This window comes from Stenotrophomonas sp. STEN035, from assembly GCF_056759935.1.
In genome coordinates, this window is sequence record NZ_JBRRDY010000037.1 from 1 (window position 1) to 50,507 (window position 50,507).

General features: G+C 63.1%; 32 protein-coding genes. 22 read left to right on the plus strand and 10 right to left on the minus strand.

What is annotated here, in order from left to right; translation table 11 throughout:
• The first annotated feature begins 244 nt into the window (after nucleotides 1-244).
• The 3 genes from ACVOLL_RS17155 (at nucleotide 245) to murD (ending at nucleotide 5,799) form a co-directional block, all read left to right on the plus strand.
• Entirely contained in the window at nucleotides 245-2,854 is a 2,610-nt protein-coding gene (locus tag ACVOLL_RS17155; RefSeq protein ID WP_481513992.1) for a bifunctional aspartate kinase/diaminopimelate decarboxylase, read from the plus strand.
• Nucleotides 2,855-2,930: 76 nt separating this feature from the next.
• A complete protein-coding gene (gene murL / locus ACVOLL_RS17160) occupies nucleotides 2,931-4,382 on the plus strand; it encodes a UDP-N-acetyl-alpha-D-muramoyl-L-alanyl-L-glutamate epimerase (RefSeq protein WP_481513993.1) in 1,452 nt (483 codons plus the stop codon).
• Nucleotides 4,363-5,799: a UDP-N-acetylmuramoyl-L-alanine--D-glutamate ligase gene (murD, locus tag ACVOLL_RS17165; protein WP_481513994.1), complete on the plus strand. Its 1,437-nt coding sequence runs from the start codon at nucleotides 4,363-4,365 to the stop codon at nucleotides 5,797-5,799. The genes murL and murD overlap by 20 nt, the downstream gene beginning before the upstream one ends.
• Nucleotides 5,800-5,895: 96 nt before the next feature.
• Here the strand turns inward: murD and ACVOLL_RS17170 are convergent, their stop codons facing one another.
• Nucleotides 5,896-6,489, minus strand: coding sequence for an SMI1/KNR4 family protein (locus tag ACVOLL_RS17170; RefSeq protein WP_481513995.1), 594 nt, complete (start codon nucleotides 6,487-6,489; stop codon nucleotides 5,896-5,898).
• A 121-nt stretch (nucleotides 6,490-6,610) separates the two neighbouring features.
• Here ACVOLL_RS17170 and ACVOLL_RS17175 point away from each other — a divergent pair, with 121 nt between their 5' ends.
• The gene (locus ACVOLL_RS17175) at nucleotides 6,611-7,399 is read left to right on the plus strand and encodes a dienelactone hydrolase family protein (protein WP_481513996.1); all 789 of its coding nucleotides are present in this window, start codon (nucleotides 6,611-6,613) and stop codon (nucleotides 7,397-7,399) included.
• Between the two features lie 233 nt (nucleotides 7,400-7,632).
• On the opposite strand, the gene ACVOLL_RS17180 is transcribed toward ACVOLL_RS17175, so the two are convergent.
• Together ACVOLL_RS17180 and ACVOLL_RS17185 are read right to left on the minus strand one after the other, a co-directional pair.
• Nucleotides 7,633-7,887 (minus strand): helix-hairpin-helix domain-containing protein, encoded by a 255-nt coding sequence (locus tag ACVOLL_RS17180; protein ID WP_481513997.1) that lies wholly within the window; start codon nucleotides 7,885-7,887, stop codon nucleotides 7,633-7,635.
• Between the two features lie 5 nt (nucleotides 7,888-7,892).
• Complete coding sequence (locus ACVOLL_RS17185; protein ID WP_481513998.1) at nucleotides 7,893-8,891, minus strand: polyprenyl synthetase family protein; 999 nt, start codon at nucleotides 8,889-8,891, stop codon at nucleotides 7,893-7,895.
• A gap of 203 nt (nucleotides 8,892-9,094) precedes the next feature.
• Here ACVOLL_RS17185 and ACVOLL_RS17190 point away from each other — a divergent pair, with 203 nt between their 5' ends.
• On the plus strand, nucleotides 9,095-10,708 hold the full coding sequence (locus ACVOLL_RS17190) for an alpha-glucosidase (protein ID WP_481513999.1): 1,614 nt from the start codon (nucleotides 9,095-9,097) through the stop codon (nucleotides 10,706-10,708).
• 519 nt (nucleotides 10,709-11,227) lie between these two features.
• On the opposite strand, the gene ACVOLL_RS17195 is transcribed toward ACVOLL_RS17190, so the two are convergent.
• Nucleotides 11,228-14,008 carry a TonB-dependent receptor gene (locus ACVOLL_RS17195; RefSeq protein WP_481514000.1) on the minus strand — a complete coding sequence of 927 codons (2,781 nt, stop codon included), beginning with the start codon at nucleotides 14,006-14,008 and terminating at the stop codon, nucleotides 11,228-11,230.
• 450 nt (nucleotides 14,009-14,458) lie between these two features.
• Complete coding sequence (locus ACVOLL_RS17200; RefSeq protein WP_481514001.1) at nucleotides 14,459-16,525, minus strand: glycoside hydrolase family 97 protein; 2,067 nt, start codon at nucleotides 16,523-16,525, stop codon at nucleotides 14,459-14,461.
• 210 nt (nucleotides 16,526-16,735) lie between these two features.
• On the opposite strand from ACVOLL_RS17200, the gene ACVOLL_RS17205 reads away from it, so the two are divergent.
• The 3 genes from ACVOLL_RS17205 (at nucleotide 16,736) to ACVOLL_RS17215 (ending at nucleotide 20,601) form a co-directional block, all read left to right on the plus strand.
• Nucleotides 16,736-18,217 carry an MFS transporter gene (locus tag ACVOLL_RS17205; RefSeq protein ID WP_481514002.1) on the plus strand — a complete coding sequence of 494 codons (1,482 nt, stop codon included), beginning with the start codon at nucleotides 16,736-16,738 and terminating at the stop codon, nucleotides 18,215-18,217.
• The gene (locus ACVOLL_RS17210; protein WP_481514003.1) at nucleotides 18,217-19,932 is read left to right on the plus strand and encodes an alpha-amylase family glycosyl hydrolase; all 1,716 of its coding nucleotides are present in this window, start codon (nucleotides 18,217-18,219) and stop codon (nucleotides 19,930-19,932) included. Before ACVOLL_RS17205 ends, ACVOLL_RS17210 begins: the two co-directional genes overlap by 1 nt.
• A gap of 288 nt (nucleotides 19,933-20,220) precedes the next feature.
• The gene (locus tag ACVOLL_RS17215; protein ID WP_303749234.1) at nucleotides 20,221-20,601 is read left to right on the plus strand and encodes an SseB family protein; all 381 of its coding nucleotides are present in this window, start codon (nucleotides 20,221-20,223) and stop codon (nucleotides 20,599-20,601) included.
• A gap of 6 nt (nucleotides 20,602-20,607) precedes the next feature.
• Here the strand turns inward: ACVOLL_RS17215 and ACVOLL_RS17220 are convergent, their stop codons facing one another.
• Nucleotides 20,608-21,639, minus strand: coding sequence for a LacI family DNA-binding transcriptional regulator (locus ACVOLL_RS17220; protein WP_481514010.1), 1,032 nt, complete (start codon nucleotides 21,637-21,639; stop codon nucleotides 20,608-20,610).
• A 275-nt stretch (nucleotides 21,640-21,914) separates the two neighbouring features.
• On the opposite strand from ACVOLL_RS17220, the gene ACVOLL_RS17225 reads away from it, so the two are divergent.
• From ACVOLL_RS17225 to ACVOLL_RS17290, 14 genes are all read left to right on the plus strand, one after another.
• Entirely contained in the window at nucleotides 21,915-22,475 is a 561-nt protein-coding gene (locus ACVOLL_RS17225) for a single-stranded DNA-binding protein (protein WP_481514004.1), read from the plus strand.
• A 144-nt stretch (nucleotides 22,476-22,619) separates the two neighbouring features.
• Entirely contained in the window at nucleotides 22,620-23,930 is a 1,311-nt protein-coding gene (locus ACVOLL_RS17230) for a site-specific integrase (protein WP_099497393.1), read from the plus strand.
• The gene (locus tag ACVOLL_RS17235; RefSeq protein WP_183153819.1) at nucleotides 23,927-25,495 is read left to right on the plus strand and encodes a site-specific integrase; all 1,569 of its coding nucleotides are present in this window, start codon (nucleotides 23,927-23,929) and stop codon (nucleotides 25,493-25,495) included. The genes ACVOLL_RS17230 and ACVOLL_RS17235 overlap by 4 nt, the downstream gene beginning before the upstream one ends.
• Nucleotides 25,488-27,488 carry a hypothetical protein gene (locus ACVOLL_RS17240; RefSeq protein WP_241899290.1) on the plus strand — a complete coding sequence of 667 codons (2,001 nt, stop codon included), beginning with the start codon at nucleotides 25,488-25,490 and terminating at the stop codon, nucleotides 27,486-27,488. The genes ACVOLL_RS17235 and ACVOLL_RS17240 overlap by 8 nt, the downstream gene beginning before the upstream one ends.
• Before the next feature lie 6 nt (nucleotides 27,489-27,494).
• Nucleotides 27,495-27,953, plus strand: coding sequence for a hypothetical protein (locus ACVOLL_RS17245; protein ID WP_099497391.1), 459 nt, complete (start codon nucleotides 27,495-27,497; stop codon nucleotides 27,951-27,953).
• Between the two features lie 93 nt (nucleotides 27,954-28,046).
• Entirely contained in the window at nucleotides 28,047-28,592 is a 546-nt protein-coding gene (locus tag ACVOLL_RS17250; protein WP_481514005.1) for a type I restriction-modification system subunit M N-terminal domain-containing protein, read from the plus strand.
• A complete protein-coding gene (locus ACVOLL_RS17255; protein ID WP_481514006.1) occupies nucleotides 28,585-29,064 on the plus strand; it encodes a tyrosine-type recombinase/integrase in 480 nt (159 codons plus the stop codon). The genes ACVOLL_RS17250 and ACVOLL_RS17255 overlap by 8 nt, the downstream gene beginning before the upstream one ends.
• 291 nt (nucleotides 29,065-29,355) lie before the next feature.
• Nucleotides 29,356-38,928 carry an SdrD B-like domain-containing protein gene (locus tag ACVOLL_RS17260; protein WP_481514007.1) on the plus strand — a complete coding sequence of 3,191 codons (9,573 nt, stop codon included), beginning with the start codon at nucleotides 29,356-29,358 and terminating at the stop codon, nucleotides 38,926-38,928.
• Nucleotides 38,925-42,335 (plus strand): TonB-dependent receptor, encoded by a 3,411-nt coding sequence (locus ACVOLL_RS17265; protein ID WP_143569491.1) that lies wholly within the window; start codon nucleotides 38,925-38,927, stop codon nucleotides 42,333-42,335. The genes ACVOLL_RS17260 and ACVOLL_RS17265 overlap by 4 nt, the downstream gene beginning before the upstream one ends.
• Nucleotides 42,336-42,346: 11 nt before the next feature.
• Nucleotides 42,347-43,339 (plus strand): OmpA family protein, encoded by a 993-nt coding sequence (locus tag ACVOLL_RS17270; RefSeq protein WP_099497387.1) that lies wholly within the window; start codon nucleotides 42,347-42,349, stop codon nucleotides 43,337-43,339.
• A gap of 1,127 nt (nucleotides 43,340-44,466) precedes the next feature.
• Nucleotides 44,467-45,105 (plus strand): LuxR C-terminal-related transcriptional regulator, encoded by a 639-nt coding sequence (locus tag ACVOLL_RS17275; RefSeq protein ID WP_099497898.1) that lies wholly within the window; start codon nucleotides 44,467-44,469, stop codon nucleotides 45,103-45,105.
• Between the two features lie 126 nt (nucleotides 45,106-45,231).
• Complete coding sequence (locus tag ACVOLL_RS17280; protein WP_158230108.1) at nucleotides 45,232-46,653, plus strand: acyl-CoA thioesterase/bile acid-CoA:amino acid N-acyltransferase family protein; 1,422 nt, start codon at nucleotides 45,232-45,234, stop codon at nucleotides 46,651-46,653.
• Between the two features lie 199 nt (nucleotides 46,654-46,852).
• Nucleotides 46,853-47,383 (plus strand): SRPBCC family protein, encoded by a 531-nt coding sequence (locus tag ACVOLL_RS17285; RefSeq protein ID WP_481514008.1) that lies wholly within the window; start codon nucleotides 46,853-46,855, stop codon nucleotides 47,381-47,383.
• On the plus strand, nucleotides 47,373-47,975 hold the full coding sequence (locus ACVOLL_RS17290) for a hypothetical protein (RefSeq protein ID WP_099497901.1): 603 nt from the start codon (nucleotides 47,373-47,375) through the stop codon (nucleotides 47,973-47,975). The genes ACVOLL_RS17285 and ACVOLL_RS17290 overlap by 11 nt, the downstream gene beginning before the upstream one ends.
• Before the next feature lie 60 nt (nucleotides 47,976-48,035).
• On the opposite strand, the gene ACVOLL_RS17295 is transcribed toward ACVOLL_RS17290, so the two are convergent.
• From ACVOLL_RS17295 to ACVOLL_RS17310, 4 genes are all read right to left on the minus strand, one after another.
• On the minus strand, nucleotides 48,036-48,434 hold the full coding sequence (locus ACVOLL_RS17295; protein ID WP_242877927.1) for a hypothetical protein: 399 nt from the start codon (nucleotides 48,432-48,434) through the stop codon (nucleotides 48,036-48,038).
• Nucleotides 48,431-48,862: a DUF4199 family protein gene (locus ACVOLL_RS17300; RefSeq protein WP_099497903.1), complete on the minus strand. Its 432-nt coding sequence runs from the start codon at nucleotides 48,860-48,862 to the stop codon at nucleotides 48,431-48,433. Before ACVOLL_RS17300 ends, ACVOLL_RS17295 begins: the two co-directional genes overlap by 4 nt.
• A gap of 68 nt (nucleotides 48,863-48,930) precedes the next feature.
• Nucleotides 48,931-49,659 carry an ankyrin repeat domain-containing protein gene (locus tag ACVOLL_RS17305; protein ID WP_158230107.1) on the minus strand — a complete coding sequence of 243 codons (729 nt, stop codon included), beginning with the start codon at nucleotides 49,657-49,659 and terminating at the stop codon, nucleotides 48,931-48,933.
• A gap of 559 nt (nucleotides 49,660-50,218) precedes the next feature.
• A partial coding sequence (locus ACVOLL_RS17310) for a hypothetical protein (RefSeq protein WP_481514009.1) occupies nucleotides 50,219-50,507 on the minus strand: 289 nt, incomplete at its 5' end.

The following is a 50,507-nucleotide window of genomic DNA, read 5'->3' on the forward strand; positions in this document are numbered from 1 at the left end:
CCAAAGCCAAAGCCAAAGCCAAAGCCAAAGCCAAAGCCAAAGCCAAAGCCCCAATCTGCCCCCCCGTTCACCCAAAGATGACCCGGATCGTTGCAAATGCTACTTTCTCCGCCCCGGGAAGGGAGGCAGGGCAGCGATGGTATCGCCGGTAACTCAGCCGTCCCGGCACAGCGGCCTTGGCATAGAATCGGTAGTTCCGCCCGCATTGCCGGGTCTTTCTCCCACTAGTGAATCCACAAAGCCAATGTCTGCTTCCCCAATCGCTGATCGCTGGATCGTCCTCAAGTTCGGTGGCACCTCGGTGTCGCGTCGTCATCGCTGGAACACGATCGGTCAGTTGGCGAAAAAACGTGCGGACGAGACCGGTGGCCGGGTACTGGTGGTGGTGTCGGCCTTGTCGGGCGTCACCAACGAGTTGACCGCGATCGCCGACGGCGCCGCCGACAGCCGCGAGCGTGTGGCCGCGCTGGTCACCCGCCACAATGAATTCCTCGCCGAGCTGGAGCTGGGCGCCGAAGTCCTGGCTGAACGCCTTGCCGCGCTGCAGGCGCTGCTGGACGACCCGCGCGCGGCCAGCCGTCCGCTGGACTGGCAGGCCGAAGTGCTGGGCCAGGGCGAACTGCTGTCCTCCAGCGTCGGTGCCGCCTACCTGCGCAGCAACGGCCTGGACTTCGGCTGGATGGATGCCCGCGAATGGCTGAATGCACTGCCGCCCGCACCCAACCAGACCGAGTGGTCGCAGCGTCTGTCGGTGAACTGCCAGTGGCAGGGCGGCGGCGACTTCAAGCAGCGCTTCTCGGCGCAGCCCACCCGCATGCTGATCAGCCAGGGCTTCATCGCCCGCCACGGCGACGGTGGCACTGCCATCCTCGGTCGCGGTGGCTCGGATACCTCGGCCGCCTATTTCGGTGCGCTGCTCGGTGCCAGCCGCGTTGAGATCTGGACTGACGTGCCGGGCATGTTCAGCGCCAATCCGAAGGACGTGCCGGATGCGCGCCTGCTGACCCGCCTGGATTATTACGAGGCGCAGGAAATCGCCACCACCGGCGCCAAGGTGCTGCACCCGCGCTCGATCAAGCCCTGCCGCGATGCGGGCGTGCCGATGGCCATCCTCGATACCGAGCGCCCGCACATGCCCGGCACCAGCATCGACGGCGCCGCTGAACCGGTGCCGGGCGTCAAGGCAATCAGCCGCCGCAACGGCATCGTGCTGATCTCGATGGAAGGCATCGGCATGTGGCAGCAGGTCGGCTTCCTGTCCGACGTGTTCAACCTGTTCAAGAAGCACGGCCTGTCGGTGGACCTGATCGGTTCGGCCGAGACCAACGTCACCGTGTCGCTGGACCCGTCCGAGAACCTGGTCAACACCGATGTGCTGGCCGCGCTGTCGGCCGACCTGTCGCAGATCTGCAAGGTCAAGGTGATCGTGCCTTGCGCGGCCATCACCCTGGTTGGTCGCGGTATGCGCTCGCTGCTGTACAAGCTCTCCGACGTGTGGGCCACGTTCGGCAAGGAGCGCGTGCACATGATTTCGCAGTCGTCCAACGACTTGAACCTGACCTTCGTGATCGATGAGGCCGATGCGGATGGCTTGTTGCCGATCCTGCACGCCGAGCTGATCGACAGCGGCGCGATGCCGGTCTACGAAGAGCAGGTATTCGGCCCGCGCTGGCGCGAAATCATCGGCAGCATCCGCCCGCGGCAGACGCCGTGGTGGCAGGCGCCGGGCAAGCAGAAGAAGCTGCTGGAATTGGCCGCACAGGGCACGCCGGCCTATATCTATGACCTGGACAAGGTGCGCGAGCGCGCCCGCCAGTTGAAGGCGATCCCGGCGATCGACCGCCGTTTCTACGCGATCAAGGCAAACTCGCATCCTGAGATCCTGCGCACGCTCGCGGCTGAAGGTTTCGGCCTGGAATGCGTGTCGCAGGGCGAGGTGGAGCTGGTGTTCGCCTCGGTGCCGGATATCACCCCGGAGCGCGTGCTGTTCACCCCGAGCTTCGCGCCGATCACCGAGTACCAGGCGGTGCTGGCGCTGGGCGTCAACGTCACCGTCGACAACGTCGAGTTGCTGAAGCATTGGCCGGAAGTATTCCGTGGTCGCTCGCTGTGGCTGCGTATCGACCTCGGCCACGGCGATGGTCACCACAAGAAGGTGAACACCGGCGGCAAGGATTCCAAGTTCGGTCTCTCCGCGCAGCGTGTGGACGAGTTCATCGCCGCCGCCCGCGCGCTGGATATCCGCATCACCGGCGTGCATGCGCACCTGGGCAGCGGCATCGAAAACAGCGGCCACTGGAAGCAGATGGTCGATGAAATGGCCGGCTTCGCGCGCCGCATCGGCAGCGTTGAAATCCTCGATATCGGCGGCGGTCTGCCGGTGCCGTACAGCGATGACGACGAGCCCTTCGATCTGGACGCCTGGGCCGTTGGCCTGGCCGACATCAAGGCGGTGCACCCGGCCTTCCAGCTGGCGATCGAGCCGGGCCGCTTCATGGTGGCCGAATCCGGCGTGCTGCTGACCCACGCCACCCAGGTGGTGGAGAAGGACGGCGTGCGACGCGTCGGCCTGGATGCGGGCATGAATGCCTTGCTGCGCCCGGCTCTATACGACGCCTGGCACGATATTGCCAACCTGTCGCGCCTCGATGCCGAGCGCGATGTTGATTTCAGCGTGGTCGGCCCGATCTGCGAATCCAGCGATGTGTTTGCCGAGCGGGTGAAGCTGCCGGCGGCGACCGCACCCGGCGATGTGATGGTCATCGCCGATGCTGGCGCCTATGGTTTCAGCATGGCCAGTACCTATAACCAACGCGCCTTGCCGCGCGAGGACGTCATTGATGAAGTGCAATGACGTCTGCTTTTTGCGAAAACCTTTGTCGTCCGTTGCGCGCTGACGCGCCACGGCCAGTTTGATTTCCGGATACGCCATGACAGCTTTTGATAAAGACCAGGTTTCCCGTTTCCGCTTCGTCCGCTGCGATTTCGCCGCGGACACCGGTGTGGCGCGGCTGGTATACGCCTTCGACGACGGTCCGGAGTTGACCGAGACCGTCACCGTGCCGGGCGCGCCGTTCCAGTTGAACGACGAACGCACGGCCGCGGTGCAACGCGCCCTGCAGCTGCTGCACCTGATTGCAGGTGTCAGCTACTACAAGGCGGCGGTGCCGGCGCAGGTAAGCATCGACAGCTACGCCATCGAGACGGCTACGGCTGAGTTGGTGGAAACGGTGTACTTCAACGGCCTGGGCGAATTCGCCTACCGCAACGGCCTGAACCTGCGTGACCGGTTCAAGCTGCCGGTGAATGTGCCCCTCTCCCGCCGGGAGAGGGGTTGGGGAGAGGGTGCGTCAGCCGACGCAGCCTCCTCCTCAGCCGTACCCTCACCCCCGGCCCCTCTCCCGACGGGAGAGGGGAGCAAAGCGCCTGCCCTCGGCCTGGCCCGACACGCCCTCGTAGCCATCGGCGGCGGCAAGGACTCGCTGGTCAGCATCGAAGCCCTGCGCAACGCCAGCGTCGCCGAAACCGTCACCTGGATCGGCGGCTCGCAGCTGATCCGGGCCTGCGCTGAGCGCACCGGCCTGCCGACCCTCAACATCGGCCGCACGCTGGCACCAGAGCTGTTCGAGCTCAACCGCCAGGGCGCGTGGAACGGCCATATCCCGGTCACTGCGGTGAACTCGGCGATCATGGTGCTGGCGGCGGTGGTGCAGGGCGTGGATCAAGTCGTGTTCTCCAACGAGCGCTCGGCCAGCTACGGCAGCCAGATCGCCGGTACCGGCGAAGTGAACCACCAGTGGTCCAAGGGCTGGGCGTTCGAGAAGGCGTTCGGCGAATACGTGCAGCAGTACATCGCCGCCGACCTGAACTATTACTCGCTGCTGCGCCCGTTGTCGGAACTCGCAGTGGCGCGTCAGTTCGCCAAGACCGACTTCTACGACGCACATTTCTCCAGCTGCAACCGCAACTTCCACATCCTCGGCGAGCGTCCGGTGAACCGCTGGTGCGGCGTCTGCCCGAAGTGCCACTTCGTGTTCCTGGCGCTGGCTCCGTTCATGCCGAAGATCCGCCTGGTGCGCATCTTTGGCCGCAACCTGCTGGACGACATGGAACAGGCCGGCGGCTACGACGCGCTGCTCGAGTTCCAGGACCACAAGCCGTTCGAGTGCGTGGGCGAGGGCAAGGAATCGCGTGCAGCGATGGCGACCCTGGCATCGCGTCCGGACTGGAAGGAAGACGTGCTGGTCAAGCGCTTCGCCAACCTGATCCAGCCGACCCTGTCGGCGGACGAACTGCAGATTGAACCGCTGCTGGTATTTGATGGCGAGCATCGCATCCCGGCAGCACTGTGGGAGCGTCTGCGTGCGAATTTCGCAGCTTGAAGGCAAACGCGTCGCGCTGTGGGGGTGGGGGCGTGAGGGCCGCGCGGCCTATCACGCGCTGCGTGATCGGGAATGGGGAATCAGCGGCGATTCGCAGGAGCGGTTTCCTGCGCGTCTGACCGTGCTGTGTTCGGCTTCCGAAGCAGAAGAAATTCTGGCGTTAGGCGATACGCATCTACGCGTTGAAACCGAGCTCAGCGGTGAGCTGCTGGCTTCGTTCGATGTGGTGATCAAGTCACCGGGCATCAGTCCGTACAAGCCCGAGGCGCAGCACGCCTTGGCGCAGGGCACGCAGTTCATCGGCGGCACCTCGCTGTGGTTCAGCGAGCACGCCGATGCCGATGGCGCGCTGCCGAACACAGTCTGCGTGACCGGCACCAAGGGCAAGAGCACCACCACCTCGCTGCTGGCGCATCTGCTGCGTGCGGCTGGGCGTCGCACTGGTCTGATCGGCAATATCGGTCTGCCGCTGCTGGAGGCGTTGGACCCGCAGCCGGCACCGGAGTACTGGGCGGTGGAACTGTCGAGTTACCAGACCGGCGAAGTCGCCCGCAGCGGCACGCGGCCGGATGTGGCCATCGTGCTGAACATCTTTCCGGAGCACCTGGATTGGCACGGCAGTGAGCAGCGCTACATCGACGACAAGCTGTCGTTGGTGACCGGCGGCCATCCACGCGTGGCGGTGCTCAACGCCGCCGACGAACACCTGCGCGCGCTGCAGCTGCCGCACAGCCAGATCGTCTGGTTCAACCAGCCTGAAGGCTGGCACATGGTTGGCGAAGTCGTGCATCGCGGTACGCAGGCGGTGTTCGATACCTCGAACACGCCGCTGCCCGGCCGCCACAACCGCGGCAACCTGTGTGCGGTGTTGGCCGCGCTGGAAGCCCTCGGTCTGGATGCGGTTGCCTTGGCACCTGCGGTGCAGAGTTTCCGGCCATTGCCGAACCGCCTGCAGCTGCTGGGCGAACGCGATGGCCTGCGTTGGGTGAATGATTCGATCAGCACCACGCCGCACGCATCGCTGGCCGCCTTGGATTGTTTCGCCGGGCAGCGCATCGCCTTGCTGGTTGGCGGGCACGATCGCGGCGTGGATTGGCAGGACTTCGCCGAACACATGCGCGACAACGCGCCGGTCGAGATCGTGACCATGGGCAACAACGGTCCACGCATCAACACGCTGCTCGCGCCATTGGCCGAGGCGGGCGGTTTTGGGCTGCACGCCGCGACCGATCTGCCGCATGCGGTGGAGCTGGCGCGTGCCGCACTGGGCGGGCAGGGCGGGGTAGTGCTGCTGTCGCCGGGCGCGCCGAGCTTTGGTGCCTACAAGGACTACGTTGCGCGTGGTCGGCACTTCGCCGAGCTGGCCGGTTTCGACCCGGACAGCATCAGCGCGATTCCGGGTATCGGCATCCTCTAAGACATTGGCCGATACAGCTGTGGCGCTGACGGTCGGTCGGCGCCACCAAATGCATCATTGAGATGCAATCAATCAACAGCGGTTCGCATCAGCAGATCATTCGTCTTGCTGGGTGAAGGCGTAGTCGCCGTCGATCAGCTGCTGCAGGTAGGCGTCGAAGCTGGGTGCGATCACCGCATAGCTGTCCGGGTCGTGCAGATAGCGCACGACCTGGCCACTGACGCCGCCGTCAGCAGGATCGAAATCCAGGTACAGCATCGAAGTGCCGCCGTTGTTCATGCAGTGCGAGAAGCACAGACGCCTGCCCATCGGCACGTCGGCATCGATGCCGGCGCCGAGAATCTCCGGCTCGTCGTCCAGCCAGTCTTCGTAGATGGAGCGGATGCTGTCATCCCATTGTGTGCTGTCCTCGAAGATCTGCTGCACCGAACGCAGGTAGTAAGGATAGCTGCCGTCGCCGACGTCCGAGCCAAGCATCAGGACGTTGACCTCACCTTGCGGGTAGGCCCGGTAGTGACTGCCATCCACGTGTCCTAGCAGCTCCAGCAGGCTCGCCGGTACCTGCGGCCACTGTCGCTGCAGGCGCTGCAGGTCGGACTGGCTTGCGCCTTCTACCCAGCGCCACATCGGGGCGTCATCTGCCGGCAGGCGCGGCACAAGGCCGGAAAGGAAGGTATCGACAAGGCTCATAGGGCATCGGACGCGTGAGGGATGCATATCCAAGCACACCTGCGTAACGCCGCCAATGCACAATGCGCCACGGGAGGCGACATCGATAGGATGCCTCCGTCCTCTTCTCAGGAGCGCAGGCATGAACAAGTGGCGATGGGCTGCAGTGACGGTGCTGGGACTGGCGGCAACGCCGGCATGGGCCGCGATGAAGTCGCAGCCGCTGGAGTGGCAGCATGACGGCACCACCTTCAGTGGCGTGCTGGTCTACGACGACGAAGGTGACGCGCGCCGTCCCGGCGTGGTGATGGTGCCGAACTGGCGTGGCGTCAACGCCTCGGCGATAGCCAAGGCCGAGCAGATTGCCGGCGATGACTATGTGGTGCTGGTTGCCGATGTTTACGGCAAGAACGTGCGGCCCAAGGATAACGATGCGGCGGCAGCTGCTTCCAAACCGTTGCGTGAGGACAGGGCACTGTTGCGCGCCCGTGCGGCTGCGGCGTTGGCTGCGTTGAAGGCACAGGCTGGCAAGGTTCCGCTGGATGCATCGCAGATCGCTGCCGTGGGTTTCTGCTTCGGCGGCACCACCGTGCTGGAAATGGCCCGTGCCGGCATGCCCTTGGCGGGCGTTGTCAGCTTGCACGGCGGCTTGTCGACCCCGGCTCCGGCAGCAGCCGGCAGCGGCAAGGTACCGATCCTGGTGCTCAATGGCGCGGCTGATCGCGGTGTCACCGCCGAGGACATCGCCAATTTCGGCAGTGAAATGGATGCAGCCAAGGCCGACTGGCAGTTCGTCAATTTCAGCGGCGCGGTGCATTGCTTCGCCGAGTCCGACGCCAACAGCCCACCGGGTTGCCTGTACGACCCGCGTGCAGCCAAGCGTGCCTGGAAGATGATGGACAACTTCCTGGAAGAACGTCTGGGCGATTGACCGCAAGGTAGGGGCTTTACCGGCAATGCCCTTGGCCGCCCTGTAGTGCCGAGCCATGCTCGGCAGAGGCCTCACCAGGGATGTCTCAGGTCTGCAGGTTTGTAGGAGCGGCATAAGCCGCGAAGCTGATCATCTGTCAGATCGCGGCAAATGCTGTCTGCACGGGATGCGGCAATGGTGGTTTGCGTTCGGTAGCGCCGGGAACAACTGTGGCTTCGCGGCTCACGCCGCTCCTACAAAGGAGCGCGGCTCTGCGCCGCCGCGATCGCCCCGCTGATCGCCGCCCGCGCCTGCGGGCTGTTACGCCAGCAGCTGCTGCCCAGCATTGCCGAGGCCTGGCTGACGACATCGCCGGTTTCGGCTTTGGCCAGCTGCTGCAGGGAATGAAACCCCAGCTGCTCCAGCCGCGCCACCACGGTGGCACCCACGCCCTTCACCGCCAACAACACCGCGCGTTCTTCCTCGTTGAACTGCTGCAGTCCCGCCATCGCTATCAGTGACTGCGTTCGATGGCGTAACGGGCCAGGCCGCGCAGGGCGGCAACGGCCTCGGTTTCCGGCAGGCCGTCCAACGCCTGCTCGGCGGCGTTGGCATACTCAACGGCACGCTTGCGGCTGTATTCCAGACCGCCAGTGGCGTGGATGGCCGCCAACACTTCCGGCATCGCACTGGCGTCGCCGTCCTGCACGATCTCGCGCAGACGGTTGCGGACCACCTCGTCCGAGTGCGCCATCGCATGGATCAGCGGCAAGGTGGCCTTGCCCTCTGCCAGGTCGTCGCCCAGGTTCTTGCCCAGCTCGTCGGCATTGGCGGAGTAATCCAGCACATCGTCGGCGATCTGGAAGGCATAGCCCAGGTGCATGCCGTAGTCGTAGAGCTTCTGCTGCACAGCCTCGTCGGCGCCGGTGGCCAGCGCGCCCAGGCGGGTGCCGGCGGCGAACAGCACCGCGGTCTTGCGCTCGATCACCCGCAGGTAGGCAGCTTCGTCGGTATCCGGGTTATGCACGTGCAGCAGCTGCAGCACTTCGCCTTCGGCGATGCGGTTGGTGGTGTCGGCCAGGATCTGCATCACCGCCATGCGCTCCAGCTCAACCATCAGCTGGAAGCTGCGCGAGTACAGGAAGTCACCGACCAGCACGCTGGGGGCATTGCCCCACAAGGCGTTGGCGGTGCTGCGGCCACGGCGCAGGTCGGACTCGTCGACCACGTCGTCGTGCAGCAGGGTGGAGGTGTGGATGAACTCGATGATCGCCGCCAGCTGGTGGTGCTCGGGGCCGGCGCCGCCGACCGCATGGCCGGCCAGCATCACCAGCATCGGCCGCAGGCGCTTGCCGCCCGCTGAAACGATGTGGTCGGCGATCTGGTTGATCAGCACCACGTCCGAGGACAGGCGGCGGCGGATCAGGGCATCGACGGCAGCCATGTCCGCTGCGGCAAGGGTCTGGATGGCAGGCAGGCCCAGCGCGGGGCGGATATGTTCAGCGATGCTCATAGGAAGACTTCAGGGGGTACCCGGGGATTATAGGCGGTGTCGGCGCAGGCGGCCCGTCGGGGCCGAAAACCGAACAGAACCGGGCCTTTGCGCAGTGAATACGTATGCAAGCAACACCGCCGGCAAAGCACCAACGCTAAGCTGGCCGGCATACATTTCGCGGCCCTGAAACAGGGGCTCTGAGGCCCGTAGGGGGGCGTTCGATGTCCAAGACTCCATGGTGGCGCGGTGCCGTCATCTACCAGATTTACCCGCGCAGCTACCTGGATACCAATGGCGACGGCATTGGCGACCTGCCGGGCATCATCGATCGCCTGAATTACGTCGCCTCGCTGGGCGTGGACGCAATCTGGGTGTCGCCGTTCTTCAAGTCGCCGATGGCCGATTTCGGCTATGACATCGCCGATTACCGCGATGTGGACCCGCTGTTCGGCAACCTGGCCGATTTCGATCGTTTGCTGGCCAAGGCGCATGCGCTGGGCCTGAAGGTGATGATCGACCAGGTGTTCAGCCATACCTCGGTGGACCACGCCTGGTTCAAGGAAAGCCGCGAGAGCCGCGACAACCCCAAGGCCGATTGGTATGTGTGGGCCGATGCGCGCGACGACGGCAGCCCGCCGAACAACTGGCTGTCGATCTTCGGTGGCGTGGCCTGGCAGTGGGAGCCGCGGCGTCGGCAGTATTTCCTGCACAACTTCCTGGCCTCGCAGCCGGACCTGGATTTCCATAATCCGGCGGTGCAGCAGGCAACGCTGGATTACGTGAAGTTCTGGCTGGACCGTGGCGTGGATGGCTTCCGTCTGGATTCGATCAACTTCTGCTTCCATGACGCGCAGCTGCGTGACAATCCGCCCAAGCCTGAGAGCGAGCGCATTGGCCGTGGTTTCAGCCCGGACAATCCGTATGCGTTCCAGTACCACTACTACAACAACACCCGGCCGGAGAACATTGGTTTCCTCGAACGCCTGCGTGCATTGCTGGATCAGTATCCGCAGGCGGTGACGTTGGGCGAGATCTCCTCGGAGGATTCGCTGGCGACTACCGCCGAGTACACCGCGCCCGGCCGCCTGCACATGGGCTATAGCTTCGAGCTGCTGGTCGACGATTACAGCGCAGCCTACATTCGCGGCACCGTTGAGCGGCTGGAAGCGGCGATGGGCGAGTCCTGGCCGTGCTGGGCGGTTTCCAACCATGACGTGCAGCGTGCGGTGACGCGTTGGGGCGGGCATCCGGCCAAGCCAACGCTGGCGAAGATGTTGGCGGCGCTGGTCTGCTCGCTGCGTGGTTCGGTGTGCATCTATCAAGGTGAAGAGTTGGGTCTTGGCGAAGCGGACGTACCGTTCGAGGCGCTGCAGGATCCGTATGGCATCACCTTCTGGCCGAACTTCAAGGGCCGCGACGGCTGCCGCACGCCGATGCCGTGGACTGATGGCGCATTGGCTGGGTTTACCACTGGCAAGCCATGGTTGCCGATTCCCCCCGAGCATCAGGCGTTGTCGGTGCAGGCGCAGGAAGTGGATGGCGAGTCGGTGCTGCATGCCTTCCGCAGCTTCCTGAGCTGGCGCAAGGCGCATCCTGCCCTGGTCGAGGGTTCGATTCGCTTCCTTGATAGTGCTGAGCCGGTGTTGCTGTTCGAGCGTCAGTCTGGCGATGAGAGCTTGTTGCTGGCCTTCAATCTGTCGGGCGAGGCCGTGCGGCATGCGTTGCCGGCGGGTGAGTGGCAGGCGTTGGCGCTGCCGGGCCCGGTGGCGGGTGCGGTTGAAGGTGGCGAACTGGTATTGCCTGGGCACGCGGTGTATTGCGCGCGTCGCGGCTGATTTTTGTTGCTCTCTCTTTTGTGCGGGCGGAGATTGCATCTCCGCCCTTTTTTTGGTTTTGGCTGTTGCTGTTGCTAAAGCCCCTCTCCCGTTTACGGGAGAGGGGTTGGGGTGAGGGCGCTTTTAAAGGCAAGCCAAAGCCAAAGCCAAAGCCAAAGCCAAAGCTCCCCCATCCGCCCTACGGGCACCTTCCCCCGCAGGCGGGAGAAGGGAAAGCTAGGAGCCAAGAGCCAAGAGCCAAGAGCCAAGAGCTAGAGCTAGAGCCAGAGCTAGAGCTAGAGCGATTCCCGCCTGCGCGGGAATGACGGCATAACTTCAAAAGCAACAGCAACAGCAACAGCAGTAGCAGCAGTAGCAGCAACAACAGCAACAGCAACAGCAACAGCTAGCCGGCCATTGCTTTGGCTATAACAAGCTTCAGTAAATTCCTTCCGGAATACGGAAAACTCCAGAGCTGTTCACCACGCAAAAGGCCCGCTGCAAAAGCAGCGGGCCTTGGTTTGCGTCAACCAGAACCGATCAGAACTTGTAGTTCACACCCACCTGGTAGGTGCGACCCCATTCCACGGTTTCCAAAGGCCTATCTTTCGTGCCGGCATAGGTTTCGTACTTGGAGTTGGTCAGGTTGCTGGCCTGCAGGAACAGGCTCAGGCCCTTGAACATCGTGCCGTCGCCGAAGCTGTAGCCCAGCTGTGCATCCAGCACGTCCTCCCCCTTCACATAACGCAGGGTACGGGCGCCGTTGAAGTTGCCGATCTCGCCGATGAAGTCTGAGCGCTTGCGCTGGTTCAAACGCACTTCAAAGCCGCTGTTCTCGTAGTAGGCGGTGAAGTTGTAAACGCGCTTGGACAGGCCCGGCAGCATGATCGGCTCGCTGCCAACACTGGAGGTGTTGGCCGGATCCGGCTTGATCATGATGTCGCTGTCGTTGAAGCTCGCGCTGGCCACCACGCCGAAGCCGCGCAGGGCATCGGTGAACAGGTCCAGCGGCAACGAGGCGGTCAGCTCGGCGCCGCGCAGGCTGCCGCCGGTGCCGTTGAACGGTGCGGTGTAGTAGCCGATCGACTGTGCCGGGACCTGCAGCTGGGCTGCATTGGTGCCAACCTTCAGCCACTCTGCCACCTGGTTGGTGAAATCGTAGCCGTCACGCTTCTCGGTGTAGATGTAGCTCTTCAAGTCCTTGTAGAACACGGCGGCGGCCACGTAGGCCTTGTTGCCGAAGTACTTTTCCCAGGACAGGTCGGCGGCGTTGGCTACCCACGGATCCAGGGTCGGGTTGCCGCCGCTGGAGCCGGGCTTGCCGGTATTGGTGTCCATGCCGAATTCCATCGACGCGCGCAGTTCGTCGACGCGCGGACGCGCGACCTGGCGGGCGAGGGCGAAACGGATGGTGTTCTCGGCCGGCAGTTCGAAGGCCAGGTTCAAGCTTGGCAGGAAGTCCAGATACTTCTTGCCGGCGTTGATCGGAATGACCTGGCTGCCAACCGGCTGTGAACCGTCCCAGTAATTGGAATGCGAAGACTGGTCGACATGCTGGGCCTGGATGCCGACGTTGCCGCGCACCGGGATCGAGCCGATCTGGGTGCTGATGTTGGCGCGCAGGAAGGTGGTGGTGATTTTCTCGTCCACCGTCCACTGCTTCGGGATCAGGTAGCTCTCGGTGGTGGTCGGGTTGAACGTCATGTAACGGCCAACTGCAGCAGGCACATTCCAGGCCGGGATGTAGCCGGCGCCGGCAAAGCCGAGGTTGATCGGCTTGTACTGCAGATCAGCGGCGATGCTGGTGATGCCTTGTGCGCCGAGGTTGATGTTGCCTTCGGCCTGGGTCTTGTTCTTGCTGCGGTCAGCGTAGTTCATGCCGACGTCGAAGTCGGAGAACCAGGTGAAGCCTTCCGGTACCGGGAAGGTGGCCGCCAGCTTGAAGCCCTTCAATTCATCGTCCACATGCGGCGTCTTGCCGTAGCCAGAGCCGTAGATGGTATTGGTCAGGTAGAGCTTGCTGTAGTCCGAATAGTCAAAGCCCGGGGTGAACTGCGGGAAGTTGCCGCCGGCAAAGTTCAGCTTGACCGAATCCAGCATCGGTGCCGGCAGCAGCTGCAGGTTGTTCTCCAGGTTCAGCTCGTCACGCTCGGCCTTGGACCAGCTGACGTCTGCTACCACGCGCACATCACCGAAGGTGAATTCGTTGTTCCAGCCAATGGCCTTGATGGTGTCTTCGCGGTTGTTGTACATGCCGCGGATCAACGGATAGACGTTGTGCGCCGTGCCGCTGACGAAGCTGCCATTGCCGTTCACCACCACGTCGGTGACATCCAGGCGGATCTTGTTCGGATCGTTGGTGCCGTTGTAGTCGCCCAGATGGATTTCCATCTGGTTGGCGGTGTCGTGTTCCTTGGCCTTGGTATAGAAGGTGTCCAGCGTGCTTGTCCAGCTGTTGTTGGGCCGGAACTGCAGCGTCGCCATCACGCCATCGCGCTTGGCATTGCCAGTACGGCGCAGGGCCTTGATACCGTCGGAATAGAAGGTGCCAGCGGCAACGCCCGGGCGCCAGTTGTCGCCGATCGCCTGCCACGGCTCGTACAGGCCGACCTGGTTTTCCTGCTTGGACATTTCCGAGTGGGAGATGCCGATGGCCAGGCCGATGGTGTTGTCGGCGAACTTGTCGACATAGCTGAAGTTGAGGCGGTTGCCGTACGGATCTTCACCGGCGGCCTCGCCCAACGAGTTCTTCTGGTAGCGGCCGCTGACGGCGATGACGCGCTCGTTGTAGCTGAGCGGGCGCACGGTCTGCAGGTCCAGGGTGCCGGACAGGCCCTGGCCGACCAGGCCTGCGTCGGGGGTCTTGTACACGGTGACGCCGCTGATCAGCTCTGACGGGTACTGGTCGAACTCCACCGAGCGGTTGTCGCCGGTGCTGACCATTTCGCGGCCATTGAGCAGGGTGGTGGCGAAGTCGGGCGACAGGCCGCGCACACTGATGGCCTGGGCACGGCCGGCAACGCGCTGGGCGGCCAGGCCGGGCAGGCGGGCAATGGATTCGGCGATGCTGACGTCCGGCAGCTTGCCGATGTCTTCGGCCGAGATGGCTTCAACGATCGAGGACGAGTCACGCTTGACCGAGATCGCACTCTCGATACCGCGACGGATGCCGGTGACGGTGACGGTATCCAGGTCGGTTGCTTCGGCCTTGGGCTTTGCCTTGGCTTCGTCGTCCACGGCTTGTGCGTGCACGCCGGTGGCAGTCAATGTGATGGCTGAGGCCAGTGCAACGCTCAGCAGATTGCGCTTGGTGTTCAACATACTCCCCTCTCCCAGGTGATGTCGTTTGGTTGTTTTTTGTGCTCCCCCGTATTTTTTTGGTGGGGGATGCATCGCTTTTTTGCCGCTTGCGACTGACTCGCATGGTAATCAGCGGGCAAGCCCGTGGCGCTGGGCTGCATACGTATTCAATGGGGGTTTGCGGTGGCAGATAGGTCTGAAAACGCTTTCTGCTGGGGTTCCGCCTTTACGCCGTCATCCACGTGAAGGCGGGAATCGCTATGGCTCTGGCTCTGGCTTTGGTTTTATGCCGTCATTCCCGTGCAGGCGGGAATCGCTCTTGTTTTTGACTTTCGCATTGAAGGCAATGACTCAAGACCAGAGCCTAGAGCCAAGAGCGATTCCCGCCTGCGCGGGAATGACGGCTATGAAGCAAAGCCCAAGGCCCAAAGCCCAAAGCCCAAAGCCTTGGGCTTCAAGCCGCCGCAGTCCTCACTCCACCGGCACAAACCGCACCGCTGCACCACCACCGGACCCCAGCTGCAGCTTGATCCGGTCGCCACTGCCCACCACCCGCGTCTCACAGACAAACGCAAACGGTGCAGTCTCCCAATTGGCACCGTCCCCATCGCGGTAGATCTCCGCGCGGTAACGCTTGCCCGGGGTCAGGAACGACAAGGCCACATCCAGCGCCTGCGGCTTCTCGCTGCCAACGCTGCCTACAAACCATTCCTCGCTACCACGCGCCTTGCGCGCAAACGTCACGTACTGGCCAACCTCGCCATTGAGCACATGGCTTTCTTCCCAATCCACCGCCACGTCCTTGATGAACTGGAAGGCGTCCGGGTGCTGGGCGTAGTGCTCGGGCAGGTCGGCGACCATCTGCACCGGGCTGTACAGCACCACGTACAGGGCCAGCTGTTTGGCCAGGGTGCTGCGCAGGGCCAGGCCGTTGCGGCCCTTCAGGCTGACGATGCCCGGGGTGTAGTCCATCGGCCCGCCCAGCATGCGAGTGAATACCAAGGTGGCTTCGTGGCCAGGAGGGTTGGGCGGGTTGCCCCAGGCGTTGAACTCCATGCCACGGGCGCCTTCGCGCGATACCCAGTTCGGGTAGGTGCGGCGCAGGCCGGTGTCCTTGACCGGTTCGTGTGAGTTGATCGCGATGTGTTTGGCGGCGGCCTGCTGCAGCACGCGCAGGTTGTGGTTGCTCATCCACTGGCCTTCGTGCCATTCGCGAGTGATGGGGCCGTCGGCCTGGTCCTGACGGTGGATGTCACCGGCATCGCAGACATAGCCGGTCTTGATCACATCCACGCCGTTGCGCGCATACAGGTCCAGCGCGGCCGGCAGCTGGCGTTCGTAATGGCTGACCGCGCAGGCGGTCTCGTGGTGGCCGATCAGGTGCACGCCCTTGCCGGCTGCGTAGCTGGCAAGGCCAGGCAGGTCGAAATCCGGGGTGGCGCGGGTGAAGTCGAAGGCCTCGCCGTTGGCGAACCAGTCGCCATCCCAGCCAATGTTCCAGCCTTCCACCAGTACGCCGCGGAAACCGTTGGCGGCGGCGAAGTCGATGTAACGGCGGGTGTTCTCGGTTGTGGCACCGTGTTTGGGACCGGTCGCCCAGGTCTCGGTCTCCAGGTGCAGCGACCACCACACACCGGCATATTTGGCCGGCTTGAACCAGCTCACATCACCAATGGCGTTGGGTTCGTTGAGGTTGAGGATCAGGCTGGATTCGGCCAGATCACCAGCTTTCTCGCCGATGGTGATGGTGCGCCATGGGGTGTTGAAGGGCAGGGTGCGCACGACCGGCGCACCGCTGCTGGACGGGGTGAGCGTCGCGCGCAGGATGTCGCCGTCGCCACGGGCCAGATTCATGCCGGCGTAGTCGACCAGCGCGGCTTCGTGGATGGAGATATGCAGGCCGTTGTCGCTGCGCAGGGTCAGCGGCGTCTGCGCGGTACCGACTTCCTTCAGCGGGGTCTGGTGGTACAGGTATTCTTCGCGGTTCCACTCGAAGGCGGGAATCCACCAGGCGGTGGCCGGGCGCGCCAGCGCGAACTCGGTCAGCTCGGCGTGGATCTGCGCCTGCTTCATGCCGGCCTGCTGCGGGAACTCGTAGCGGAAGCCGATACCGTCGTCGTAGACGCGGAACACCACGTCAAAGCGGCGCTCGTAGTTGCGGCCTGCGCCGGGCTTCTCGGTGAAGCTGGCGCGCAGTTCGTTGTAGTGGTTGCGGGTGAGGCGGCGCTCGCCCCAGGGCTGCTCCCAGGTCTCATCGAAGCTGCGCTGTGACTGCCCGGTCAGGGCGACATTGCGCTCCAGGCGGCCATCGCCAAGCAGCATGCCCAGCCGCGACGGCGCGATCACTGCCTCGCCATTGCGCTCCACCCGATACGAGGGGCGGCCTTCGTGCTGGGATTCGACGATCACCACGAGCTGCTTGTCGGGCGAGGTGATGCGCGCCAGGTCGGCGGCGTGGGCGGGCAAGCAGCTGATCAGCAGCAGCGCGAAGGCGGCTTTCAGCGACAGGCGGGCAGGGATGGGGCGTGTATCGGCCATGCGGGTCTCAACTCCGGGTTCTGGTCGGCGCGCCGCTCTTCAGGGTTGGCACGTGGCACCACTATTCCCCGGTGGAGGCTGCTGTGGGCGCAATGCCGCATTGAATACGTATGCAACAGCGGTGCAGATCACAGGTGCGCCCTCTACCATGGCCGCAGCGCATCCGCGCCCAACATCGCATCCGTGATTCCCGGAGGGGGGAAGCGCTTGATGAATAGCAAACCGCAGCTGTCGTTCTGGCAGATCTGGAACATGTGTTTCGGCTTTCTGGGTATCCAGTTCGGCTTCGCACTGCAGAACGCCAATGCCAGCCGTATTTTCGAAACACTGGGCGCGCCGATGGACGCGGTGCCGGGGCTGTGGATCGCCGCGCCGCTGACCGGCCTGCTGGTGCAGCCGGTGATCGGCTATCTGTCCGACCGCACCTGGACGCGCTGGGGCCGCCGCCGGCCCTACTTCATGATCGGTGCGGTGCTGACCACGCTCGCCCTGCTGGTGATGCCCAATTCGCCGACACTGTGGATCGCTGCCGGCACACTTTGGGTGCTGGATGCCTCGATCAACATCTCGATGGAGCCGTTCCGTGCCTTCGTCGGTGATCAGTTATCGCCCAAGCAGCGTCCGGCCGGTTTCTCGATGCAGAGCTTTTTCATCGGTGTGGGCGCGGTGGTGGCCAGCTTCCTGCCCTTCATCCTCGCCCACTTCGGTGTGGCCAATACGGCGGGTCCAGGTGAAGTGCCGGACACCGTGCGCTATGCCTTCTATTTCGGCGCGGCGGTATTGCTGCTGGCGATGAGCTGGACCGTGTTCAGCACGCGCGAATACTCGCCGGCCGAACTGGCCGGTTTCGACGACGCCGAACCGGCGGCAGTGCACGCCGTGCAGCGCGCTGCTGGCCTGCCGCAGTGGGGGCAGATCGGCTTGTGGCTGGGCTTGGGCGTGCTGTTGGCGGTGCTGATCGCATGGCGCCAAGGCGACCGCATGCTCTATGTGCTGGCCGGCCTGTGTGCTGCCTACGGTTTGCTATTGGGAATAGCGCGGGTACTGCCGGGCACGCACATGCTGGCCACTATCGTCGATGACCTGCGCAGCATGCCGGGCACGATGCGGCGGCTGGCGTGGGTGCAGTTCTTCTCGTGGTTTGCGTTGTTCGCGATGTGGATCTACACCACCGCAGCGGTGGCTGGCACGCACTTCGGTTCCGTCGATACGCAGTCGGCCGCGTACAACGAAGGCGCGAACTGGGTCGGCGTGTTGTTCGGCGCTTACAACGGTTTCGCTGCTGTGGCGGCGCTGATCATTCCGCTGATGGTGCGTGCGATTGGCCTGCGCTGGAGCCACCTGCTCAATCTGTGGCTGGGCGGGTTGGGCCTGATCTCGCTGATGCTGATCAAGGACCCGCATTGGCTGCTGCTGTCGATGGTCGGCGTCGGCTTTGCCTGGGCCTCGATCCTGTCACTGCCGTACGCACTGCTGTCGGACAGCGTGCCGGCGGCCAAGATGGGCGTGTACATGGGCATCTTCAATTTCTTCATCGTGATCCCGCAGCTGGTGGCCGCCAGTGCCTTGGGCTTTGCCCTGCGCAACTGGTTGGGTGGCGACCCCATCCACGTGCTGGTGCTGGGCGGCTGCAGTCTGTTCGTGGCCGGCTTGTGCGTGCTGCGGGTTCCGTCGCAACAGGAGGTGGTGTGATGCGTAGTCGTTTGGCAACAGCGGTTGGACTGGTAGTGGTAGCGGGGTCGGCCTTGGCCGGCAACCGGCCGGATTACATTGGCACCACCGAACCATTCGCCAGCGATGCGGTGTACTTCGTGGTCACCGATCGCTTCGTCAATGGCGATACCAGCAACGACCATCGCGACCAGGGCGGCGACCATCCCACCTTCGATATCCCGGTACCGTGCCCGGACAAGATCGACGGCAATATCGGCTACCTCGGCGGTGACTTCAAAGGCGTACTCGACAACGCCGACTACATTCGCCAGCTGGGCTTTGGCGCAGTATGGATCACGCCGATCATCGACAATCCCGATCAGGCATTCACCGGCAGCAAGCCGATCAGCTGCACCAGCACCCTGACCGATCGTGGCAAGACCGGCTATCACGGTTATTGGGGCATCAACTTCTACAAGCTGGACGAGCATCTGCCGAGCGCCGATCTGGATTTCGCCGGGCTGACCAAGGGCCTGCACGATGCCAAGCTGAAAGTGGTGCTGGATATCGTCGGCAACCACGGTTCGCCGGCCTGGACCATGCCCAAGCGGCAGCCGCAGTTCGGGCAGATCTTCGACAAGGACGGCAAGCTGATCGCCGACCATCAGAACCTGGCCCCGGACGAGCTCGATCCGAAGCACAACCCGCTGCATGCGTTCTACAACAACATCGGCCCGGTCGATGGCAGCAAGGGTTCGATCTTCGACGGCAACCTGGCCGAACTGTCGGATTTCAACGAGCACAATCCGGCGGTGATGGACTACCTGGTTGGCGCCTACCTGCAATGGACGGCGCAGGGTGTGGATGCCTTGCGCATCGACACCATCGGCTGGTTGCCGCATCCGTGGTGGCATGAGTTTGTAAACCGCATCCGCGCCGAGCACCCGGGCATGTTCATGTTCGGCGAAGCCTTCGACTACGACGCCGCGAAGATCGCCGAACACACCTGGCCGGCGAACGCCAACGTCAGTGTGCTGGATTTCCCGCTGCGCGGTGCGATGTCGTCGGTATTCGGCAAGGAGCAGAAGGGCTTTGAAACGCTGGCCGAACCGCTGCATCTGAGCGGTGGTCCGTATGCCAATCCTTACTCGTTGATGAGCTTCTACGACAACCACGACATGGCGCGACTGGATGCCAGTGATGCCGGTTTCATCGATGCGCATAACTGGTTGTTCACCGCACGCGGCATTCCGGTGCTCTATTACGGCTCGGAAACCGGCTTCATGCGCGGTCGTGCCGAGCATGTGGGCAACCGTGCCTACTTCGGCCAGCAGCGGGTGAATGAAGCAGGGCAGAGCCCGATCTTCGCGCCGCTGCAGCGCATCGCCAAACTGCGTGAAGCAACGCCTGCGTTGCAGCGCGGTCTGCAGGTGAATGAGCGGCTGCAAGGCGACGAGGCGGTGTTCTACCGCGTGCTGCAGCATGGTGATACCGCGCAGACCGCGCTGGTGCTGCTGAACAAGGGCGATGCTGCACGTTCGTTCGAGGTGAGCCGTTATCTGCAGGCCGGGCGTTGGCGTGATGTGCTTGGTGGTGGTTCTTTGAAGGTGAAGACTTCGCTGAAGACTGAGGTGCCGGCGCATGGCATCAAGGTGTTTGTGCTGGAAGGGCAGGTGATACAGCCGGAGCTGCGTGCGCAGTTGGATGCTGCCATGGCGGATCAGATAGCGCGGGATAAGCGACTGGCGCAGTAATCTGCTTTAGCCCCTCTCCCTGCGGGAGAGGGGTTGGGGTGAGGGTAAGGCTCTGCGATAAATCCAACACTGCGCCGGAAGCACCCCTCCCCAACCCTCCCCTTTGCTGCGCAAATGGGAGGGGGCAGATGGCAGCGGTTGAGAGGCTTTGCTTGTCTCCCTCCCTTTGCCAAAGGCAAGGGGAGGGCTGGGGAGGGGTAGCTTTCGCTACTGTCTCACCTCCAGCCTTTGCGACTCCCAAAGCCCCACCCGCTACAATCCGCCCCCAGGCATTCCCGGCGGCACCGCATGAACCAGCTTCCCCCGCAGACCCCCATCGAAACCCTGTTGCAGACCGCAATGGACGGCAAGCTGCCGATCCGCGCCTTCATGCAGGCCTTCGTTGCCTCCGAAGTGGTGTTGCTCACCGGCAGCCTGGTCACGGCCGACGGCAGTGGATTCGACCCGTTGCTGTTCGACAAGCAGGGCGTGCTGCACGTGGCGGTGTTCACCGATATGGCGCGGGTCGGTTTCCACCAGCAACAGGCCCCGCACAACATCCGCATGCTGATGCTTGAAGTGTTGCGTCGCGTGCCGGGCGGCTACGGCGTGGTGATCAATCCTGGCACGCCATTGGGATTTGAGATATCGCCATCCGGCGTGGGCGAAATCCTCAAGGATTTCAGCTAAGCAGGCTCAGCCCGGTTTTGAGGACTCACGCACCACCAGCTTCACCGGAATGGTGAGGCCTTCGACCGGTTCACCGGCAATCAGGCTCAGCAGTTTGTCGACCAGCAGCTGACCGGCCTGCTTGGTGTCCTGTTGCACCGTGGTCAGCGGTGGCGATACCGATGCAGCCAGTGGAATATCGTCAAAGCCGGTGACCGCGATGTCCTGCGGCACGCGTACGCCACGCTCGCGCAGGGCGCGCAAGGCACCAATCGCGATCAGGTCACTGGCCGCGCAGATCGCATCGAAGTCCTTGCCGCTGTCGAGCAGGGCGATGCAGGCGGCGTGGCCGGAGTCCTCGGTGGTGATGGCGTCATGCTGCAGCGTCGGATCTGCCTTCAAACCGCGTGCGGCCAAGGCTTCTACATGGCCGCGGTAACGCTCTTCGAACTCGGGGTAGTGGCTGGATGCATGGCCGAGGAACGCGATGCGCTGGCGGCCTTGTTCAAGCAGATGCGCGCTGATATCAAAGCCGCCCTGGAAGTTGTCGCTGCCGATCGATACGCCGGGCTGGCCCGGCAAGGCTGCGCCCCAACGCACGAAATGGGTGCCTTGCTCCACCAGCCGCTGCAGCCGCTCAACCGACTCGTGGTAGTCGCCATAGCCGAGCAGGATGATGCCGTCGGCCTTGTTGCTGTCCTCGAAGTCGGCATGCCAGTCGCTGGACAGCTGCTGGAACGACACCAGCAGGTCCAGCCCCTTCAACGCACAGGCGCGGGTGATCGAGCCCAGCATCGAGTGGAAGAATGGGTTGATCAAGGAATCGTCGTTGGTCGGGTCTTCGAAGAACAGCAGCGCCAGCGTGCCGGATTGTTGGCAGCGCAGGCTGGAGGCGTTCTTGTCGACCTTGTAGTTCAGCTGGCGGGCGATATCGAGGATGCGCTGGCGGGTTTCGGCATTGACCATCGGGCTGCCACGCAGCGCACGCGACACCGTCGGCTGCGAGACGCCGGCCATGTGCGCGATATCCAAAGAGGTGGCTTTGCCCTTGATGACCATCTTGACCAGCAATCTGAACGACGTCTGGCATCATGCCATGAGGTCGGCGAAAGGGGGGCGGGCCGGGTCCGGGATCAGCCGTTTGCCGGGCGATTCCAGCGCTGGAAGGGCGGTGATCCGGCTTGGCCAAACGGCGCCGGATGCGCGGCTGGGCCAGCGCAAGCCTTACGCCGCAAGGGCTGCAAGGATTGGCTGCTATCTGTCGCCGGACAGATATAATACGTCGGCTATTGCCCGCATCCGGCGGGTGGACCCCAACGGAAGAGTAGGAACCTATGGCCCGCGGCATCAATAAAGTCATCCTCGTCGGCAACCTCGGCAACGACCCGGACACCAAGTACACCCAGGCCGGCATGGCGATCACCCGCATCAGCCTGGCCACCACCAGCGTGCGCAAGGACCGTGATGGCAACCAGCAGGAGCGTACCGAGTGGCACCGCGTGGTGTTCTTCGGCAAGCTCGGCGAGATCGCCGGTGAATACCTGCGCAAGGGCAGTTCGGTCTACGTCGAAGGCGAACTGCGCTACGACAAGTACACCGGCCAGGACGGTGTTGAAAAGTACACCACCGATATCGTCGCCAACGAAATGCAGATGCTCGGCGGCCGTGGTGAAGGCGGCGGTGGTGGCGGTGGCGGCTACGGCGGTGATCGTCCGCAGCGCCAGTCGGCCCCGCGCCAGCAGCAGGGTGGCGGCCAGGGCGGTTATGGCAACCAGGACCAGGGCGGCGGTGGTGGCTATGGCGGCGGTCAGCGTCAGCAGCAGCGCCAGGCACCGCCGCAGCAGCAGTCGGCTCCGCCGATGGACGACTTCGCTGACGACGATATTCCGTTCTGAGATACAGATAATCTGTTTTCGGTGAGTTAGAACGAAGGAGCCCTCTGTTTCAGAGGGCTTTTTTCTTTGTCTCGTTGTCAAGAACTGTTGAAAAAAAAACTATAGTGCTACAGTTGCTAAAACAGGCGATAAAGAGAGCGAGCGATGTATCGGCTTTCTGCACATGTCTTCGGAGAGGGTGAGCGCGTTCCGCTGCTGCAAGATGCGCGTGGACTTCCGCTTTTTTATCCGACACTCTTCGCAACCGCGAAGCTTCGAAACGCGGGCATTGCGGTCAATACGATTCGCAACAAACTGGCGGACATCCTCGTTCTTCTGCGCTGGCAGGCATCCAAGAAGCCTGCGAGAGACTTGGAGGCTGAGTTCGCTAGAGGCGAGTTCCTCACACTCGCCGACGTCATGTCCATTCGTGACTTTGCATCACGTGACATGCGCGATCTGGAATCCGACAGCCAAAGTCAGTGGGCTGACGACTCAGGTGTGAAAATGCTCGAAGGCCGGATTGGGACGGTGAAACCCGGCAGGAAAGTGGCGGGTCAGCAGCACTACAACCGACTGAGCACGATCGCGGACTATCTTGAGTTCATGGCGGACGCCATTAGCGTTAAGGATCGTCAAAAGCGCGCCCAAGACATTGCACGCATGGCGAAGCTAATTCGCAAGCATCGCCCTAAAGGGGCGTCGCTGCGGCGGCAGAGTGATCCTAATGATGATTCGCCTCCTTCGGAGGTAATTGACCAATTCCTGGAAGTCATAGCGATCGACTCTCCGAAGAACCCGTTCGGCGCTCAAGCCGTACGTCTTCGCAACGCAATCATGTTCCACCTCGTTAGATACACCGGAATGCGGAGAGGGGAGCTTATGAGTCTGCGGATTGACCAAGTTGATTTTGGCGAAGAACCGTACGTCTGGGTGAGGCGCAATCAAGACGATCCGTTTGATTCTCGACGTAATCAGCCGTCATCCAAGACAAAAGAGCGTCCAATTCCAATTCCAGATGGCTTGGCGAACGATATTCATGCGTATGTCATGAAGCACCGCTCACTGATCCCCGCTGCACGCAAGCATCCCTACCTCTTTGTTACGCACAAACCCGGCAAGTGGTATGGACAGCCATTGTCACTGTCGGCGGTCGGCGAGATCGTGAGCAAAATTCGTGAGGTTGATCCAGCGTTCAACGTTATCCATCCTCATGCTTTGCGTCATCACTTCAACTACGAACTCTCGTGTGCCATCGATGCGCATAACGCTAGGGTGAAGGATGGCGAAACCGAAGGAGCCCTGATTCGAGAAGGAAAGGAGCTGGATATGAGGGCCTTCTTGAACGGCCATTGGAATAAATCATCCGGGGCCGTTTACAACCAGCGCCATGTCCGTGAAGTTAGCAATGCAGCGGTTAGAGAATTGCAGTCTGGCTTGGGGCGCGTCATTCGCGGCAGGAGAGTCGCCCAATGAGCGCATCAAAAAAGACTAAAGAGACACCTCGGCCGAAAGAGGCCGTCTCAAAGGCTGGCTATGCTTTTAATGTTCTTGATGAGTACTGGCAGCTCGATAAGGACGTTACGGTTGCACTTGGCTTGGTGGCGATGCTTCCGGATGCGGTTCAATCCGGATTTCGTCTGACCTTACAACGTTATGCCGAGGAGCTTTCGGCTCATCACACATACAACATGGCGGAGGCGTTCAAGAGATACTTGCGCGACACAGGCGCGAAGTGCGTAACGCCGAAAGACCTATTGAATTGGCGCGCATCGTTGGGTGCAGATGGGGAGTGGCGTCTGGGAGCTCTGAAAGGCTTTCTGTTGGCCTGGCATGAATTCGGGTTCAATGGCGTTTCGGAGGAGACAGCAGAACTCCTTCGCGGCTGGACAATCAAAGGAAACGAGAAGGGTGCAGCTGTGGCCACCGGCTGCCCCGAAACAGGGCCATACACGGACTTGGAGATGGCGGCCCTGCTTGACTGGGCAAATTCAGCTGTAATCAAGCGCAAGATCACGTTCAAGGATTTTGTGTACCTCTTGGCTCTCGCAATGACTGCTCGCCGTACGGTTCAGTTGGCCGCACTTCGAGGGAGAGACTTGAAGGGGAATCCGAAAGAAGTTGCGTCTCTTTATTTGAACGTACCACGAGCAAAACAACGGAATCTGAGATTTCGAGGGAAGTTTCGCTCCATTCCGATCATTGAAGATCTGTTTCTCGTGCTCGACAGTCTCCATCGCAGAGCGGTGGCAGATGTGGAGGCAACAATTGGAGCGAAATTGGATGACGACCTACGCAAAGAAGTTCCGATATTTATCAACGAGGATGCGGCTGCGAAGGTAAAGAGTGTTGCGGAGTTGAGAGACCTGCTTGCTGGCTCCAAGCCAGACGCTCTGCACGCAACGACTAGCTCTCTGGACTCAGCCCTGCTGAGGTGCGCGCGTGCGAACACCGCGCGATCAGAGCGAACTGGTGAGTTTATTCGCCTGTCTGCCAGGCGCTTCAGACACACGCGTGGCACCAAGCTTCGACGTGAGGGTTTCGGTGCGTTCGTAATTGCGGAGTTGTTGGATCATTCCGACATTCAGAATGTCCGCGTATATACGGAAAACACCGCGAATGAAGTGGCCATCATTGATGAGTTCATTGGTCCAAAGCTGGCTCCTTTCGCGCAGGCCTGCCTTGGCAGGCTCGTTCGATTGGAACGAGACGCTATCCGAGGAGATGATCCGCGTAGCCGTGTGGCGAACGACAGATCAAACGGTGTCGGCACATGCGGAAACTACGGGTTCTGCGCGAGCGGGTATCGCGCTTGTTACACATGCACCCACTTCCAACCGTGGGTCCATGGACCGCATCAAGAGGTGCTAGAGGATCTGTATGCGGAAAAGTCTCGGGCGCGTGATGCGGGTTGTTCAGATGTAGTGGTGTCGGCAAACGACCTATTGATACTTGCCGTCGAACATTGCATTACCTTGTGCAGCGAATTCAAGGACAAGCTAGCCATTCCAGACTCGGATGAGGAGATGGCCTGTGTCTGATGTCATCCTATTCGTTCCGAAGGCGGGTCGAGATGCCAGGACAAATCTGGACGACTTTATCCGTCTGGCTAGAGAAGATCTGACGGCTTTTGGTGCTGATACTTGGCCAAAGGATCGTTGGCAGCAAGGAAAGACCGTTGCTGTTTTTGCGACCCAGTTGCAGGAGTTGACGCCATATCGGTACACACCTCTAGCGCAACCATTCAAGGATTTCGCAAAGGCCTACGTTCGCTATAAGTACAGTCATAGACCAGTGATCTCAGTGCAGTACTGGCTGCAAGCGCTACGCTGTATTGAAGCCGCGCTGATCGAGTCAGGCTTGAAGGCAGATGTGCTGTTGCTCAATGGGGCGGTGATGGACCTCAGTGCGCAGAAGTGCCGCGAGTTCTATGCTTCCGAGGATGTCTATCACAAAACCGGCCTCACCCTAGCTGGGGTATTTGATTTTTGCCGCGAGAAATTCGTATCGCTGGGTCTGCCTCAGTGGAGGTCGCCATTCAAGAAGCCGGCAATTCTGACCGAGGACCTAGGAGAGGCTGGGCGCGAGCATCGTGAAAGTAAGTTGCCAAGTAACGCCAGCATGCTCGCGTTGGCGGATCTCTTCGCAGGTGCCGCCGACCCACATACTCGGTTCTACTCTTCTATTGCGATTCTCTTGATGGCAACGCCAAGTCGAATCTCAGAAGTGCTTAGCCTTCCAGTGGATTGTATTGGTCGCGAGCCGGATGATTCAGGCGCAGAAAGGATGTGCCTTCGCTGGGTGGCTGCGAAGGGAAAAGGTCGTATGAAGAAGTGGGTCCTGCCGGTGATGGAGGACGTGGTCGTTGAGGCTGTGCGGAGGCTGGAGGAGATCGGCAGGCCCGCTCGATTAGCGGCGCGATTTGCCTTTGAGAATCCTGGAGTTTTCATGCGGAGTGCTGGCCTTAGCTCCGCCGATCAACTCAGCGATGGTGAGCCTCTAAGTACTAAGGAAGTGTTTGCCGCCTTGAACCTTGATGGGCGCTACGCAAAAGATGGACATGTCCCAAGAACGAAGCGCCTGAAGCAATTCGTGGGTCGGGCCGATATCACATACGGCGATCTTGCGAAGTTCGTTAAGGAGCAATACCAAGGCGGCGACTGGCCCTTCATCAATGCCAAGAAGGTCGTGAAAGTATGGGATGCGCTTTGCCTGCATCGTGAGTATGAATTTCACGCGAATTTTTCGGTCAAGGAATTTTCGTGGCGCCTGCCAACGGCCAATGACGTAAACGCTCGCCTGGACCCGGAGAGCGGGACCTATCTGCTTGCCGGTCTCAAGGAGGTAGATGGAGATCCCATCAAGTTGACTACCCACCAGCCACGTCACTGGCTAAGCACGATGTCAGAGCGCGCGGGGATGGATGACTTTACATTGGCACAATGGGCGGGCCGGGCAAAGCCCACCGATAATCGGCATTACGACCACCGCAGCCCAGAAGAACGCTTGTCGGAGGCAAGGGCCCTAATCGTAAGAGAGGCGCCTAGCTTGCTGGAGCGATTCAAGAATCGGCAGCCTGTTACCTATCAAGAGCTTGGGGTCGACCGTCTGGGCACGGCCAAGGCAACGTTATACGGCATGTGTACGCATGACTATGCAATGGCGCCTTGCATGAAGCAGCGTGAATGCATGACCTGCAAAGAGCACAGATGCATCAAGGGTGATCATGTCACGCTCGACAGGATTCGGCTGTTGGAAGCGCAAACGCAGAAGCTCCTGGAGAAGGCCCAACAAGCGCACATCGACGGCGATTTTGGCGCGGATCGCTGGGTCGATAATCACAAATGGAAACTTGCGCATACGAGGACCATGCGAATCATGCTCGAGGAGGAGGCGCTTCCGGATGGCACGGTGCTGCGTATTCCGGACGGGCATGACCCGTCTCCTGTTCAGCGTGCTCTGATGGATCTCGGGTTGATTGAGCTGCCTTCGGATACTGTCGCCGCTGCGACAATTCCACTTCGCTTGGTTTGAGTTGCCATGCCCAAGAAGATCATCACGAAGGCGACTCTTCCCAAGGTATTACGCGAGCTCGATCGTTGGGAGGGAAAGCTCACATGGCCTCTTTTTTGTGATCGCGTCGCCAAAGTCATTGGCGTGGAATCCGTCTCCAAGCACACGATGTATCTGTATCCAACGATTAAAGAGGGGTTTCAGAGGAGACAAAAGGATCTTCGACTGGCAGCGCATGCAAAGCCGAGAGACTTCACGCTACAGACTGCCACCAGACATATAGTGAACTTGGAGGCTCAAGTTGCACGGCTCGAGGCGACGAATGAATTACTTCTCGATCAGTTCCGTCGTTGGCAATACAACGCGTATGCAAACAATGTTCGGATGGACTTGCTCGCATTGGACAAGCCATTACCTGAGGTGAATCGGTCGGGCCGTCGCGAAAAGAAGGGGCGCAAGGGTAAAGCTGCCAAAGAGAACCTTTGAACGTATGAGGCTCCGTTTGACCGTGAGCCGAGATTTGGTCTCGTGTCGTGAGACGGCGTCACGTGAAAGTTATACCAAGGGGATCTGCAACACATGTCATCTGTAACACTTCACGAACTCGAATCTCATTTGTGGGAGTCCGCCAACATACTGCGCGGGCCCGTAGATGCGGCCGACTTCAAGACGTACATCTTCCCACTGTTGTTCTTCAAGCGGATCTGCGACGTCTGGGACGAGGAGTACCAAGAGATCGTCGAGGAGAGCGGTGACGCCGAACTGGCCATGTTCCCCGAATCCCACCGCTTTCAGATCCCGGATGGCTTCCACTGGGACGACGTTCGTGCCAAGGCCACCAATGTCGGCACGACCCTGCAGCGGGCCATGCGCGAGATCGAGAAGGCCAACCCGGATACTCTCTATGGGGTCTTTGGCGACGCCCAATGGTCGAACAAGGAGCGCCTGTCCGACGCCCTCCTCAAGGATTTGATCGAGCACTACTCCCGCCTTCCGCTGGGCAACAAACAGGTCCGGTCTGACGTGCTGGGCGACGCCTACGAGTATCTGATCAAGAAGTTCGCCGACGTCACCAACAAGAAGGCCGGCGAGTTCTACACCCAGTGTGGTCCGGCTGATGATTGAGATGCTCAATTCAAAGCTCAGGGGATGCGACCTCGTCAGCTTACGACTGCGAGATGTGTCCCACGGTGGAGTGATCGCGAAGCGGGCGATCGTGCTGCAGCGAAAGATTGATCGGCCGGTGCAGTTCGAGCTAACGGACTTAACCAGAGCTTCGGTTGCCGAGTGGGCCCGGCAGGCTCAGATTATGCCTGGAGCATACTTGTTCCCTGGCCGAGCCAAGCATGTCGGACATCTATCGACCAGGCAGTACGCTCGTATCGTCTCATCGTGGGTCACTGCCATTGGCCTCGACCGACACAACTACGGCACGCACAGCATGCGTAGAACGAAGGCATCTTTGATATATCGGCGCACGAAGAACCTGCGGGCCGTCCAGATCCTTCTGGGCCACACCAAGCTCGAGAGCACTCTGCGCTACCTCGGGATCGAGGTTGAGGACGCGCTAGAGATGTCCGAACAGACGGAGGCCTAAGCAGCAAGCGGTTCCCAAGCGGCCTCCGGGCTCGGTTTCGCAGGCCGCTTCCGAAACGCGCGCACATGAGGGAGTTTAAGTACATGAATCAACTCACATTTGTGATGGTCAACTTGACCTAATGTGATTCGAGTTATACTGAGCCTGTAGTCGGGGTATGCGGGCTGCTCTGCTGGCCGCATAAAGTTCGATCGACGCACTGACTTTTTCTGATCTAGGCATCTTAGAGGCCGGGTTGAAAAGCTGCAATCACGCACGGCGATGGGTGCGGTACAGGGGAAATTCGAAGTGATGAAGCAATCTTGCGCGGTGGAACGTGTCGCTGCGTTTGCGCGCGCGAAATTTGAATTGCTCCAGCGGGAGCATTCGCAGCGATCCACGTCGACATCCTCGCTCTGGCGGCGACTGGCGTTGCTGGCGCTGTGCTGCGTAGCACCCACGGCTTTCGCGGCCGACCTGCAGATCAGCAACCTGTCCGACACCGGGTACGACCCGACGCCAGTCGGCGGTCCCGTCGTCTACCACGTGGTAGTCGAGAACGGCGATATCGACACGGTCTCCGACGCGGTCGCCCTGTTCGACCTGCCGGCCGGTGCCACGCCGGGCACGTTGCCGGCGTTCTGCGCGAGCCTGGGCGGTTCGCCGGTTCGTATCCGCTGCGACATCCCCACGCTGACGCAGGCATCGTCCTCGGTTGCGTTCGATATCCAGATGAACACGGCGGGGATGGCCGCAGGTACCGTGCAGATCCATAGCGCCGTGGGTTTCGCCGGCATGCTGCCTGCTGCGGGCGAGGCGCTCAACACGCTGCCGCCGTCGCATCCGTTCTTCGGCAGCGACAGCGACACCGACAACAACCAGCTCAGCCAGGGCACCACGCTGCAGCAGTCGGGCGACCTGCGCCTGCAGAAGACCGCGACGCCGTCGCCGGTAATCGGTGGCGGCGAGGTCACGTATACCCTGCAGGTGTTCAACGACGGTCCGAATGCGTCGTCCGGTTTCAACGTGGTGGACACGTTGCCTGCCGGCGTCACGCTGGTGGCCGGCAGCTTCATCGGGCCCGGCTGGACCTTCAACGCCGGCACGATGACGGCGACCCACGCCGGTGCCGTCGCCAATGGCGACAGCGCGTCCTTCAGCTTCCGCGCCAAGGTCAATGTCGGCAGCGGCAACATCACCAACGCCGCCGTGGTCAACGCCGGTGCGATGCCGGATCCGAACGTGGGCAACAACACCGACGAGGTGACCACGCCGGTCACGCCCGGTGCCGACCTGATGATCAGCAAGAGCGCCAATCCTGCGCCTGCGGTCGCCGGCGAGCCGGTGACGTTCAACATCCAGGTGCGCAATCTCGGCCCGAGTGCCGCGACCAATCCGCGCTGGACCGACACGCTCCCGACCGGGTTCACCGTGACCGGCGGCAACCAGCCCGCCGGCTGGACCTGTGCGACGACGAGTGGCGACACGGTGCGTGGTTGCACCTTCGCGGGCAATCTCGCCGTCGGCGCGATCGTCAATTTCACCGTTCAGGCGGTGGTGCCGTCCAACGGCACCAACAGCAGCGGCAACGTCACCAATACGGCCACCGTGACGTCCGACACGCCGGATGCGGTATCGACCAACAACACCGGCAGCACCACGTTCAGCGTGGTGCCGGATGGTGCGGATCTCGGCCTGGCGAAGCGCAAGGCGCCGGCACTGGTCGCGATCTGGCCGGGCAGCGGTGACGACAGCGACAGCCGCATGACCTCGACCATCGAGGTGCACAACTATGGCCCGCGCGCAGCCACCGGCAACGTGCGCGTGGTGGACGTGCTGGCCGCGGGCGAGGAGTACGTGAGCGGCGGCAACGCGGGCGAGTGGTCGTGTTCCGTCGCGCCGCCGACGTGGAACGGGGGCGGACCGGCGCAGGTCGTCACCTGCGATCTCGATGCCTCGCGGTATCCGTTGGCGAGGAACGCGGATGCGCCCGACCTGCGCATCATCACGCGTGCGCGCAGCGCCGACCTGGCGCTGACCAACAACGCGTGCACCGGCGGCTCGGGCGGTTCGCTCGAGCCCATCACCGGCAGCATCGACGAAGACCGCAACCCCAACAACGACTGCGCAGGCGATGGCACGCGCACCACCAACGATCGCGTCGACCTGCAGATCGAAAAGTGGACCAACGCGCCCGGTGCCGGCGACAACACCATCGCGGTGGGCGTCAACAGCTTCACCTACACCCTGCGCGTGACCAACCTGGCGATCACCGACGCGGTGCCGGCCACCGGCATCGTGGTGAACGACACGCTGCCCGGCTTCGTGCCGGCGTCCGGTGGGCTGCCCAGCACAGGCATCACCGTCAGTGCCCCGGCCGGCTGGACCTGCCCGGTCACCGGCGCGTCGATCGTCTGCCGCTCGGGTGCCACCGCCCTCAATCCGGGTGCGTCCGCGGACATCGTCATCACTGTCGCGCGACCGCTGTTCGACAGCATGGGCCAGAGCCCCGGCAGCTGCGGCGCGGGTGCGCCGGCGACCGGTGCGTTCTGCAATACCGCGGGTGTCGCCGTGGATCCGGCGGTACCGGATTCGGTCGGTGAAATCAACGGCGCCAACAACCAGGCCAGCGACTGGGTGCGCATCGAGCGCGAAGCCAACGTGCGCACCACGGCGAAGAACATCGTCACCGGCAACGTCGGCCGCGCCGGCGTGGACAGCCAGTACGTGATGTCGTACCTCAACGAAGGCACCGCGACGGTGCCGGGCGTGGTGTTCCGCGACACCTTCACCCTGCCGGCGAACGATGCCGGTTTCGTGCTGGTTTCGGCCACGCGCACGCCGGGCACGGTGGCCTGCACGGCCACGCCTGACGGCGGCCTGACCGCCACCGCCACGGCGGGCGGTACCTCGTACGCGAACCCGACCGGCGCGCCGCTGCAGCTGGCCATCGAATGTCCGGCGCTGTCGATGTCGCATCGCCAGAGCGAGGACATGCTGGTCACCATCCGCCCGAACGTCAACACCGGCAACAATCCGGCCGGCCGCCAGTTCGACAACGTCGCCACGTTTGGCATCACCGGTGGCGCCACCGGCAGCGACGCCAACGGCGCGTTCAACTACAACAGCAACACCAGTGCGGCCGACGACCAGAAGACGGCGTCGCTGACGTTCCAGCAGGGCGTCGCCGACCTGATCGTCAACAAGACCGATCTCGGCTTCACCGGTGGCGTGGATCCGCTGGGCTACGACGCCCTCAATCCCGCCAACAACCTGATCACGTACCGCATCTCCGTGCGCAACGTCGGTCCCTCGGTCGCGACCAGCGTGCGCATCAACGACACCTACCGCGTGCCGAGTGGCCGCCAGGTGCGTTTCATGGGTATCGCGCCCGGCCCGATCGGCGGGCCGTCCACGGCCTTCAGCGCCGCCGGATGTACGGTGACCAGCGCCAATCCGTTCACCGGCACGGGCACCACGCCCACCGACGCGGGTTTGAGCATCGAGTGCGACGTGCCGGGTGCGGGCTTCGGCGGCAGCAATGCGCCCGGCGTGCTGGGCGTGAACGCGACCAGCTACGTCTACGTCCAGTACCGCTACGAGACGCCGCCCGGCGCCAGCGGCGATACGGCGCGCAACTACGTCAGCGTGGTGCATGCCGAAACGGACCCCAATACATCCGACAACGCGGTCGACGAGCAGACCTCGATCCGCACGCGCGCTGATGTCGGGGTGACCAAGCATGTGTTCACCGACCTGCCGGACAGCGACCCGGATGTTGCGCTGCCGGCATCGCCCGCCACGGCGGTGGCGTTGCGCCAGCCGTTCTACTGGGTGATCGAGGGCGTGAACAACGGTCCGGGCGCCAGCCTGTCGCGCGACCGCACCGGCACCAGCCCGTTGAACGGCACCGGTACGGTGATCACCGACACCTTGCCCGCCGGCCTGGAAATCCTGGGCGCGGCCACGTGGCAGAAGAAGGGGCCTGACCCGGGCGGCGACGAAGTGCCCGATGGCACCGGCACGTGTACCGCTGCCGGCCTGGCGCTGACCTGTCGCCTGGGCGACGTGACCGTGACCGGCAAGGTCCGCGTCATCGTTCCCGTGCGCTGGACCATCTATCCCGGTGCCGGTGCGCAGATCAACACCGCCAGCATCACCACCGAACAGGTGGATCCGAACCCCGGCAACAACACGGCCACGGAAGACATCCTAGTCACGCGTTCGTCGCTGGAAGGCCTGGTGTTCGAAGACCGCGATCGCGCGGCAGGGAACGGCGGCACGCAGCAGACCGTCACGGGCGAACCCGGCATCGCCGGCGTCACCGTCGTGCTGACCGGTACCGACCTCTACGGCAACGCGGTGAACCTCACCCTGCCTACCGCGGCGGACGGTGCGTACCGCTTCGAGAACCTGTCGCCCTCCGATGCGTCGGGCTACACCATCACCCAGACCCAGCCGGCCGGTTACGTCAACGGTCCGATCGATCCGCCCGCGGCCGGTGGCAGTGCGCCGTCGCTCGGTGGCACGTATGCGGCGGGGTCGCCCAACTCGGTGATCAGCGCGATTCCCGTCGGCGCCAACCAGGCCGGCGTGCGCTACAACTTCCCCGAGGTACGCCAGCCATCGCTGTCCGGCTTCGTCTACGTCGACGCCAACTTCAGCAACGTGCGCGATGGGGGCGACAGCGCCATCGCCGGCGCCACCGTCGAACTGCTCAATGCCGCCACCGGCACCGTCGTGGCCACCACCACGACCAATGCCAGCGGCGCTTACAGCTTCACCAACCTCGATCCGCTGACCGTCTACACGTTGCGCGAGGTACTGCCGGCCGGCAGCTACCAGAACCGTCCGACGGCGGTGAATGCCGGCCTGATCGGTGGCATGGCCTGTGCCACCGGCTGCACGCCGGGGAGCGGCGTGGGCGGCGATGCCGCCACCACCGACCGCATCAGCGCCATCGACCTGGGCGCCGGTACCGACGGCACGCTGTTCAACTTCGGCGAAGACGCGGTGTCGGGCATCAGCGGTCGCGTCTACGTGGACCGCAACGGCAACGGCGATTTCGATGCCGGCGATGCAGGCACGGTCAATTCGCGTCCGAATGGCGGCCTGCAGGGCGTCACCATCACGCTGACCGGCGCCGGTGCCGACGGCATCTTCGGCACCGGTGACGATCCGGCACCGGTCGTGCTGCAGACCGACGCCGATGGCGCGTACCAGTTCACCGGCCTGGTGGTCGGACAGAACTACCGCGTCACCGAAACGCAGCCGACCGGTTACGGCAACGGCACCGAGCACGCGACCAACGTCATCGACGTCAACGCGCTGCCGTCTGCCGGCGTGTCCGATCGCGACTTCGGCGAAACGCTGGGTTCGCTGGCGGGCGTGGTGTTCGAGGACTTCTCGACGACGGCGGCCAACAACGACAACGGCAGTTTCGACGGCGGTGAAAACCCGATCGCCAACGTCACCGTGGTGCTGACCGGCACCGACGTGCTCGGCAATCCGGTCAACGTCACCGTGCAGACCGACGCCACCGGCGCCTACGTCTTCCGCGATCTGCTGCCGCCCACCGGCAGCTACACCCTCACCGAGACGCAGCCCGCCGGCTACATCGATGGCCGGCACACGCCGGGCAACGCGGCGACGCCGGGCAGCGCGACCACTCCGAACGTCATCGACGGCATCGTCATCACCGAAGGCCAGGCGGCCACCGGCTACCTGTTCGGCGAACTCGCCAACGCCGTCATCAGCGGCACGGTCTACCTGGACCGCGACGACGACGGCAACCAGGATGCCGGTGAACCCGGCCTGCCGGGCGTGACCGTGGTGATCGAAGGCGCAGGCCCGGACGGCCTGTTCGGCACGCCCGACGATCTGCCGCCGGTCACCCTGACCACCGACGCCAATGGCGGCTACAGCTATGGCGGTGCGATCACCGGCCAGAACTACCGCATCGTCGAAACGCAGCCCACCGGGCTGGCGGACGGCCAGGAAAACCCGACCAACACCATCACCGTCACCAACCTGCCGGCGAGCGGTTCCAGCGGCAACGACTTCGGCGAACGCGCCGCGTCGCTGAGCGGCAGCGTGTGGCTGGACACCAACAACAACGGCGTGCGCGACGCCGGCGAGAACGGGATTGCCGGCGTCAGCGTATCGCTGCCGGCGGGCACCGTGGATGCACTGGGCAACGCGGTGGCGGCGGTCGTGACCGACGCCAGCGGCAACTACCGCTTCGACGATCTGCTGGCCGGCACGTACACCGTCAGCGAGCAGGCCGCGCAGCCGGTGGTGGGCGGCATCACCACCATCAACGGCACCACCGTGGCCGGAACCGTCGGCGGCAGCGCCAGCGGCACCGCCACGCCGGTCGCGACCGTGCCCAGCGCGGTGGCCGGCATCGTGCTGCCCGCTGGGGGCGCGTCGATCAACAATCACTTCGGCGAGACGCTCGGCGTGGCGTTGTCGGGTCGCGTGTTCTTCGACGCGAACAACGACGGTCTGCAGTCGGGCGCGGCCGAAACCGGCATCGACGGCGTGACCATCACGCTGACCGGTACCGACGACACCGGCGCCAGCGTGTCGCTCACCACCACGACCGACGCCAACGGCGACTACGCGTTCGACGGCCTGCGTCCCGGCACCTACACGGTGACCGAACCGACCCAGCCGACCGGCACCAGCAACGGTCAGACCGTGGCCGGCACCATCGGTGGCACGCCGTCGGGCACCGCCACGCCGATCACGACTGTGCCCAGTGCGATCGCGGCGATCGACCTGACCACGCCGGGCGCGAGCTCGATCGGCAACAATTTCGGCGAGATCCCGCTCAACAGCTCGATCGGCGGCCGCGTGTGGCGCGACAGCGACAACGACGGCGTCGTCGATCCGTCCGAGGAAGGCATCGGCAATGTCGTCGTGCGCCTGACCGGCACCGACCCGGCCGGCAATACCGTCACGCGCGAAGTGACCACGCAGCCGGACGGCACGTACGCGTTCACCGAACTGCCGCCGGGCACGTACACGATCACCGAACCCGAGCAGCCTGCGGGCACGCTCAACGGCATCACCAATGCCGGTACCGGGGGCGGTACCGCGACGCCCCCGACGTCCACGCCGTCCGTCATCACGGGCATCACGCTGGGCGTGGGCGAAGACATCACCGGCAACGACTTCGGCGAAGTCCCGGCCGGTGCGATCAGCGGCCGCGTCTACAACGATGGCAACAACAACGGCGCCATCGATGCGGGCGAGGGCGGCTACGCGAACGTGCAGGTGGTGCTGACCGGCACCGACGACCTGGGCCAGGCGGTGAACGTCACCGTCACCACCGACGCCGAAGGCCGTTACCGCTTCGACGGCCTGCGTCCGGGCACCTACACGGTGACCGAGCCGACGCAGCCGGTGGAAACGCTCAACGGCATCACCAGTGCCGGCACGATCGACGGCACCGTCGTGGGCACCGCGACGCCGGTGACGACCACGCCGTCGGCCATCAGCGGCATCGTGCTGCCGCCGGGTGGCGATTCCATCGACAACAACTTCGGCGAGATCGGCGATTCGCCCGACCTGGTGGTCAGCAAGACCGCCACGCCGGCCGTCTTCACCGTCAACAACACTGCCACCTACACGCTGCGCGTGCGCAACATCGGGCACCAGCCGAGCGCGGGCGAGTACGTGGTCGAAGACCGCCTGCCTGCCGGCCTGACGCTGGCGGCGACGCCGGCGGGTGCCGGATGGGCCTGTACCGGTGCAGCCGGCGAAGACCGCTTCCGCTGCACCAGCAGTGCGGTGATCGCGGCGGGCGTGACTTCGGCCGACACGATTGTCGCGCCGGTGCGCGTGGCGGCATCGGCGGCGACGGGATCGCCGGTGAACAATGCCGTGATCGTCGAGGGCGGCGGCGAGAACGAGTTCCGCACGCCGACGCCGGACGAACGTGCCGATTTCGAAGGCAATCCGGGCGACCTGCCGGTGTGCGATCCGGCGATCACGCAGAACGCGTGCCGCCTGCCGACGCCGGTGCAGTTGTCGGCCTCGGTGTCGGGCACGGTGTGGTTCGACCAGGGCAGCGACTTCGGTCATATCGACAGCGGCGATCGCCGCCTGTCCGGCTGGATCGTCGAAGTCGTCAACGGCAATGGCCAGGTCGTCGGCACGACGACCACCGGCGCGGATGGCTCCTACTCGATCGCCGACCAGGTGCCGGGCATTCCGCTGAACATCCGCTTCCGCGATCCGGCGACGGGCGTGGTGTGGGGTCTTCCGGTGAGTGGCGAAACGGTGGCCGGTCCGCCGGTGCCCTGCGATGCCAGCAGCGCGATCGCCAACGGCACCGCCAGCTCGTGCCGCAGCAACGAGGGCGGCAACACGCACCTGTCGGTGGTGCTGGCGCCGGGTGCGAACCTGCCGCAGCAGAGCCTGCCGCTGAATCCCGGCGGCGTGGTCTATGACGCGACGACGCGCACCCCGGTGCCCGGTTCGCGCGTCACGCTGACGCCGATCGGTACCTGCGCGGGCTACACGCCCGAGCAGCACGTGCTGAACGCCGCGCTCGGCGGTTACACGGTGCAGGGCACGTCGGTATCGATGACGGTCGGTGCGGAAGGCTTCTACCAGTTCCTGCTGGGCCCGGATGCACCGGCCTCGTGCCGCTTCCAGCTGGCGGTGACGCCGCCGGCAGGCTACACGTTCGAGTCCGGCATGATCCCGGCGGAGACGTCGCCACTGACGCCGCCGTCCACGCCGGGCGAGGGCTACCCGGTGCAGACCAATGCGACCGCGCCGACCGGTCCGGTGGGTACCTCGACCACGTACTACCTGGAGCTGACCCTGGGCTCGGGCGTGGCGGTGCCGGTGCACAACCACATTCCGCTGGATCCGCAGATCGCGCCCGGCCTGGTCATCACCAAGACCGGCGATCGCAAGACGGTGGAAGTCGGCGACAGCCTGGTCTACACGATCACCATCCGCCAGACCGCGGGTGCATCGATGGGCACGGTCAACGTGATCGACCGCCTGCCGCACGGCTTCACCTACATCGATGGCACCGCGCGCGTCGACAACGCCGGCATCGCCAATCCGCTCGGCAAGCCGGGCCCGACGCTGGTGTTCGACGTCGGCGCGCTCGCCGTCGGCCAGCAGAAGGTGCTGACGTACCGCGTGCGCGTGGGCGTGGGCAGCCAGCAGGGCGACGGCATCAACCGCGCGCGCGCCTGGGGCTGCTCGATCGACGGCGGCTGCGTGGATCCGACCACGCTGATGCCGTATCCGAACGGGGGCGTGGTGCCGTCCAACCCGGCCGAGTACCGCGTGATCGTCAGCGGCGGCGTGTTCGCCGACGAAGGCTGCGTGCTGGGCAAGATCTTCGTGGACTGCAACGTCAACCACGTGCAGGACAAGGAAGAGCTCGGCATCCCCGGCGTGCGCATGTACTTCGAGGATGGCACCTGGATGGTGAGCGACTCGGAAGGCAAGTACAGCTACTGCGGCTTGCCGCCGAAGAGCCACACGCTGAAGGTCGATCCGTCGACCCTGCCCGTGGGCTCGCGCCTGACCACCAGCAGCAACCGCAACCTGGGCGATGCGGACAGCCTGTTCATCGATCTGAAGAACGGCGAGTTGCACCGCGCCGACTTCATCGAGGGCAGCTGCTCCAACCCGGTGATCGAGCAGGTCAAGGCGCGCCGTACGCAGGGCGAGATCCGTGCGCCGGAAACCGAGCGCAACCAGCAGCCGCTGCGGTTCGAGAGCAAGCCGGCGCGTGCCCCGCAGCAGGGCACCGACTCGGCCAACCAGCGGCCGATCGTCGAACCCAGGCCTACGACGAGCGCGCCGACCGGCACGGATGACGCGCGCAACGGGGAGGTGCAGCCATGAGCCGCTCCGCCCCGCGTCCGTCGACCTTCATGGAATCCCGTGCCATGCGCGCATCGCGTCCTTCGTTCCACCCCCTCGCGCTGGCGCTGGCCCTGGCGGTGACGCCGACGCTCGTGCAGGCGCAGGCCGTGTCCGGCGACCAGCGTTTCACGCCGGTCCTCGGCCAGGCCACGCCGCTCTATCCGCAGTCGCCCGAATCGCAGGACCGCGCGCCACAACCGTTGTACGCACAGCCCGGCAACGTCGACTACAGCGTCAACGTGGGCGTGGACCGCGTGCTGGTCGAGGTCGATCGCGATGGCGTGCCCGCCGACGGGCAGTCGCCGGTGAAGGTCGTCGTGCAGCTGTACGGTGCCGATGGCAAGCCGATGGCCGGCGACGCCTTCGCCACCATCGAGCACAGTGGCGGTCGCATCAAGCTGGCCGATGGCCGCACGGATGAATTCGGTCCGGGTCGGCTGGACGCCGACGAGGTCACCCCCGGTATCCAGCTGGCCGTGCACAACGGTCGCGCGGAGTTCGAACTGCTGGCCCCGCACGATCCGCAGGACGTGTTGCTGCGCGTGACCTCGGGCGGCCACAGTGCCGAGGGCGTGATCGGCTTCGTGCCGGAGATGCGCGAGCTGATCGCCACCGGCCTGATCGAGGGTGTCATCAACTTCCGCCGCAAGGGCGACAGCCTGATCAACGGCACCCAGCAGGGCGATGGCTTCGAGCGCGAGATCCGGCGCTGGGAGAAGCAGTTCAACAACGGCAAGGCCAACGGTGCCGCGCGTGCCGCGTTCTTCGTCAAGGGCACGATCAAGGGTGAGTACCTGCTGACCGCGGCCTACGACTCCGACAAGGACGTGCGGGCGCGCCTGCTGCGCGACATCCAACCGGAGGAGTTCTACCCGGTGTACGGCGATGCGTCGTTGCGCGGCTTCGATGCGCGCTCGGCCGAGCGCCTGTACGTGCGCGTGGACAAGGACCGCAGCTACCTGCTGTACGGCGACTTCCAGACCGGCGACAACATCGCCACGCAGACCGGTGTCGACTTCGGCACGCAGGCGGGCCAGCGCGTGCTGGGCACCTACAACCGCACCGCGACCGGCCTGGGCTGGCATTTCGAAAATGCGCGCGTGCGCGGCAACGTCTTCGCCATTGAGGACTCGCTGCGCCAGGTGATCGAGGAACTGCCGGCCGCCGGCAGCGGTCCCTACGGCCTGCGCAACAACGCGGTGCTGGAAGGCAGCGAGCGGGTGGAAGTGGTGGTGCGCGACCGCAACCAGCCCTCGCGCATCGTCTCGGTGCGTCCGCTGGGCCGCCTGGTGGACTACAGCTTCGAGCCGTTCTCCGGCCGCATCCTGCTCAACAGCTTCCTGCCCTCCTTCGACAGCGACCTCAATCCGGTGTCGCTGCGCATCACCTACGAACTGGACCAGGGCACCGAGAAGTTCCTCGTGCTGGGCGCGGACGCGCAACTGCGCGTGGGCGAACGCGGCGAGATCGGCGGTTCCTACGTCGACGACCGCAATCCCTTCGCGGCGTTCGAAATGGGCAGCGCCAATATCGGCTACAAGCTGGGCGCCAACACCTGGCTGGTGGCCGAAGCCGCGCGTACGCGCAGCGAGGTGAACACCAACAGCGTCAACCAGTACGGCACGCCGGGCCTGCAGGGCCTGAGCGGGCTGGTGGAAGGCGATGCGTGGCGCGTCGAGCTGGGCCATGCGGGCGAAGCGCTGAGCCTGAAGCTGTTCGCCGGCCAGTCCGATCCTGCGTTCAACAACCCGGCTTCGTCGCTGTACGGCGGCCGCGGCGAGTACAGCCTGACCACGCGCTGGCGCCTCAACGAGCGCTTCGAGCTGTACGCCGAAGGCCTGCGCAGCGAGGACCGCAACCCCGATGGCGGCGAACGCGATGCCGCCAGTGCGGGCACGCGCGTGAAGCTCACCGACCGGCTGACGCTGGATGTCGGCTACCGCGCCATCCGCGAGACGGTCGGCGCGTACTACACGTGGGCCACCAGCAGCGGCTACGGCAACATCGGCGGCCTCACGGGCGGTTACGCCACCGGTTCCGGCGGCGGTGCGCTCGGCTACGGCCAGCAACCGCTGGATCCGCTGACCGGCCTGCCGATCATCAGCAGCGGCAATCCCAACGACGTGGCCAGCGGCCTGCCGGTGGGCACCGAACTGTCGTCGGACATGCTGCGCATCGGCCTCGGCTACCGCGCCAGCGACCGCTTCAGCCTCGGCGGCGAAGTGGAGCAGGACATCCACGGCGAGGACCGCAATCGCGTGGCGCTGGGCATGGATTACCAGTTGCGCGAACGCAGCCGTATCTACGGCCGCTACGAGAAGCAGACCGGCATCAGCGGCGTGAACGGCCTGACCCAGGACGGGCGCGAGGCGGACACGGTGGCACTGGGCGTGGACACCAGCTTCATCAAGGACACGCAGCTGTTCTCCGAGTACCGCTTGCGCGATGCCATCGCGGGCCGCGACATCCAGGCCGCCTCGGGCATGCGCAACCGCTGGGACCTGCGCGAGGGCCTGCGCCTGGATACGACGCTGGAGCACACCAACGTCATCTCGGGGAATATCGGTGACTCCACCGGCATCGGTTTCGCGCTGGACTACAGCGCCAACCCGCTGTGGCGCGGCAACGTGCGCCTGGAGCATCGCATCTCCGACGACGTCGCCGGCACGCCGACCAACGAGGGCTACAACACGACGCTGCTGCAGTTCCTGGCCGCGCGCAAGTTGAGCCGCGATTGGACGCTGTTGGCACGCAACTACCTGTTGCGCACCGAGTACGACGCGCGCGGCGACGTGCTGCAGGACCGCTTCCAGATCGGCGCGGCGTATCGCGACACCGATACCAACCGCGTCAACGCGCTGGCCCGCTACGAGTACAAGCTGGAGAAGGACGAGAGCGGCATGGACGGCTCCGGCTTCGGCTCAGACACCGGCCAGGACATCCGTAGTAGCGCGCACATCATCTCGGCGCACGCGGACTGGCACCCGTCGCGTCCGTGGTGGCTGACCGGCCGGGTGGCGGCGAAGTGGCAGCAGGACAGCTTCTTCTACGCCGACACCGGTCGCGTCGACGACGATTTCAACGCCGTGCTGCTGTCCGGCCGCATCGTCTACGACATCACAGAGAACTGGGACATCGGCGTGCTGGGCTCGACGTTCCGCGGCCAGGACGGCGCCAACCAGTACGCGTTCGGCATGGAAGTGGGTCGCTTGTTGCGGCAGAACCTGTGGCTGTCGGTGGGCTACAACGCCACCGGCTTCCGCGGCGACAACGACCTGACCGGCTACGAGTACACGCAGCAGGGCGCGTTCATCCGCCTGCGCTTCAAGTTCGACGAAGACCTCTTCCGCAGGGAAGACGCCCGCTACCGCGATCCGGTGCGCTGAGGATTACCGACATGACCACTACCAAAACCTCCCTCCTGTGCGCGGCCGTGCTGGCCTGCATCGCCTTCACCGCCGGTGCGCAGCAGACGCAGCTGACGCCGGCGCGCGATCGGATCACCGACGAGACGATCCACGCCGACCTGACCGGCTACGAGCACACCCAGGGCCGTATCCAGGCGCTGAACGACGGCGGCCGCCCGATCCGCGACTACCATCTGTCGAAGGCGCAATGCTGGCTGGACGTGTCCTTCCACGAGTATTCGCGCAACGACCGCAGCGCCTTCCCGCAGGAAGCGCTGACCGAGTCGGAGAAGCTGATCGTGGGCATGGAGCAGGGCGTCACGCCGCTGCCGACCGATACGCCGCTGGTCAATGGTGCCGCCCGCGTGCGCGAAGACCTGTGGAAGCGCCTGGGCGCGATCCATGGCACGCCGGGCTTTGCGTGTGCGCAGCAGGCCGTGGCCTGCGGCGAGGTTGAACTGGTCCATGCGGGCAACGAGTTCAACCAGCAGCAGTGGCGGCATGCCAAGCCGTACATCCAGATCGCCGAAGACTGGGTGAGCGATGCCGAAGCCTCCACGCGCCAATGCGGCGCGGCGCCGGCGGTGCTGCCGGTGGACACGGTGCTGACGGCGAACGTGCTGTTCGAGTTCGACCGCTCCGGTCGCAGCGACATCCGCGCCTATTCGCTGCAGAGCCTGGACCGCGAACTGGCCCGCCTGCGCGAGGAAGGCCTCACCCTGGCCAAGGTCGAACTGGTCGGCCATGCCGACCGTCTGCAGGGTCGCGGCCACGACTACAACCAAGCGCTGTCCGAGCGTCGCGCGCAGACCGTGCGTGCGCTGCTGTTGGAGCGTGGCATTGATGCCGCCAACGTCACTTACAGCTTCAAGGGGGATGGTGATCAGGTGCAGCAGTGCGACGGCGTGAAGCCTCAGGCCGCGCTGCGCGAGTGCCTGATCCCGAACCGCCGCGTTGAAGTACGCCTACACGTCACCCGATGAAAGCGACACTGGTCGATTCGAGAGACGCCACTCGAGCGATAACCGACGGACAGTTCGCTGTCACCGCTTGCTTCAGATACAGGCAAGCTAATTTTGACTCTCGAGAGAGCTGAACTCGCTCCCAGAGGTGGGTGTCCACTTGTAGCCGCAAGTAGATAAACGAGTATGCAACTGCGTGTCGAAAGTACTACGGCTAAGGCCGACCTTCAGGCCGACATTAGCGACGGGTTTCCAACCCGTTGGGGCACAGCTTGTAACCCGCTTTCGATCGAAGCTGGGGAGAGGTGCTCCATGAGGCATGTTTTTCAAAGTATTGACAGGCGTGGGCTATCCTGCGACGGATGAACGAGCCAGAGAAAAACATCCTGAGGGCCAGCGCCACATCCGTTGCGTGGAGCGTGGACGTCATATCCTTCCTGCGAGGGGCGACTAGTGATAGCGAGTTGGACATTCACGATGCGGCTGACGCACTGCGTATGACGCTAAGCGTCTGGATCGCAGGATCTGCCTCCAATGATTCGCTCCTGACCCCCCGGCACCTCCGCTGAGCATAACTTCGGTTCGAAGCCACTCGGCGTGGAGCGGGTAGTAGCGGTTGAGTGCCGTTTACACCGAGGCCTCGATCACCGCGCTGAACTCCCTCCTGCATTTGCCGGACAGCGATGCCCTGGTGGCGTCTACGGCCGTACTGCGCATGCAGGAAAGGAGGTTAAGGATGTTTATCGGGGAGGCCGATGGCATGGCAGCTTCCGACCCAAAGCAGACCTTCGTCCACTGCCTCGGACTCTTAGACTCCTTGCCATTCAAAGCCGGGGGAGCGTCGGACTAACATGCCACGGGCGAGCAATTGGCTGATCAAGGGGGCGCAGATATGCTGACGCGCTGATTCGCCTGCAGCATGGCATTGGCGCCAAAGCGATTCGTGCACCTGCCTCGACGCCGGCGATTGCCTCCACTTGCGCGCCGAGATTTCGCCCGACCGATACTGGAAAGAACCGTAGTGTGTTCTCGAGATCCAGAGTGGCAACCGATGGACGTCCGTCTCGCAGCGACGTTCACTGCCATCAATGGGGAATCCCGATACTCGGGTAGGGTAATTCGGTTGTTTGATTCCTAGGCTGAATTCAATGACGCACTCCCGAGGCCGCCCGCCGTTTCCCGACCTACTCACGCCTGCGGAGTGGCGTGTAGTTGAGGCAGTTCGTCATGGACTCAGCAATCCTGACATTGCGCGCCGACAGGGGGTCAGCGTGGATGCCGTTAAGTACCACGTCGCCAACGCACTTCAGAAGCTGGGACTCAGCAACCGAAAGGCGCTGATGCAGTGGTCTGGTGTGGCCAGATCTAGCGCGCTGCCACAAAGCGAGATGTCGCGATCTATGAACATTCAACTCGGCCCAGTCGGGCAAATTTCGCGCAGCGTGTCCAACATCGAGGACGCCAAGCGCTGGTACGGCGAGGTGCTTGGCCTGCCGTTCCTATACGCCTTCGGAAACATCGCCTTTTTCGACTGTGGTGGACTGCGCCTTTTCCTAGCGGAAGGCGATGGCGATGCCAATTCCATCGTGTACTTCCGCGTGACGGACATCCACGCTGTGGTGAAGTCGCTTCAGGCGCGAGGAATCGAGTTCGTCAACGCACCGCACATGATTCACAAGCATGCCGACGGGACGGAGGAATGGATGGCGTTTCTGAAGGATAACGAAGGCCGGCCCTTGGGCCTTATGTCCAGCGTCGGGCCCTCCACTGCAGAAGGCAAGTCTTGAGGGTTCGCCCACCGGCCCATGCGATGGGTCTCTGCAGGCAGAGCCTTCCACGGCCGGCAAGCAAGATCATCTCCTTCGAGCCAGAGTTTCGCTGAAGCATGCTCGGCCGTTCACCAAGGAAAATCCATGCGACTAGCCCTAGCTGTCATCCTAGTCATGGCCTGCCGCACGGCGGGCGCTGCGGGCATCGAATTTCGGACGCCGCCAATCGAACCAGGATCGCCGCCGATCGTGCAGGTCACGGGTCTTGCGGACGGCCAAGTTGTTCGTCTTTGGACCGTAAGGAGTTTCACCAAGTGGCAGGAGGTGGAAGGGCGGTGGGTGGAAGTTCCCGTGACGCTCTACGCCTGGGCAGACTTTGTGGCCGTGAAAGGGCGTGTCGATAGCACGGCCATGCCCAGCCTTCAGGGCACTTATCGCGGACGAGATCCCTACGGTCTGATGTGGTCGGGAAGGACTAGTGATGATCCGGTCGTTGCCAACGCCGGAATGCCCGCAGCAAGCGATTCGAGTCCCGGAAAAACGTTCGTCGTCGCCCAATCCGGGACAACGGAGCTAGCTCGCGGAACGCTGAGTAGCGGCGAACCGGAAGGGCTTCGCGTGGTGGGAATGAACGAGGGGGGCATTGCCGGTGTATATGCAGCACCCACTGACGGCAAGGTCCATCCGGTCGTGTTGTTACTGCATGGCAGCGAAGGTGGGAGCAGGGACGGTGCCCGAGAGCTTGCCGTCAGATATGCAGCACAAGGATACGCGGCATTTGCGGTCATCTACTTCGCATACGACCTTGCCGGGATCAGCGGGGTGTCGCATCAACACGTGAATACGCCCATCGAGTGGCTGGACACGGCCAGGCACTGGGTGGCCGATCAGCCTGAAGCTGATGCGTCCCGCATCGGCGTTTACGGCCACTCAAAAGGCGCGGAGTTCGCCGCCGTCGCTGCAGTTCGGTATCCGTGGATCGACGCGGTTGTCGCCTGCGTCCCGACCGATGTTGTGTGGGAGGGCTACGGGTTTGACGATGAGCGAAATCGGCCTGAGAACAGATCGGCCGCGCCTGAGTTCGTTTCTTCCTGGAGCTGGAGGGGCGCACCACTGCCATACATCAAGCTCCGGCCCTTTCATTGGCGTCAACCTCAGGAGTACTTCAATAACACCGAGCGGTATGAGCTTTCTCGGAAGGATGACCCTAAGCGAGCAGAAAGCGCGGCCATACCGATCGAGCAAAGCGAGGCCAAGTTCCTTCTCTTGGGGGGCGAGAAGGACGAAGTGTGGGCATCGGGTGCCATGGCGCTGGCACTGGCTCGCCGATTCAATGGGCTGCCGGCAGAGCGTCAGCCGCTCGTGCACGTTTTTCAAGGGGCGGGGCACAGCATCTGTGGCGACGGAACCTACCCGCCAAGGGTCTACGGGACAACCAATGCGGATCCGCGATCGCGTGACTTGGACAGTGAGGGTGCAGCCGCGGCTCGCGCGTGGGAACTGACAAAGGACTTCTTTGCTCGTGAGCTAAGCCCTGGGCGAAACCACCGAGCAAACGACAACTGACCGGTTCGGTGACTATCGGATCGGCTGGTTCCGCTCCCGGGCAGGATCATCTGGTCTCGGGAACGGGGTCTCCGACCCATGCTCGAAAGACGAGATTTTTCCTCAGCCGTATCGCAACTTAGGAGCGTCGGGCAGCGGCGGCGACATTGAAGCCCTGCGCGTTGACGCACCGGTGCAATCAATGTCAAGAGGGTCTTGCATGAATTCGTGGTCGATCGTCTTTGGAGTTACGGGCGTCTTGGTCCTCGCAGGCGCATGCGTCTACGTCGCCGGCTTTGCGTTGCCAGAAGAGCACATTGCCGAGCGCTCGCGAAAAGTGCGCGCCACTGTCGAGCATGTAACTGAGCGGGTGCGAAGCGTGCAGGCGCAGCCGCATTGGCGACGCGATGTGACGCGTATCGAAGTCCAGATGTCTGAGCCAGGAAGGGCTCGCTACGTCGAATACACGGGTGGCGATACGATCGCTTTCGAGATGCGAGACTTAGAAGGTGACTGGCGCTTCGAAAGCCGTATCGTTTCGCCTGACTTGCCGTTTGGCGGACGCTGGCTGATTCGACTTGATGCGATTGATGAGAGCGCAACCCGTGTAACAATTCGCGAGGAAGGCGTTGTGCGATCGCCAGTGTTTCGCGCGCTCAGCCACTACGTGTTTGGTCACGCCGGGACGATGGACGCGTATCTCGACGACTTGGAGCAGTCATTCGAGGAGGAGGACGGCGGTGGGTCGTGAAGCGCTGTGCAATGGCCAGCTGGGCCGAGAATCAGGCGGGGTTCTGGCGCAACTCGAAAGCCATGAACTTCGGATTCGCGGCGACTTCAATGCAACGCTGAGCTTTTCTGACCTCCGGTTCGCCAGGGTAGAAGGTGAAATACTGGAGGCCGAAACACCACAAGGCCACGTGCGCCTGTCCCTTGGCCTGACGGAAGCGCGCAAGTGGCTAGACCGCATTTCGAATCCGCCGTCGCTTGCGAAGAAGCTGGGAGTTCTCCGCGGCATTCCTGTTCATGTCGTGGGAACACCGCCTGAGATAACGGCACAGCTTGTGGAGATGGGCGCGGATAGGGTCGAACAAGCGGAGGCTAAACTGGCCTACATAGCCATTTTGACGCATGAAGATCTTAAGCTGCTCGACGGGCTGGTACGGTATCTTCCTGAGGGCGCGCAGATCTGGGTCCTTAGGACAAAGGGTTCGCGCGCCATGGTCAAGGAGAGCGAGATAATGGCGCTCCTTCGCTCGCGTCGATTCGCTCCGAGTAAGACTGCGGCTTGGTCGGAACTTTACTCTGCAGATCGATACTCGCGCTCTGGCATCCCTCGATAGCCAGCGGCCAAAATGTCGCCGGCGAGGCGGCGAATGAAGTGCCTTGACTCTGCGCGGCGGCTATAGCTTGCCGGCTACTTTGTAGCGCTTCACACCTTGGGCAACGAGGGTTTCCAGCTCAGAGAAGAGCGGCGGATCGAGCGCCTCGAAGTTGAAGCAAGATTTACCCTGCATTCGCTTCCGCAGCGCAGGGCTGATGTTATCAAGCAGTTCCGGGAACTCGTACACGGGCATAAAGTGGAAAAGGTGCTTTCGGTTCGACACCTTCACTGCGCCAAAGAACGGGTGTTTGCCCTTTGCGTCGGGCAGGCCGCAATTTGCGAAGAAGTGCGATGGCTCGTCATGCACAACCTGAAGTCCGGTCGTGCACGAGCCAAGTAGATCGCGAAGTGCAGCGAAAAGTGACTTTGGAGCATGGTTGCCTGGCGTAGCTCCTGGCTGCGAGCGGCGCGTTGTCATGGCGTCCCCCCCTGGCTAGGCCGAGTGCGCAAAAAAGCCAGAACGATCATGCCAACAACAAGCCCGCCGACAAATGCCGCCACCGTGCCTTGAGTGACGAATCCAGCGGCGGTCATGTCAGCTTTGCTAAGCCACTCCGGATTGAGCCAGAGGATATAAATTGCGCTGATCAGCGATGTCGTCGTTGCCGCGCCAGCGCAAACGGCGATGACGTCCGGTGTTCCAGAACGATAGGTCAGGTGGCCAATACGGGTGCGAGACCGTCGCAGCGCAACCACAAGTCCGGCGATCGGAAAGATGATCGAAAAAAAGCCAGTGAACCGACCAATGTCGGTGCTCTCGGAGTGAAGCCCGAGCGCGAATTCGGTCCACATCCAAAGCCCCGTGGCAAGGCCAACCAGAAGGCCGATCAACAGGCTCGTGCGCATGATTCTCTTATTCCCTAGTGGTCGTAGTGGAGGGTTTTATTGGTGCTATTTGGAGTTTCCAAAAGCATCTACGGTTTCGGGAGACTCGCGATCAATGCGAGGCGATCACCAAGTGCCTGATGCCCGGCTTGGTATGCAAAGTCGCTCGCGAGCTTGCCTTCCTCATTACGTGCCTTTGCATCTGCACCATAGAGCAACAACATCGCCACAACAGGTAGATTTCCCGCAGCAGCGGCTTCATGGATCGGGCGCATTAGTCGCTGCTGCGTCACATTTGGATCGGCACCAGACTCGAGGAGCAACTGCAAAGTACCGTAGTCTGATCTCGCTACCGCAGCGTGGATCGGCGCGACCTGCAATGTGTTGCTCGCCTTCGCGTCAACATTCGCGCCGGCGTCGATGAGGAGCTTGGCCACGGCGGGCTGACGAAAGAAAATTGCAAGTCCAAGTGGCGTGAAGCCATCGGTGGCGTACTGGTTGACGTCCGTTCCGCGTGCAATGAAGCGACGGACGGCGGCTAGATCGCCAACGACGCACGCTTCGAAGAAGCTAAGTTCGCTCGTGCGTTCCCGAAGTATGGAAACCATCTCTTGACGCTCGTTGTAGGCGGCGAACAGGAGCGGCGAGACGCCTTGATCCGAGCGTTCAGCAATCGAAGTGGGGTCCTTCTGCGTCAACGCAAGCAACGCGGGGACGTCGTTAGACCGTATCGGAGCAAAGAGAGCAGGCTCAGCGGCATGTGTGCTCCCGCACGTCGCGAGAAGCAGCAAGAGAAATATCGGTGACTTGCGTTTCATATCTTTCTCCTTGATTGAGGTTGTGATGCGAGCGGGCGTAAATGCAGCCCAGGCTTTCAAGTCCGCATGTCGGGGCGCGAGACTGCTGGTCGGTACGAGGCGCCCCAATTGGAGATTAGACTCGATTGGCCCGCACCTTCCCGGGACCCGACTTTGGTGAGGTTTCGTATGCGACGCTTCTGCAGTCGGCCGGGAAGTGATGTTCGACGGTGCGAGTGGTGTGGTCTTTGCGTCGGGCGACTTCTCGCATGAACGGCAGACGATGTGCGCACCGCCTGTTGTGCGCCTCCACGTGTGCTGAAGGACTTTCCGACCGAAGGTTGCGATGTCTAGTCATGATTCAAACTTACGGCACGGCCAAGCGAGTTTCCCTACCCGAATTGCAGGAGTGTCACTAATCGGGAGGAAGCGCGCTGGCTTCGCCACCAGCGCCTTAGGGGATGTTCCGGCTGTCGTGGGGGAGTTCGTCCAGTGATTCTCCCGGAGACGGCGTGAGGCAAGTAGCCAGCCCCACCGCAGGCGTTCGTGGGCGTCTTGAATGCTTGCTGCAGCGGCAGCATCATGCATGACCAGTCAGGTCAGGCCCTACCGCTACTGCTTGGACGCCAAGGCCATTGGTTGGATCGAGGATGTGGTCCCGAACGCCGAGAGCCGCATGATCACTGAGCTGGTCGAGTTCTTCCCGAAGCACGGCTTGAGCCGACTCCAAGCGGAGTCGGTGCTTCGCGATCGGGGGGACTGGACCGGCCAGCCTTTCGTAGACATCCGGTTGCCATAATTCATGGCAATGACCGAGGTGTTTATGGGCAACAGCAAGCAGTACACGGATGAGTTCCGTGCCGAAGCGG

Excerpts from the sequence above, each read along its gene's own strand:
- ACVOLL_RS17155 (WP_481513992.1), top strand. The coding sequence starts at position 245 with ATGTCTGCTTCCCCAATCGCTGATCGCTGGATCGTCCTCAAGTTCGGT.
- murL (WP_481513993.1), top strand. The coding sequence starts at position 2,931 with ATGACAGCTTTTGATAAAGACCAGGTTTCCCGTTTCCGCTTCGTCCGC.
- ACVOLL_RS17170 (WP_481513995.1), bottom strand. The coding sequence starts at position 6,489 with ATGAGCCTTGTCGATACCTTCCTTTCCGGCCTTGTGCCGCGCCTGCCG.
- ACVOLL_RS17175 (WP_481513996.1), top strand. The coding sequence starts at position 6,611 with ATGAACAAGTGGCGATGGGCTGCAGTGACGGTGCTGGGACTGGCGGCA.
- ACVOLL_RS17180 (WP_481513997.1), bottom strand. The coding sequence starts at position 7,887 with ATGGCGGGACTGCAGCAGTTCAACGAGGAAGAACGCGCGGTGTTGTTG.
- ACVOLL_RS17185 (WP_481513998.1), bottom strand. The coding sequence starts at position 8,891 with ATGAGCATCGCTGAACATATCCGCCCCGCGCTGGGCCTGCCTGCCATC.
- ACVOLL_RS17190 (WP_481513999.1), top strand. The coding sequence starts at position 9,095 with ATGTCCAAGACTCCATGGTGGCGCGGTGCCGTCATCTACCAGATTTAC.
- ACVOLL_RS17195 (WP_481514000.1), bottom strand. The coding sequence starts at position 14,008 with ATGTTGAACACCAAGCGCAATCTGCTGAGCGTTGCACTGGCCTCAGCC.
- ACVOLL_RS17200 (WP_481514001.1), bottom strand. The coding sequence starts at position 16,525 with ATGGCCGATACACGCCCCATCCCTGCCCGCCTGTCGCTGAAAGCCGCC.
- ACVOLL_RS17205 (WP_481514002.1), top strand. The coding sequence starts at position 16,736 with ATGAATAGCAAACCGCAGCTGTCGTTCTGGCAGATCTGGAACATGTGT.
- ACVOLL_RS17210 (WP_481514003.1), top strand. The coding sequence starts at position 18,217 with ATGCGTAGTCGTTTGGCAACAGCGGTTGGACTGGTAGTGGTAGCGGGG.
- ACVOLL_RS17215 (WP_303749234.1), top strand. The coding sequence starts at position 20,221 with ATGAACCAGCTTCCCCCGCAGACCCCCATCGAAACCCTGTTGCAGACC.
- ACVOLL_RS17220 (WP_481514010.1), bottom strand. The coding sequence starts at position 21,639 with ATGGTCATCAAGGGCAAAGCCACCTCTTTGGATATCGCGCACATGGCC.
- ACVOLL_RS17225 (WP_481514004.1), top strand. The coding sequence starts at position 21,915 with ATGGCCCGCGGCATCAATAAAGTCATCCTCGTCGGCAACCTCGGCAAC.
- ACVOLL_RS17230 (WP_099497393.1), top strand. The coding sequence starts at position 22,620 with ATGTATCGGCTTTCTGCACATGTCTTCGGAGAGGGTGAGCGCGTTCCG.
- ACVOLL_RS17235 (WP_183153819.1), top strand. The coding sequence starts at position 23,927 with ATGAGCGCATCAAAAAAGACTAAAGAGACACCTCGGCCGAAAGAGGCC.
- ACVOLL_RS17245 (WP_099497391.1), top strand. The coding sequence starts at position 27,495 with ATGCCCAAGAAGATCATCACGAAGGCGACTCTTCCCAAGGTATTACGC.
- ACVOLL_RS17250 (WP_481514005.1), top strand. The coding sequence starts at position 28,047 with ATGTCATCTGTAACACTTCACGAACTCGAATCTCATTTGTGGGAGTCC.
- ACVOLL_RS17255 (WP_481514006.1), top strand. The coding sequence starts at position 28,585 with ATGATTGAGATGCTCAATTCAAAGCTCAGGGGATGCGACCTCGTCAGC.
- ACVOLL_RS17260 (WP_481514007.1), top strand. The coding sequence starts at position 29,356 with ATGAAGCAATCTTGCGCGGTGGAACGTGTCGCTGCGTTTGCGCGCGCG.
- ACVOLL_RS17265 (WP_143569491.1), top strand. The coding sequence starts at position 38,925 with ATGAGCCGCTCCGCCCCGCGTCCGTCGACCTTCATGGAATCCCGTGCC.
- ACVOLL_RS17270 (WP_099497387.1), top strand. The coding sequence starts at position 42,347 with ATGACCACTACCAAAACCTCCCTCCTGTGCGCGGCCGTGCTGGCCTGC.
- ACVOLL_RS17275 (WP_099497898.1), top strand. The coding sequence starts at position 44,467 with ATGACGCACTCCCGAGGCCGCCCGCCGTTTCCCGACCTACTCACGCCT.
- ACVOLL_RS17280 (WP_158230108.1), top strand. The coding sequence starts at position 45,232 with ATGCGACTAGCCCTAGCTGTCATCCTAGTCATGGCCTGCCGCACGGCG.
- ACVOLL_RS17285 (WP_481514008.1), top strand. The coding sequence starts at position 46,853 with ATGAATTCGTGGTCGATCGTCTTTGGAGTTACGGGCGTCTTGGTCCTC.
- ACVOLL_RS17295 (WP_242877927.1), bottom strand. The coding sequence starts at position 48,434 with ATGACAACGCGCCGCTCGCAGCCAGGAGCTACGCCAGGCAACCATGCT.
- ACVOLL_RS17300 (WP_099497903.1), bottom strand. The coding sequence starts at position 48,862 with ATGCGCACGAGCCTGTTGATCGGCCTTCTGGTTGGCCTTGCCACGGGG.
- ACVOLL_RS17305 (WP_158230107.1), bottom strand. The coding sequence starts at position 49,659 with ATGAAACGCAAGTCACCGATATTTCTCTTGCTGCTTCTCGCGACGTGC.